General features: G+C 39.0%; 55 protein-coding genes and 2 riboswitches (2 of these 57 only partly in view). Of the genes, 47 read left to right on the forward strand and 8 right to left on the reverse strand.

Annotation, left to right across the window (positions count from 1 at the left end):
- From cdaA to ACLRYO_RS07360, 5 genes are all read left to right on the forward strand, one after another.
- Window positions 1-643 carry the 3' portion of a diadenylate cyclase CdaA gene (cdaA, locus tag ACLRYO_RS07340; protein WP_012863866.1) on the forward strand. It extends 170 nt beyond the left edge of the window, so the window shows 643 of its 813 coding nt (coding positions 171-813); its start codon lies beyond the left edge, outside the window; it ends in the stop codon at window positions 641-643.
- Entirely contained in the window at window positions 640-1,566 is a 927-nt protein-coding gene (locus ACLRYO_RS07345) for a YbbR-like domain-containing protein (protein WP_012863867.1), read from the forward strand. Before cdaA ends, ACLRYO_RS07345 begins: the two co-directional genes overlap by 4 nt.
- 216 nt (window positions 1,567-1,782) lie before the next feature.
- The gene (locus ACLRYO_RS07350; protein ID WP_221741365.1) at window positions 1,783-3,381 is read left to right on the forward strand and encodes an NAD(P)/FAD-dependent oxidoreductase; all 1,599 of its coding nucleotides are present in this window, start codon (window positions 1,783-1,785) and stop codon (window positions 3,379-3,381) included.
- A 186-nt stretch (window positions 3,382-3,567) separates the two neighbouring features.
- Window positions 3,568-4,920: a phosphoglucosamine mutase gene (gene glmM, locus ACLRYO_RS07355; RefSeq protein ID WP_413084794.1), complete on the forward strand. Its 1,353-nt coding sequence runs from the start codon at window positions 3,568-3,570 to the stop codon at window positions 4,918-4,920.
- 367 nt (window positions 4,921-5,287) lie between these two features.
- Window positions 5,288-6,298: a hypothetical protein gene (locus ACLRYO_RS07360; RefSeq protein ID WP_413084795.1), complete on the forward strand. Its 1,011-nt coding sequence runs from the start codon at window positions 5,288-5,290 to the stop codon at window positions 6,296-6,298.
- A gap of 119 nt (window positions 6,299-6,417) precedes the next feature.
- Here the strand turns inward: ACLRYO_RS07360 and ACLRYO_RS07365 are convergent, their stop codons facing one another.
- Complete coding sequence (locus tag ACLRYO_RS07365) at window positions 6,418-7,938, reverse strand: hypothetical protein (protein WP_316597892.1); 1,521 nt, start codon at window positions 7,936-7,938, stop codon at window positions 6,418-6,420.
- 524 nt (window positions 7,939-8,462) lie between these two features.
- On the opposite strand from ACLRYO_RS07365, the gene glmS reads away from it, so the two are divergent.
- The 9 genes from glmS (at window position 8,463) to ACLRYO_RS07410 (ending at window position 16,992) form a co-directional block, all read left to right on the forward strand.
- Window positions 8,463-10,295, forward strand: a complete 1,833-nt coding sequence (gene glmS, locus ACLRYO_RS07370; protein ID WP_278451925.1) for a glutamine--fructose-6-phosphate transaminase (isomerizing) — start codon at window positions 8,463-8,465, stop codon at window positions 10,293-10,295.
- A 58-nt stretch (window positions 10,296-10,353) separates the two neighbouring features.
- Window positions 10,354-11,340, forward strand: a complete 987-nt coding sequence (gene trpS / locus ACLRYO_RS07375; protein WP_077708069.1) for a tryptophan--tRNA ligase — start codon at window positions 10,354-10,356, stop codon at window positions 11,338-11,340.
- Window positions 11,341-11,376: 36 nt separating this feature from the next.
- Window positions 11,377-11,853, forward strand: a complete 477-nt coding sequence (locus ACLRYO_RS07380; protein WP_077708070.1) for a hypothetical protein — start codon at window positions 11,377-11,379, stop codon at window positions 11,851-11,853.
- Window positions 11,854-12,112: 259 nt separating this feature from the next.
- Complete coding sequence (locus ACLRYO_RS07385; protein ID WP_004693860.1) at window positions 12,113-12,925, forward strand: amino acid ABC transporter substrate-binding protein; 813 nt, start codon at window positions 12,113-12,115, stop codon at window positions 12,923-12,925.
- Between the two features lie 123 nt (window positions 12,926-13,048).
- Complete coding sequence (locus ACLRYO_RS07390; RefSeq protein ID WP_004693858.1) at window positions 13,049-13,705, forward strand: amino acid ABC transporter permease; 657 nt, start codon at window positions 13,049-13,051, stop codon at window positions 13,703-13,705.
- A 152-nt stretch (window positions 13,706-13,857) separates the two neighbouring features.
- A complete protein-coding gene (locus tag ACLRYO_RS07395; protein WP_004693856.1) occupies window positions 13,858-14,613 on the forward strand; it encodes an amino acid ABC transporter ATP-binding protein in 756 nt (251 codons plus the stop codon).
- Between the two features lie 8 nt (window positions 14,614-14,621).
- Window positions 14,622-15,893, forward strand: a complete 1,272-nt coding sequence (locus tag ACLRYO_RS07400) for a hypothetical protein (protein WP_278456660.1) — start codon at window positions 14,622-14,624, stop codon at window positions 15,891-15,893.
- Between the two features lie 169 nt (window positions 15,894-16,062).
- Window positions 16,063-16,509, forward strand: a complete 447-nt coding sequence (locus ACLRYO_RS07405) for a universal stress protein (protein WP_004693853.1) — start codon at window positions 16,063-16,065, stop codon at window positions 16,507-16,509.
- Window positions 16,510-16,701: 192 nt separating this feature from the next.
- Window positions 16,702-16,992 carry an ArsR/SmtB family transcription factor gene (locus ACLRYO_RS07410; RefSeq protein WP_004693850.1) on the forward strand — a complete coding sequence of 97 codons (291 nt, stop codon included), beginning with the start codon at window positions 16,702-16,704 and terminating at the stop codon, window positions 16,990-16,992.
- 129 nt (window positions 16,993-17,121) lie between these two features.
- Here the strand turns inward: ACLRYO_RS07410 and ACLRYO_RS07415 are convergent, their stop codons facing one another.
- Window positions 17,122-18,111, reverse strand: coding sequence for an AEC family transporter (locus ACLRYO_RS07415; protein ID WP_287517855.1), 990 nt, complete (start codon window positions 18,109-18,111; stop codon window positions 17,122-17,124).
- Window positions 18,112-18,492: 381 nt separating this feature from the next.
- Between ACLRYO_RS07415 and modA the strand changes: the two genes are divergently transcribed.
- From modA to ACLRYO_RS07430, 3 genes are all read left to right on the forward strand, one after another.
- On the forward strand, window positions 18,493-19,281 hold the full coding sequence (gene modA / locus ACLRYO_RS07420; protein WP_004693843.1) for a molybdate ABC transporter substrate-binding protein: 789 nt from the start codon (window positions 18,493-18,495) through the stop codon (window positions 19,279-19,281).
- A 238-nt stretch (window positions 19,282-19,519) separates the two neighbouring features.
- A complete protein-coding gene (modB, locus tag ACLRYO_RS07425) occupies window positions 19,520-20,188 on the forward strand; it encodes a molybdate ABC transporter permease subunit (protein WP_004693841.1) in 669 nt (222 codons plus the stop codon).
- Window positions 20,189-20,196: 8 nt separating this feature from the next.
- On the forward strand, window positions 20,197-20,823 hold the full coding sequence (locus ACLRYO_RS07430) for an ATP-binding cassette domain-containing protein (RefSeq protein WP_004693839.1): 627 nt from the start codon (window positions 20,197-20,199) through the stop codon (window positions 20,821-20,823).
- Here ACLRYO_RS07430 and cytX read toward each other — a convergent pair.
- Complete coding sequence (gene cytX / locus ACLRYO_RS07435; protein WP_287531026.1) at window positions 20,807-21,991, reverse strand: putative hydroxymethylpyrimidine transporter CytX; 1,185 nt, start codon at window positions 21,989-21,991, stop codon at window positions 20,807-20,809. The genes ACLRYO_RS07430 and cytX overlap by 17 nt on opposite strands.
- Before the next feature lie 52 nt (window positions 21,992-22,043).
- A riboswitch (TPP riboswitch) is annotated at window positions 22,044-22,149 on the reverse strand.
- 81 nt (window positions 22,150-22,230) lie between these two features.
- Window positions 22,231-22,325: riboswitch (TPP riboswitch) on the forward strand.
- Window positions 22,326-22,389: 64 nt separating this feature from the next.
- Here cytX and thiW point away from each other — a divergent pair.
- From thiW to thiM, 3 genes are read left to right on the forward strand one after another with little or no spacing between them, the layout of a single operon-like run.
- Complete coding sequence (gene thiW, locus ACLRYO_RS07440; protein ID WP_287531025.1) at window positions 22,390-22,869, forward strand: energy coupling factor transporter S component ThiW; 480 nt, start codon at window positions 22,390-22,392, stop codon at window positions 22,867-22,869.
- A complete protein-coding gene (thiD, locus tag ACLRYO_RS07445) occupies window positions 22,869-23,702 on the forward strand; it encodes a bifunctional hydroxymethylpyrimidine kinase/phosphomethylpyrimidine kinase (protein WP_287531023.1) in 834 nt (277 codons plus the stop codon). Before thiW ends, thiD begins: the two co-directional genes overlap by 1 nt.
- A gap of 13 nt (window positions 23,703-23,715) precedes the next feature.
- Window positions 23,716-25,233 carry a hydroxyethylthiazole kinase gene (gene thiM / locus ACLRYO_RS07450; protein ID WP_413084797.1) on the forward strand — a complete coding sequence of 506 codons (1,518 nt, stop codon included), beginning with the start codon at window positions 23,716-23,718 and terminating at the stop codon, window positions 25,231-25,233.
- Window positions 25,234-25,500: 267 nt separating this feature from the next.
- On the opposite strand, the gene rbr is transcribed toward thiM, so the two are convergent.
- Window positions 25,501-26,046, reverse strand: coding sequence for a rubrerythrin (rbr, locus tag ACLRYO_RS07455; protein WP_021147736.1), 546 nt, complete (start codon window positions 26,044-26,046; stop codon window positions 25,501-25,503).
- 751 nt (window positions 26,047-26,797) lie between these two features.
- On the opposite strand from rbr, the gene ACLRYO_RS07460 reads away from it, so the two are divergent.
- From ACLRYO_RS07460 to ACLRYO_RS07490, 7 genes are all read left to right on the forward strand, one after another.
- A complete protein-coding gene (locus ACLRYO_RS07460; RefSeq protein WP_004693828.1) occupies window positions 26,798-27,001 on the forward strand; it encodes a DUF951 domain-containing protein in 204 nt (67 codons plus the stop codon).
- A 9-nt stretch (window positions 27,002-27,010) separates the two neighbouring features.
- Window positions 27,011-28,042 (forward strand): selenide, water dikinase SelD, encoded by a 1,032-nt coding sequence (selD, locus tag ACLRYO_RS07465; RefSeq protein WP_021147737.1) that lies wholly within the window; start codon window positions 27,011-27,013, stop codon window positions 28,040-28,042.
- A gap of 102 nt (window positions 28,043-28,144) precedes the next feature.
- Window positions 28,145-28,744: a sulfurtransferase-like selenium metabolism protein YedF gene (gene yedF / locus ACLRYO_RS07470; RefSeq protein ID WP_012863891.1), complete on the forward strand. Its 600-nt coding sequence runs from the start codon at window positions 28,145-28,147 to the stop codon at window positions 28,742-28,744.
- A gap of 115 nt (window positions 28,745-28,859) precedes the next feature.
- Window positions 28,860-29,117, forward strand: coding sequence for a DUF3343 domain-containing protein (locus ACLRYO_RS07475; protein WP_012863892.1), 258 nt, complete (start codon window positions 28,860-28,862; stop codon window positions 29,115-29,117).
- Between the two features lie 117 nt (window positions 29,118-29,234).
- Window positions 29,235-29,942 (forward strand): NAD(P)H-dependent oxidoreductase, encoded by a 708-nt coding sequence (locus ACLRYO_RS07480; protein WP_021147739.1) that lies wholly within the window; start codon window positions 29,235-29,237, stop codon window positions 29,940-29,942.
- A 157-nt stretch (window positions 29,943-30,099) separates the two neighbouring features.
- Window positions 30,100-30,339, forward strand: coding sequence for a GlsB/YeaQ/YmgE family stress response membrane protein (locus tag ACLRYO_RS07485; RefSeq protein ID WP_012863894.1), 240 nt, complete (start codon window positions 30,100-30,102; stop codon window positions 30,337-30,339).
- A 78-nt stretch (window positions 30,340-30,417) separates the two neighbouring features.
- Window positions 30,418-30,654, forward strand: coding sequence for a CsbD family protein (locus ACLRYO_RS07490; protein WP_021147740.1), 237 nt, complete (start codon window positions 30,418-30,420; stop codon window positions 30,652-30,654).
- Window positions 30,655-30,731: 77 nt separating this feature from the next.
- Here ACLRYO_RS07490 and ychF read toward each other — a convergent pair whose 3' ends face one another.
- Window positions 30,732-31,838, reverse strand: coding sequence for a redox-regulated ATPase YchF (ychF, locus tag ACLRYO_RS07495; RefSeq protein WP_101928938.1), 1,107 nt, complete (start codon window positions 31,836-31,838; stop codon window positions 30,732-30,734).
- Window positions 31,839-32,192: 354 nt separating this feature from the next.
- Between ychF and ACLRYO_RS07500 the strand changes: the two genes are divergently transcribed.
- Window positions 32,193-33,365 (forward strand): SAM-dependent methyltransferase, encoded by a 1,173-nt coding sequence (locus tag ACLRYO_RS07500; RefSeq protein WP_021147743.1) that lies wholly within the window; start codon window positions 32,193-32,195, stop codon window positions 33,363-33,365.
- 112 nt (window positions 33,366-33,477) lie between these two features.
- Here ACLRYO_RS07500 and ACLRYO_RS07505 read toward each other — a convergent pair whose 3' ends face one another.
- Window positions 33,478-34,449, reverse strand: coding sequence for a diaminopimelate dehydrogenase (locus tag ACLRYO_RS07505; RefSeq protein ID WP_021147744.1), 972 nt, complete (start codon window positions 34,447-34,449; stop codon window positions 33,478-33,480).
- 292 nt (window positions 34,450-34,741) lie between these two features.
- Between ACLRYO_RS07505 and ACLRYO_RS07510 the strand changes: the two genes are divergently transcribed.
- On the forward strand, window positions 34,742-36,964 hold the full coding sequence (locus ACLRYO_RS07510) for an autotransporter outer membrane beta-barrel domain-containing protein (RefSeq protein WP_021147745.1): 2,223 nt from the start codon (window positions 34,742-34,744) through the stop codon (window positions 36,962-36,964).
- A 246-nt stretch (window positions 36,965-37,210) separates the two neighbouring features.
- On the opposite strand, the gene ACLRYO_RS07515 is transcribed toward ACLRYO_RS07510, so the two are convergent.
- Complete coding sequence (locus ACLRYO_RS07515; RefSeq protein WP_021147746.1) at window positions 37,211-38,440, reverse strand: LL-diaminopimelate aminotransferase; 1,230 nt, start codon at window positions 38,438-38,440, stop codon at window positions 37,211-37,213.
- 451 nt (window positions 38,441-38,891) lie between these two features.
- On the opposite strand from ACLRYO_RS07515, the gene ACLRYO_RS07520 reads away from it, so the two are divergent.
- From ACLRYO_RS07520 to ACLRYO_RS07590, 15 genes are all read left to right on the forward strand, one after another.
- Window positions 38,892-40,076 carry a multidrug effflux MFS transporter gene (locus ACLRYO_RS07520; protein ID WP_278456646.1) on the forward strand — a complete coding sequence of 395 codons (1,185 nt, stop codon included), beginning with the start codon at window positions 38,892-38,894 and terminating at the stop codon, window positions 40,074-40,076.
- Window positions 40,077-40,217: 141 nt separating this feature from the next.
- On the forward strand, window positions 40,218-40,502 hold the full coding sequence (rpsF, locus tag ACLRYO_RS07525) for a 30S ribosomal protein S6 (protein WP_004693799.1): 285 nt from the start codon (window positions 40,218-40,220) through the stop codon (window positions 40,500-40,502).
- Between the two features lie 19 nt (window positions 40,503-40,521).
- Window positions 40,522-40,920, forward strand: coding sequence for a single-stranded DNA-binding protein (locus tag ACLRYO_RS07530; protein ID WP_278456645.1), 399 nt, complete (start codon window positions 40,522-40,524; stop codon window positions 40,918-40,920).
- Window positions 40,921-40,959: 39 nt separating this feature from the next.
- Entirely contained in the window at window positions 40,960-41,190 is a 231-nt protein-coding gene (rpsR, locus tag ACLRYO_RS07535) for a 30S ribosomal protein S18 (RefSeq protein WP_004693795.1), read from the forward strand.
- A 425-nt stretch (window positions 41,191-41,615) separates the two neighbouring features.
- Window positions 41,616-42,302 carry a carboxymuconolactone decarboxylase family protein gene (locus ACLRYO_RS07540; protein ID WP_278456641.1) on the forward strand — a complete coding sequence of 229 codons (687 nt, stop codon included), beginning with the start codon at window positions 41,616-41,618 and terminating at the stop codon, window positions 42,300-42,302.
- A gap of 201 nt (window positions 42,303-42,503) precedes the next feature.
- The gene (trmB, locus tag ACLRYO_RS07545; protein WP_008602852.1) at window positions 42,504-43,163 is read left to right on the forward strand and encodes a tRNA (guanosine(46)-N7)-methyltransferase TrmB; all 660 of its coding nucleotides are present in this window, start codon (window positions 42,504-42,506) and stop codon (window positions 43,161-43,163) included.
- A 1-nt stretch (window position 43,164) separates the two neighbouring features.
- Window positions 43,165-44,490, forward strand: coding sequence for an FtsW/RodA/SpoVE family cell cycle protein (locus ACLRYO_RS07550; protein ID WP_278618484.1), 1,326 nt, complete (start codon window positions 43,165-43,167; stop codon window positions 44,488-44,490).
- Between the two features lie 128 nt (window positions 44,491-44,618).
- Window positions 44,619-45,902: a uracil permease gene (uraA, locus tag ACLRYO_RS07555; RefSeq protein ID WP_413084798.1), complete on the forward strand. Its 1,284-nt coding sequence runs from the start codon at window positions 44,619-44,621 to the stop codon at window positions 45,900-45,902.
- A 197-nt stretch (window positions 45,903-46,099) separates the two neighbouring features.
- Entirely contained in the window at window positions 46,100-46,564 is a 465-nt protein-coding gene (locus ACLRYO_RS07560) for an NfeD family protein (protein ID WP_012863916.1), read from the forward strand.
- Window positions 46,565-46,600: 36 nt separating this feature from the next.
- A complete protein-coding gene (floA, locus tag ACLRYO_RS07565; protein ID WP_004693762.1) occupies window positions 46,601-47,557 on the forward strand; it encodes a flotillin-like protein FloA in 957 nt (318 codons plus the stop codon).
- Between the two features lie 8 nt (window positions 47,558-47,565).
- Window positions 47,566-48,222, forward strand: a complete 657-nt coding sequence (locus tag ACLRYO_RS07570; protein WP_195394449.1) for a hypothetical protein — start codon at window positions 47,566-47,568, stop codon at window positions 48,220-48,222.
- Window positions 48,223-48,474: 252 nt separating this feature from the next.
- Window positions 48,475-49,206, forward strand: coding sequence for a sortase (locus ACLRYO_RS07575; RefSeq protein ID WP_278618487.1), 732 nt, complete (start codon window positions 48,475-48,477; stop codon window positions 49,204-49,206).
- Between the two features lie 54 nt (window positions 49,207-49,260).
- Complete coding sequence (locus tag ACLRYO_RS07580) at window positions 49,261-50,199, forward strand: hypothetical protein (RefSeq protein ID WP_316708768.1); 939 nt, start codon at window positions 49,261-49,263, stop codon at window positions 50,197-50,199.
- 148 nt (window positions 50,200-50,347) lie between these two features.
- Window positions 50,348-50,941 carry a DNA glycosylase gene (locus ACLRYO_RS07585; protein WP_008602839.1) on the forward strand — a complete coding sequence of 198 codons (594 nt, stop codon included), beginning with the start codon at window positions 50,348-50,350 and terminating at the stop codon, window positions 50,939-50,941.
- A gap of 259 nt (window positions 50,942-51,200) precedes the next feature.
- Window positions 51,201-52,451, forward strand: a complete 1,251-nt coding sequence (locus ACLRYO_RS07590; RefSeq protein WP_278618491.1) for an MFS transporter — start codon at window positions 51,201-51,203, stop codon at window positions 52,449-52,451.
- Between the two features lie 78 nt (window positions 52,452-52,529).
- On the opposite strand, the gene pepT is transcribed toward ACLRYO_RS07590, so the two are convergent.
- Complete coding sequence (gene pepT, locus ACLRYO_RS07595) at window positions 52,530-53,753, reverse strand: peptidase T (RefSeq protein WP_060919438.1); 1,224 nt, start codon at window positions 53,751-53,753, stop codon at window positions 52,530-52,532.
- A 246-nt stretch (window positions 53,754-53,999) separates the two neighbouring features.
- Between pepT and ACLRYO_RS07600 the strand changes: the two genes are divergently transcribed.
- From ACLRYO_RS07600 to mmuM, 3 genes are all read left to right on the forward strand, one after another.
- Window positions 54,000-55,937, forward strand: coding sequence for an OPT family oligopeptide transporter (locus tag ACLRYO_RS07600; protein ID WP_004697976.1), 1,938 nt, complete (start codon window positions 54,000-54,002; stop codon window positions 55,935-55,937).
- A 351-nt stretch (window positions 55,938-56,288) separates the two neighbouring features.
- A complete protein-coding gene (locus ACLRYO_RS07605; RefSeq protein WP_278618492.1) occupies window positions 56,289-57,074 on the forward strand; it encodes a basic amino acid ABC transporter substrate-binding protein in 786 nt (261 codons plus the stop codon).
- 76 nt (window positions 57,075-57,150) lie between these two features.
- A protein-coding gene (gene mmuM / locus ACLRYO_RS07610; protein ID WP_278618493.1) for a homocysteine S-methyltransferase crosses the window boundary here: on the forward strand, window positions 57,151-57,671 show its 5' portion. 505 nt of this gene lie beyond the right edge of the window; only the first 521 of its 1,026 coding nucleotides appear in the window; its start codon is at window positions 57,151-57,153; its stop codon lies beyond the right edge, outside the window.

Below are 57,671 nucleotides of genomic sequence, written 5' to 3' on the forward strand. Positions count from 1 at the left end.
AAATCTATACGTTATCAACTGGATTTTGCAACAAAGTATGACCGTTCTTCTCTTTGCGTTACCGGTTGTATTCCAACCAGAATTGCGTCGTGCTCTAGAACAATTGGGGCGTGGACGAATTTTCAGCAAGGCACAAAATGTAAACGAAGAAGAAATGGATATGGCCATTAATGAAGTAATGGCTGCGGCTCGCGTTATGTCTCGTGAACATACGGGGGCACTTATCGTTTTTGAACGTGAAGTAGGTCTCAATGACTTTGTAGATACTGGTATTCTTATCGATGCTGTATTGAGCCGCGAGTTGATTAAAAATATCTTTGTTCCTAGTACACCGCTTCATGATGGGGCCTTGATTATTCGTGATGGGCGAATTCGTGCAGCAGGCTGTTTGCTGCCGTTGACTGAGGACCGCACATTGAGTACTGAACTAGGTACACGTCACCGTGCAGCTATTGGCTTGTCTGAGCAAACTGACGCTGTTGTAATAGTTGTCAGTGAGGAAACAGGGACCATTTCTTATACATATGGCGGTCATATTTATCGCCATTTACCAGAGGATCAAATTAAAGAGGCATTGCGCACCTTTATGGAACGCCCTCGTCAAACCATTACTAGTATGTGGAAATGGAGGGCAAATAAATGATGATTCATTTGAAACGCAATTGGCCTGCTAAATTATTATCCTTGTTAGCAGCTATCGTCATGTGGTTCTTTATTATGCGCGATCAGAACCCTGTGATGGAAGTAACCTACACAATACCTGTACAGGTTCAAAATCTCAATTCTGGCTATATCATAGAAGATGCACCAGATGTGGTCCGTGTTGTTCTGGCTGGTCCACGAGATACCATTATGTCTATGAAATCAGATAATTTACGAGCTTATATTGATGCATCCGGTGTAAAACCAGGTCAAAATAATGTAACTATTAATTTTACTCCTCCGGCAGGAATGAATCTTGTGGAGGTTAAACCAGATACCATCACCATCAATGTTGATGAATATGCAGAGAAAACGATTCCTGTTGAAATAGTTCCAATCGGTAAGTTCTCTGATGATATTGCTTTGAAATCGGTAACGATTGTGCCGAAAGAGGTAACTGTTTCTGGTCGTAAGCAACAAGTTAATGCAGTGAGCAAGGTTGTCATGAAAGTCAATGTGGCTGGTCAAACGAAGAACTTTAGCGCTGTTAGTACCTTAGAAGCTTGGGATACGGCAGGTAATGTACTAGATGTACATATTAATCCAAACCAAGGTCAAGCACAATATGAACTTAACTTATTACGTAAAGAAAAGGCGGTTCCTATTACTGTTCCGACTGTTGGTACAGTAGCAGAGGGTTATGAAGTTAAATCTACGTCTGCTACACCAACGCAACTAACGGTTACTGGTCGTGAAGAAATGATTGATTCCGTTACAGAAATACAAACAGAACCTATTGATGTGTCGGGTGCTACTGAAACTGTACAGGGTAACTATAATTTAGTATTACCGAATGGTGTTAATAGCAATACCACAACGGTACGGGTGAAAGTAGAAATACAAAAGAAAGTACTTAATGGATGATAAGTTTTTTATGAGGCTTTGAAATCTTGCGATGAAGACCCTAATAGAGTGAATATTTCTCTATTAGGGCCTTTTTATGATTTATATATTAGCTTTTATAGTAGTGTTGTATAATAAAGATGTATAACTATTTTCTTACAGATCAAGTGGTAAAGAATTTTGGTCAAAGATTAAAGAAGTAGGCTCGCCTAAAAGGGAGGCTTTAATAGGAAAGATATGATTAGAATAATAAATCTCCGCGTAGCTGTTACGGTTAAGTCGGATATCAAAAGTATTGTAGAAAAGAAATATCCCCCGTTACGTGGCGCTATCGAAACGATTCATGTTGTTCGACGTGCCGTAGATGCTCGTAAGAAGCCAAACATTGTTTTTGTATATACTCTATTCATTGAGGTTCATAATGAAGCTCAAGTCATGAAAAAGCTTGGTAAAGAAAAGGATGTATCTGTATTTGCTGCAGAAGATCCAGAACCTATTGTTTTTGGGTCCGTACCATTAGCTCATCGTCCTGTTGTTATGGGCTTTGGCCCTGCGGGGATGCTTGCAGCCTTTTACCTAGCTCGTGAAGGCTATCGCCCAATCGTGCTTGAACGCGGTCAAGATGTAGATACACGTAGTCATGATGTAGAAACATTTTGGAAAAAGGGCATATTTAAACCTGAATCCAACGTACAATTTGGGGAAGGTGGCGCAGGAACTTTTTCCGATGGTAAGTTGACAACTCGCATTACCCATCCGCGTTTACATGAGATATCTAAATACTTTGTTGAGTTTGGTGCGCCTGAAGAAATATTATATAAACATAAACCTCACGTAGGTACAGATAAATTGCGTACTATGGTAAAAGCCATGCGTGAGCGCATCATCGAATGGGGTGGTGAAGTCCGTTTTGGTTCTAAGGTAACGGATTTGTTTATTGAAAATGACCGTATCGTAGGCGTTGAAGTTAATGGTAGTGAGCGTATTGATACGACTGTTGTTTTGTCTGGTGTAGGACATAGTGCGCGTGACACATACGAGATGCTTCATAAACGCAATGTGGAAATGACGGCAAAACCCTTTGCTATCGGTGTTCGTATTGAACATGATCAAGCTGTAATCGATGAGTCCCAATATGGCGTGGAACCATCTAGCTTGGGCCTCGGTGCAGCAGAATACTCCCTCGTGTACCATGATAAAGAAACAGGCCGTACTGCGTATAGCTTCTGTATGTGCCCAGGAGGTCAAGTAGTAGCATCTGCCTCTGAAGAAGGTGGCGTTGTCGTAAATGGCATGAGCTTATACGCTCGGAACAGCGGTGTTGCTAATAGTGCTATCGTGGTTAACGTAGGTCCAGATGACTTTGGTACTCATCCATTAGATGGCGTTGCATTCCAACGAGAATGGGAACAAAAGGCCTATGAGTTGGGCGGATCTAATTTCCATGCACCTGCACAAACAGTAGGGCAGTTTTTAGGGCTTTCACAAGCACCTAGTGTACAAAATAGTATATATAGCTACGAGCCAGGTGTCGTGAATTGCGATTTACATGATTGCTTGCCACCGTTCGTCACATCCGTATTAGAGCGGGCCTTGCCATACTGGGGTCGTCGTATCCGTGGATTCGATAATCCTGCGGTGTGTATGACAGGCGTTGAAACGCGCACCTCTGCACCGCTTCGTATGGGACGCAATGAAGAACGCATTTCTCCTACTGTAGGAGGTTTCTATCCTATGGGTGAAGGGGCTGGCTATGCAGGGGGAATTATGAGTGCTGCCCTTGATGGCGCGGAAACAGCCATTTTATGTATGGCAAAATACGCTAAACCTAATTAGTGGGGAATTATACTGATGAATTGAATTACAGTATAGATTCATACTATTTATGTAATATAGATGTGACTTTATAGTAGGTATGCTTTCTATATTGTGATATAATACACAACAGTAATTATTGAAATGATACACACGGTAGATATATAGACTTGTGAAACTTTCACAAATCCTTAGAGGAGGATAATTATGGCTCGTTTATTTGGTACAGATGGTGTACGTGGTGTTGTTAATGAGTTTTTAACGCCAGAATTAGCCTATCATTTAGGTCGTGCGGCAGGAACGCATTTTGGTAAGGAAAAGGAACATCCTACGTTCTTGATTGGTCGCGATACGCGAATTTCTGGTTCTATGCTTGAAAGTGCATTAGCAGCGGGCATTTGTTCTGTTGGCGGTAATGTAGTGATTGCAGGCGTTATCCCAACTCCAGCAGTAGCGTACCTTGTACGTCAACAAGGGTTTGATGCGGGTGCTGTTATTTCTGCATCTCACAATCCATATCCAGATAATGGCATTAAATTCTTTGATAGCAATGGCTATAAATTACCTGATGAAGTGGAAGATGAATTGGAAAAATATGTTCGTCAAAGTGCAGATAATGAATTAGCACGTCCTACAGGGGATGGTATAGGTAAAATTGAGTTTAATAGTAACTTGGCTCATTTATATGCTCACTTTGTACGTCACACAATTGATACGTCCCTTGAAGGGTTGACTATCGTTTATGATGGTGCCAATGGTGCCGCGTCTAGTGTAGGTCCAGAAATTTTGTCTGGACTAGGGGCTAAAGTCATCAATATTAATGTGAATCCAGATGGCTTGAACATCAATCATCACTGTGGTTCTACGCATATCGAAGGATTGCAAGTAGCTGTGCAACAATATAATGCAGACCTTGGTATTGCTAATGATGGCGATGCTGACCGCTGTTTATTGGTTGATGAAAAAGGTCAAGTTCTCGATGGCGATCAAATTATGTTGTTATGCGCTCTTAAGTTGAAAGAAGAAGGCAAACTTAAAGGTGATACCATAGTTGGTACCGTTATGAGTAATATCGGATTCCATAAAGCAGCAGAAGAACTTGGTATGAAAACGGTTTCCACTGCTGTTGGTGATCGATATGTATTGGAATACATGCGTGAACATAATCTTTCCGTTGGTGGTGAACAATCTGGTCATGTAATCTTTTTAGATCACAATACCACTGGTGACGGCATGTTAACAGCTGTTCAAGTGGCGGCTCTTATAAAGGAGAAAAAGCAACCTCTTTCTGAATTGGCCGGCATTATGACAAAATACCCACAAGTTCTTGTAAATGTTCGTGTAGCTACAAAAACTGGCTGGGAAGACAATGACCTCATCAAAGCTGCTATCGTAACAGCTGAAGGAGAACTTGGTGACGAAGGTCGCGTACTTGTACGTGCCTCTGGTACAGAACCACTCATTCGCGTTATGGCAGAAGGTCCAGACCAAGAAACATTACAATCATTATGTGAAGAAATCGCTGATATTATCGGTAGAGAACAAGGGTTAGCTGAATAACTCTTGATGAGTAGTTTGATACCATTCCGTTTGGTTCCATTCTACAACTTTTATATTAAAGGTATACCCTCCTATATATGTCCCTTTGCTCCGTCCTACGTAAAGTCGCTGCAGGAACATATATAGGAGGGTATTTATTTTATATTTATTTAGGATGATTACCGAATGGAACCGTCACTATTGCGCGGTCATTTCTACTCATAAGAGTTATTTCGGGTATGGAGAGGCCGATAGCAGAGATGATGTAATTCATCTCTTAGATAGTTAAGAGATGGGATGGTGCTTTGCAAATACGTACATAGGGCATGATTTATGTTATTATAGCTATATAGTTTAAATTGTATTGGTTTAATAGTTAAGGTGTAATATGAAAAATATAAATCAAGGGGAGGCTGAGATTCTCCTTAATGAGTGCCCGAATAGTGTTGATTCTGCTTGTGAGCTTGCAGATGCTGAGTCACAAGCATGGAGAGAGAAAAATTCACAGCTTATCTTGGAGGAGTTCTTAGCAAAATATAGCGATGAATTAAATGATGTTGAAAAAGCTAAAGTTTATACTAATTTGGCATTTTATTATAATGATGAGGGCAATATAAAAGAATATGAGTATCTATCTGCAGCGGTAAAGCTAAACTCTCCATATATAGAGACCTACCGAGGGCTGGCTTTATATCATTTTACATCTTATGCAGAAAAGGGCTCAGTAGAGGAATTGGAGAGAAGCTTACTGACTTATGAAAAGGGACGAAGCATATCAGATAATTATGAAATGAACTTTGGCTATGCGGTATGTTTATTTGAACTCAAAGAATATGAAAAAGCAAAGACCATTTTTGTGCAGTTACTTGAAAACTGTCCAAATAGAATGCGATTACTTCTTTGTATAGCTTATTGTGATGTGTATTTAGGAAATAAAATCCAATCCCTTGATTATTTGAAGAAAATTAAGATTGGTGGAGATCCTGCATATCAGCGAGATGATGAAATTTGGGAGTTTGATATCTTTAATGCTTATTATGTATTAGATGAGTACAAATTATTCTTAGAAGAATGTGAAAAGGCTAAAAGCTCTTGTGACCTAAATTACGGCCCTTATTATTTTGGCCTTTGGACTATGAACCAATATGACCAATTCCATCTAGAAGTGGACAAGCAACGAACAGAAATATTGGCATGCATTGAAAATGCAAAAATGGACGAAGACTTTGATAGCGAAGAAGAAAAGCAGGACTATATCAAAAGCTGGGAAGATGATTTAGAGAATCTAAATTTGTTGGAACATAAAATTAAAGATGAAAACTACAAGCCTATGGTTGAATTAAAACTGTGGCCTATATATGGCTGCTATTTAATAGACTGTTTAATTCATAATTTATAATACGCTAACTTCATAGTGATAGAGTTAAAGAATATTTATATAGTTGAAGTTTTATAGTTTTGATTGAAAAAGAATAGCACTACTTTGGATTGGAATAATTCAAAGTAGTGCTTTTATTATTATTTATCAGCCACAACGAGTTTATATCCATTTAAGTGAATGTTACTACCTGTTGAGTCTTCGTTGTTCAAGGATTTTACATAGCTGTCACCTGTGAGTATCCAATTGGAGTCTTTGCTAAGTTTCACAGTTACTTCTTTAGCAGCATTGTCTGTGTTTACAGCGCCTACAAGACTAGATCCATTTGTCATGTCTAGTGCGATGGTACTGATTGAATCAGCCATAATATTACCGCTTAGTTCTTGGTTAGATGTACGGAGTGTAAGATGACCGCCATTTTCACCAGTTTTGCCCCAACGGGAGTCAGCAGCTGCTTTCACTAGGGTAGAAGTGTTTGGCATAGAGATTGCATTGTTAGAAAGGTCTACTTCAGCAGTGGTGTTGTTTACATAGAGGAACGCACCTGTAGCGTGAGTTGTAAGTGTATTATTCTCTGCTTTCAGACGAGCAATACCGCTTTCAGCATCACCAGAGAAGCTCTGATATAGCATGAAACCATTATCTTTGTAGCCTGTTACATTGGAGTTTGTAAGGGTAATGGAGTTCTTACCTTCTACGACGCCAATTTCACTGTTATTCGCTATGCCGTTGACATTGTTCACTATAATATTACCCGTGGAGTAGATAACAGGACTGCCTTCGCCAGATGTTGTAAGTTTGGCTGCTTCTGCGGTGATAGTGCCTTCTCCGCGATCTGTAGCAAGTGTGGCAGAATGAGCACCTTCAGTGGTGATAGTTAGATTTTTGCCATTTACAGTGCCTTTGTAAGTGGCATCTAAGCCACGAGAGGAATCGCTTTTTGTGTGAATATTAGTGTTTTCTACGTTGATAACAGAGCCTTCACCAGTGGCAAAGACTGCGTTAGACCCTTTAGAATTAGATGTAATATTGCTACCTTTGATGTTAATTTGGCTACCCTCGATACCGAGGACTACTGCATTTTGACCGCGGAAATTGCTGTTGTCATCGCTTGTAGTGTCGCCTGTTTTATCGAAAACGCTATTTTCAATATCAATTACCGCTTTATTTTTACCGATGAAAGCATTCTGATCAGCCGTTGTGTTTGTCATCGATTCGTGAGCAATGGATTTGTTTTCTGTAACGATAGTTGTGCCTTTAAAAGTACTAGGATCTACTTCAACTTGTGGTGCCATTCCATTAGGGGCTCCATTCTGCATAGCCATTGGAGGCATACCGTTAGGAGTGCCAGAAGGAGGATTTCCATTTGGAGGTATTTGGTTAGACGTGCCTGTAGGTGATTGACCTGCAGGTGGTTTGCCGTGAGGTGCACCGTTTGGAGGTGTGCTTCCTTGTGCGGATGGTACTGTTTTAGTTTGTTCTGTTGAGGTTACAACTGCTACGTTAGTACTAGTTTGAGTCTCTGCGGCTAAGGTTGGGATAACCGCTAATGTCGACAGAGCTGCACCAAGGACTGCAGGTAATACCCAACGACGCAATTTTCTATATGACAAACTGTTCTTTTTAATTTTATGTTGCTTCTTTATAGTTGTTTTATTCATGATTATCATCTCCCAAATTATATACATACATTTTGAAAATACAACAAAATCTAATTGTGTAAAATTTAGAATGATAGAAGTATAATTTCTTACAATGAAAAGGATGTGAAGCATAGAAACAATCTTTTTTATTCCTTTTGAATTATCTGTGGTGGTTTACTTTTTATCGATTTTTCTAGTATAATATACGTCAGTACATATTTTATTTTGTACTGATTCTGCCGTATATCAAAGAAAGGAATTCCAAATTCGTAAAGGCGAATAGCGCAAGTACCCGCGAAGGCAGTCGTTAGGGTAGACGAGGTGAAGAGTGATCGAGTCATCAGCGGATGCTCTTCCGGCATATTCATGTCGTAACAGGTATTAAAAAGCCCATCGGTAACGATGGGGACAAAGTATATCTGAATGAATTGTATTGAACTAATATTTAATACATTAAATAGAATATTAATCTAGAACATTAATTAGTTAGCCTTAGTTTTTGCTGGGGCTAGAAATACCCCCAGTTATAGGAGGATATACGTATGTGCGGTATCGTAGGATACATTGGCTTTAATCAAGCATCTGATTTCTTGTTGGACGGTATGGCAAAGTTAGAATACCGTGGTTATGACTCTGCAGGTATTGCTGTTATCGGCCCTGAAAATGTAATTAAAATTCAAAAGAAGGTTGGCCGTCTTGCTAATCTTGAGGCAGTTGTGAAAGCAGATCCTAATGAAGGAACTGTAGGCATTGGTCATACACGTTGGGCTACACATGGTCGTCCATCCGACATGAACGCTCACCCTCATGCATCTGAAGATGGTAAATTTGCTGTTGTACACAACGGCATTATTGAAAACTACATGCCTTTAAAAGAAGAGCTTATTGCAAAAGGGTACCATTTCAAATCTGAAACTGATACAGAAGTTGTAGCTCATTTGTTAGAGGATATGTACGATGGCGATTTCGTGGGCACAGTACGCCGCATGCTAGCTCGTGTTGATGGTGCGTATGCTCTTGAAATCATCTGCTCCGATGAGCCAGATAAAATCATCTGTACTAAAAAAGAAAACCCATTGGTTATCGGTCTTGGCAAAGGTGAAAACTTTGTAGCATCCGATATTCCAGCTATCATTAACTACACACGCGATACATACATCTTGAGTGATGGTGAATTAGCTATCGTAACTCGCGATAATGTATCCGTATTTGACCGTGAAGGCAAACCTGTTGATAAAGAGGTATTCCATGTAAATTGGAACGCTGAAGCAGCAGAAAAAGGCGGTTATGAACATTTTATGTTGAAAGAAATTCATGACCAACCTAAGGCTGTACGCGATACATTTGGTACACATATTTCTGAAGACGGTAAGACAGCAATCTTTGATGAGCTAAATTGGACTGCTGAAGATGTGGCAGCTTTCAATAAAATTCTCATCGTTGCATGCGGTACTGCATACCATGCAGGTCTTGTAACAAAACAATATATTGAAAACTTGGCGCGTATTCCAGTTGATGTGGAAATAGCATCTGAATACCGTTACAGCAATCCGTTGACTGATGATAAAACATTATGTATCGTTATTAGTCAATCTGGTGAAACATCCGATACATTGGCGGCTTTGAAAGAAGCTAAACGCCTTGGTGCCAAATCATTGGCCATTACCAATGTTGTTGGTTCCAGCATTTCTCGTGAAGCAGATAACAAAGTTTACACATGGGCTGGACCTGAAATTTCTGTAGCGTCCACAAAAGCGTACACTACTCAATTAGTAGCGGGATTGTTGTTCGCCGTATACCTAGGTCAATTAAATGGTAAATTAAATCCAGCCTTAGCTGAAGAAATTCTTAGCGGCGTTAAAAACTTACCATCCTTGATTCATGAAATCTTTGAAGTAGACGAAGATATGAAAGCCTTTGCTAAACATTATGGTTTCAAATCTGATGCATTCTTCTTGGGCCGTGCTATCGACTATGCAGTAGCGATGGAAGGTGCTTTGAAGTTGAAAGAAATTTCTTACATCCACGCTGAAGCATATGCTGGTGGCGAATTGAAACATGGTACATTGGCTCTTATCGAAGAGGGCGTACCTGTTATCGCATTGGCTACACAAGAGGATGTGTACGATAAGATGATCAGCAACATCCGAGAGGTAAAAGCTCGTGAAGCTATTGTAATCGGTATTGGTATGAAAGGTGACGAAGAATTATCTAAACACGTAGACCATACAATCTATGTTCCTCGTGCGAATAAATTCATCGCTCCAATCTTAGCAGTTGTACCATTGCAATTATTAGCGTACTATGCAGCGATTACACGCGGCGCAGATGTAGATAAACCACGTAACTTGGCTAAATCTGTAACCGTAGAATAATATATATAACCAACAGTGCTTTGGCACTGTTGGTTTATTTCAATATAGGGAGACTATTATGGCAGTTATATTTTCCGGCATCCAACCAAGTGGGGAGTTAACACTTGGTAACTATTTGGGGGCTTTACGTAATTTCTTAGATTATCAAGATACTGAAGAATGTTACTATTGTATCGTTAACCAACATGCGATTACGGTACCGCAAGATCCAAAAGAATTATTTCAAAACACTCGTAATTTGGCTGCATTGTACCTTGCGGTTGGCCTTGACCCTAAAAAGGTAACATTGTTTGTTCAATCCGAAGTACCTGAGCATGTTAAGCTCGGTTGGGTTATGCAATCTATTAGCTATGTTGGCGAATTAGAGCGTATGACTCAGTACAAGGATAAGTCTCAAAAGCAAGGGGATTCTATTCCAACTGCATTGCTTACGTATCCACCGTTGATGGCGGCAGATATTTTGCTATATGGTACGAATTATGTTCCTGTAGGGGAAGACCAAAAGCAACATCTCGAGTTGACTCGTAATTTAGCAGAGCGTTTTAACCGTAGATTCGGTGAAACTTTTGTAGTACCTGATATCAAGGTCGGCGAAGGTGGCGCTCGCGTTATGAGCTTGCAAGAACCAACTAAGAAAATGAGTAAATCTGATGATAACCAAAATGCTACAATCCGTCTTTTGGATGCACCAGATTTAATCGTGAAAAAGTTGAAACGAGCTCAAACTGATTCTGATAATGCAGTTCGCTATGATAAAGAAAATAAACCAGGCATCTCTAACTTGATGGGAATCTACCGTGCTATTACAAAAGATAGCTACGAAGCTATCGAAGAAATGTACGCAGGCAAAGGTTATGGCGTGTTCAAATCCGATATTGCCGACCTTTTAGTAGCAACCCTTGAACCAATTCAACAACGTTACAATGAATTGATTACAAGCCCTGAACTGGATGTAATCCTTGATGAAGGGGCTGCTAAGGCGCATGCTAAAGCAAGTGCAATGTATCGTAAGGTAGAACAAGCTATGGGCTTGTGCCGTAAATAAAATTATATAGTAGACTTTCAATTTGTGAGGTAAGCCATGACGAAACAAGAGGCGATGGAACGCTTTTCATCAGGTGCCGTACAACAGAGCTTAGAAATACATCGCGGTATACAGTGGACCGGTCGCATCATCGGCCTAGTTGTGTGTGCGTTGATTGTAAAATATATGCCCTCAGACTGGGCGGAACGTGTATGGTATTATCTGTTGTTGCTCGTGATATTATGGACCCTTCATAGATTAGGTGAAAGTCAAGCTTTTATCTGTGAAAAGGGCCTCGTGTTAAAACGTAGGCCTTTTTCTGTGAAAGAATACTTTCACAGTTTATTCTATGGGGATGAATATTTCGTCTTTGTTGATTATGAGCATATTATTGGATTCACCGAGGAATGGCGTGAGTTGCAAGCGATGAATGGTCATGGTGGGATCTATGTGATACCACTTGATCTGCATCAGGTGGCGTACAAGGATAAAATGGCGATGATTGAGGCCATTCATAAACATACGCAGTCATAAAGTATAAGTACGTAGCGTCATACAATATAGGCATACAGAAATATAAATATAGGACTACAGAAACATAAAGCAAATGAATCTAGAATCATAAACTATATATGTGGAGAGTCTGTAAAATAAAAAATGCAAAATTCATCGAATTAACTATTTACAACTTTAATGAACTAAAGTATAATACAATCATTAAGTACAGAATCTAAATCTGTATTGAACATATTATTAAGTAGTAAATGGGCGATAATCGCCGTGGAGGATAGTTATGAATTGGAAAAAGATGATGGCCGTTGGCCTTGCAGCCGTGTCTATGATGGCATTTGTAACAGGTTGTGGTGGTGACGCTAAAAAAGCTAATACAGAATTGCCTAAGAAAGTTGTTATCGGTTTAGATGATAGTTTCCCTCCAATGGGCTTTAAAGATGAAAAAGGTGAAATCGTTGGCTTTGATATCGACATGGCTAAAGAAGCAGCTAAACGTGCTGGCATGGATGTAGAGTTCAAAGCTATCGATTGGTCTAGTAAAGAAGCGGAACTAAAATCTAAAAAAATTGATGCGTTGTGGAATGGCTTAACAGTTTCTCCTGAGCGCGAGAAAAATATTTTGTTCTCCAATACATATATGAAGGATAAACAATATGTCATTGTTCGTAATGACGATGATTCCATTAAAGGTAAAGCCGATTTAGCTGGTAAGGTAGTAGGCGTGCAACAAGCTAGTACTGGTGAAGCAGCATTGCAAAACGATCCAAGCGGTAAGACTGTTAAAGAAACAAAATCCTATGCGGATTTTGTAAGTGCCTTCATGGATCTTGGTATTGGTCGTGTTGATGCGGTTATTGCTGACGGTGTAATCGCTCGTTATCTTATGACAAAAGAACCTGGTAAATACAAAATCGTAGAAGGTACTGACTACGGTGTTGATAATTTCGCTGTTGGCTTCCGTAAAGATGATACTGCTTTGCGTGACAAAATTAATGGTATCTTAGCTGAAATGAAAAAAGACGGTACTGCTGATAAAATTGCTGAAAAATGGTTAGGCTCAGGCGCAGACTTAGATAAGAGCGATGCTAAATAGTACAATTCGTGATATACTAATAGTACTATGGTCAGTAGGTACAACTGATAATTAAAGAACGAAATGTACACTAGAGAAGCGGCCAGATGGCCCTTCTCTAGTCGTGTTTTGAAGGAGTCTTTCATGTTAGATTATTTATTGCAGATTATCCCAACCATCGCTGATGGCTTAAAGGTAACCGTATCGCTATTCTGTATTGTATGGATTTTATCTATTCCTGGTGGCATTTTAATGGCTATGTTACGCCTATCTAAATTGCCTTTAGTAGATAAGCTTGTCGATGCGTTCGTATATTTAATGCGGGGCACACCGTTGATGCTACAAATCTTATTCGTCTATTATGCATTACCAATCATCACGGACGGTGCTATTCAAATGGATGATGCCACGGCAGCAGTTCTTACCTTCGTATTAAATTACGCAGCTTATTTATGTGAGATTTTCCGTGGGGGCATTCAATCTATCTCTCGAGGTCAGTACGAAGGGGCGAAGGTGCTTGGTTTTACCTATGCACAAACTATGCGTAAAATCATCTTACCACAAATGTTTAAACGTGTATTGCCTCCTCTTGCGAATGAGACGATTAACTTATTGAAAGATACATCTCTTGTATATGTATTAGCGATGAATGATATCTTGCGTATTACAAAATCTATCGTACAACGGGACTTTGATATTTCTGCATTCCTCGTGGCAGCATTATTCTACTTGATCTTTACCTTTATTTTAACGAATATCTTCAACTACTTAGAACGAAGATTTGCTGTATACGAAGATTAATCTAATTCTATGATAGTTTGTCGTATGTAATGATGTAGCTAGTTTTATAGGTGAGATACTTTTATTTGATGCTATAGATGCGATTTTGTAGATGAGATATCTTTACTTGAGGTGCTGGTTATATACTTAATATGACGACGTAAGAGGTACTTATGACATTTGTAAATATGGAGCGTATTGAAAAACGCTTTAATAATCAATCAGTATTACGCGATGTGTCGCTCAAAATGAATAGAGGAGAAATCGTTTCTATTATCGGACCTTCTGGTTCAGGTAAATCCACATTTTTACGCTGCTTGGGGCAGTTAGAAACGATTGATGGAGGCTCTATTACCGTTGATGGTACGGTTCTTGCTAGTACTGAAAATGGGGTTGTAAAATACGCGTCTCCTCAAACTCAGCATGAATTATTGCTTCGTATGGGGATGGTATTCCAATCTTTCAACTTGTTCCCGCATATGACGGTATTAGATAATATTATGATTGCTCCACGTATGGTAAAAGGTATGAAAGATGATGAAATCTCACCGATTGCAGAGCAATTACTCAATAAAGTAGGGTTATGGGAAAAGCGTAATATGTATCCATCTCGCTTGTCTGGTGGTCAGCAACAGCGTGTAGCTATTGCCCGTGCGCTAGCGATGAATCCTGAAATCATGCTCTTTGATGAACCTACATCAGCTCTCGACCCAGAGCTTACTGGTGAGGTTCTTAAGACGATTAAACAATTGGCAGACGATCACATGACGATGATTATCGTAACTCATGAAATGAACTTTGCTCGAGAAGTATCGGATCGTGTTATCTTTATGGCTGATGGTGTTATCCAAGAAGAAGGAACACCAGAACAAATTTTTAATCATCCGCAGAACGAAAGAACGAAAGCGTTCTTGGATAATATGTTATAGGAGGCTCTATGAAGTTACGTTTATTTGCGGCAACCTTAGCTGTCATGGCTTTGGGAACGACTTCTATTATGGCGGAAGGTTTACAGAAGACGCCTGATACACCTTTATCTATTGTGGAATCTCAGAAGGATTCCGCATCTATTTTGCCAGAACAATACAAATCCTATGCTACTAAGATGAACACGGTGGTGAAGGATTACAAAAATGGTTATATGTTCTCGATTCCTTGGCGTGTAGCTGATGGTGTTATGCTAGATATGGATGTACGTAGTGAAAGCGAACATATTCAAGGGTATTCCTTTAATTTAGCGGGCCCTACCCAAGAGGATTCCTATACAGTATCTTTTACTAAGCGCAATAATACACCGCAAGAAGGAGTATCTCAAAAAGAATGGAATACAACTTGGTATGGTGTACCTATTAAGGGCATGTCTAATGAGGAGTATTTGAATATTTGGCGCCAACATAGCAATAACTTTGAGCATAATGATATTGTTGGTGGGTTCTTTGCTAAGAAAGGTGCAGTTTCCGCACGCTGGGATAAGAGTACACCAAAATCTTATGCAGATATGACATCTACAGAGCCGGTTCAGTCTGTATTTGAAGCAGAATTTATCATGGAGAAAGATCCAACTCATCGGTACAATTTGTCTAGTACGTATGCACCTGTTCGTGCAGAGTTTATGGAGCTAGGTTTGATGGAGCATACAATTCCATCCTTTGAATTGATCAATAAGCGCGGTTCTAATGCTATTAAAGGGGTAAAAAAAATATTAACCGGCACAAGCGATATCAGTGTTGCAGAAGGTATCAAATTTACCTATCCAAAAGGTTTTACCCGTCTTAATGAAAAAGGTAAGATTGCTTTTACTAAACATAATGTACGCCTTGACATTGAGTCCTTTACAATTCCAGTACAAGCTGTCAGCTCCGGTATGCCAACTATGATGGCTAAGCAGATGCTTGGTGATTATTATCTTAAACAATTGGTTGATGTGAACAAGGCCACGATTACTCGTTATGAAACGCATATCATTGACGGTAATGTGATGTTCTATTTGGCGGGCCATATGAAAAATCCAAATACATCTGATACATCTGTAGCGGAACCAGTATCCTTTGGCGCAACAATTATTCTTGGCAATGAAGGTAATGTAGCAGTAGCTCGAATGATTGGTCCATCCACTAGCAATCTTGCTACTCAGGAACTTATAGATATATTAGATGGTTTTAAATTGACTACTACACTTAATACAAATCAATCGTCTCAGGTTCTTTAATATACGCATAATATTCTTTTATTTGTATAATTCTGTACGATTTGTGCTATAATGTAATAAATCCTCAGAAAAAAGAGGAGTTTTCCTTGATGGTCTAGAATATATTAGTATAGGCTAAACGATATTTGATCATATCCCCTTTGAGGGATTAGGAATAGGAGGGGTTATTATGGTTACCTACAAAACTATTGTCGTACCTACTGATGGTTCTGAAAATGCTAAACGTGCGTTGGAACATGCTCTCGCTGTAGCGGATCGCAACCAAGCTGAATTGATTGTTGTTCACGTTGCAAATATTGTGTCTGCTATTTCCAATTTTGATCAAACACCAATTTCTGGTGGATATGTATCTGAGCAAATTGCTGAGGATATGGAAGAAACTGGTAAGGAAATTCTTAATGATGTAGTGAAAGAAATTCCTGCAGGCGTAAAAGTTAAAAGCGTATTTGAAGTTGGCTCCCCTGGACCTGCACTACTTGCAGTGGCAAAAAAATATAATGCTGATCTCATCGTAATGGGTAGCCGTGGTCTTGGCCCTTTGAAAGGCTTATTCATGGGTAGCGTAAGTAGCTATGTAACTAGCCACTCCACTTGCCCTGTATTAATCATTAAATAATTTATATCTTATATTTTATATAGATATGATAAAAAAAGAGACTTTGGTTTCTCAAAGTCTCTTTTTTATGTTAAAAATGATATAATGTCTATATGTATGCCATACATATTGGTGTTATACGTTAAGACGTATCGATTAGTGACATAGAAGAGCTACAAAAAAGAATGGATAGGATTAAAAAAGGGGGATTATATGACCGACAAACAAGAATCATTGCTGAAGCTAGCAGAACTGTTTAAAATCTTGGGTGATCCTACACGCCTTAAAATAGTAGAGCTATTACTAGAAAATGAAATGTGTGTTAATCACATTGCAGAAACCATGGAGATGGGACAATCTGCTATTTCTCATCAATTGCGTGTATTGCGCCAAGCACGCCTTGTTACATATCGTAAAGATGGGAAAACAGCATATTATTCTCTAAACGATGATCATGTTGAATGTTTAGTTCGCATGGGGATGGAACACGTAGCTCATCAATAATTAGGAACGTAATCATTTAAAGTCTCATTATAAGAGATGAGCCTATGATACACTTATAAGTATTTTAGCCTCAAAATATAATAAAAGGAGCCCTTTTAGAGGGCTCCTTTTTGTATAGGTGTACTCGTATCAATATAATGGGAAGAGAAAATAGGCTATAGTAATAAACAGTGGCATTGTTATAGCGGATAAAATAGTTGTGCCCATTACGATTTGTGTAGCATATTCAGGATTATTCTTCATTTCAATAGCAATAAGAGACATATTGATAGCGGTAGGTACGCTGTAGGTTATAATGATGGTTTGCGCAGCTATTGGATGCATAGGGCCATAGAACATTATAAATAGTATGGTAATACCAGCGGCTATGAGTGGGCTCACAATGAGTCGTAAGGTCGTTGCGAGCATGACATCCATCTTGAAAAAGTTTAGAGGTGTTCTATTAATCTGTACACCTAAGGCAATCATAGCAACTCCAACGAAGGCGTTGGCAAAGATATTGAGTGGTGCAAAGAAGAAGAGCCCGTGTAAATCAAAGGGCAATAGCTGGCAAAGGAGTGCCAGTGGGATGGCATATACCATAGGCATGTGGAATACGACTTTTAGTGCATCCCGTGGGGTTAGTCGTCCAGCTCCAGCTTGGTAGAACCCATAGGTATTACTGCTGATAGTTTGGATGATCATGATAGATACAACGCTTACAAGACCTAAATTGGCATAGGGTGTGGTTCCATCGATGACATATGGAATATTAGTAAATACAAAGATAGCAAGGGCGACACCCATATTCCCAACATTATTAAACATAACGCAGTTTTTTAAGGTTGCAATCTTAGCCACATCATATCCTTGCATCTTACCTACCACATCTGAAAGGATGGAGTTTAGTATGAGTACACAGAGCGCACAGAATACAATTTCCAAAGTACCTGAGTTAAGTTTAGCTTCATACATCGCTCGAAATATAAAGGTAGGTAACAATATATAAAAGTTTAGTTTACTCAGCGTATATAGATCGAGTTTAAATCTTCTATCTAATATAAATCCCACGCCTATAAGTACTAAGATAGGGACCATAGAATTCATAAAAATATGGCCTACTAATTCGAATAGATTCATCATCTCACCTAGAGTTTTTCTTTAATATATTAGTTAATATATAAGGCATAGTTTTAATGTATCGTATAACTATATAGCAAATATACAGTTACTTTATATAAGTTAAAAGTGAATAAGCGTTACGAAATGTGCTTATTCTTTATAATATTATCATACCATAGTATGTATTTTTTGGGATTTAAAAAATTATTGATTATGATTACTTATCATAATCATCAGAAATATCTATGCAATATGTGTTTTTGGATATACGACTTTAGCTATCGATTTATAGTATAATATGAATATATTGTATATTTTAATTTGTTAGTACACGAGGTGTCTCTAGGTGTTACCATAGCTTTTACAGTGTGGCGTTTTAAGGGATACACAGGAGGAATTATGAAACGAATTTTATTAGTGTTAATGAGCGTTTTCATGTTTGCCTTTTTAGTAGGATGTGGTAATGATGCAAGTAAACCAACTGAGTCGGCTAAACCAAGTACATCTGAAAAGATTACTGTACAAGCTGCAGCAAGCCTTAAAGGTGCTCTTACTGAATTGGCTGATGCTTACAAAAAAAGCCATAATTTAGCAGATGATCAAATTGCTATTAACTTTGCTGGTTCTGGTACATTGCGTCAACAAATTGAACAAGGTGCACCTGCTAGCTTATTTATCTCTGCTGACGAGAAAAATATGAAAATGTTACAAGAAAAAGATTTGGTAACTGATGTAAAACCATTCGTAACTAATGAACTCGTTCTCGTAGTTCCAAAGGGCCAACCTAAGGTTGAGCTAAATCAAATCGGTACAGTAAAGCGTATCGTTTTGGGCAATCCTGAAACAGTACCAGCTGGTAACTATGGTAAACAGGTATTAACAAAACTAGGCGTTTGGGAACAAGTTGAACCTAATGTAGTATACGCTAAAGACGTAAAAGCTGTAACAGCTTCCATTAGCCAAGGTGCTGGAGATGCTGGTTTCATCTATAAAACTGATGCTATCGCAGCGGGCGATGCAGTTGAAATCTCTGCAGTAACACCGGCTGATTCCCATGATCCAGTTATCTATCCAATTGGTATTATCAAAAAATATGACAACGCATTGGCAAAAGACTTCTACCAATACGTAATGAGCCCAGAAGGCCAAAAAGTATTAGAGAAATACGGTTTCTCTACTTCTAAATAAGAGTAAAACGCTAGCTTTCAGGGCTAGCGTTTTCTTATGATACAATAGAGATATTATCGGTATTACTAATAAGATTATTTCTAACTGTATGCTCTTTTTTACTCATTTGTAGTGAGGAGTGGGGACTGATTAATAATCTAGCATATGATTTAGGACATAAATCTTATTTGAAAATATTTTAGAAATAATGGATACCGCAAATATTTTAAATTTGTTGTGTATAGAAAGGGGGCGTGACATGAGTCCATTCTGGCTATCATTATGGGTAGCAAGTATAGCTCTTATCATAGTTATTTTAAGTGGCTTAGGGACTTGTTACTGGATGAACCGTTGTAAGTGGGGTGGTATTGCCATTCTTGATGCACTTATTACCTTGCCACTTGTACTGCCTCCGGTAGTTGTTGGTTTTGCGTTACTTATGGTATTTACTCCAGGTTATGCGTTTGGTGCTTGGCTTGAAGCTCATGGTATGAGTGTTGTTTTTGCTGCATCCGGTGCCGTGATAGCCTCCTCTGTAATTGCATTTCCGCTGTTTTATCAAACGGTGCGTTCAGCATTGCAATCCGTCGATCATAATATGGAGGACGTAGCGCGTACATTAGGTGCTTCAGAGTTACGTATCTTTTTTACTATCTCCGTACCACTCGCTTGGAAAGGCATTTTGACGGGCAGTATCTTAGCATTTTGTCGTGCTATGGGCGAGTTCGGTGCTACCATTTTGATTGCAGGCAATATTCCAAAGGTAACGCGCACCATGCCACTTGCTATCTACTCTTACGTAGAGGCAGGGCAGTACATGGATGCTTTTGAATTAGTTATCTATATTTGTGTGCTCACATTGGCATTGTTGAGTGGAATTCACTTCATCACAAAGGGGTCCTTGTTCCATCACATTGATAATAATTAGGAGGTCCGATGATTACATTTTCCTTTACCATAGCTAGACCTTCTGTGACTGTGAAAGCCGATGGGGTACTTTCTTCTGGTATTACCGTGTTAACAGGCCAATCTGGCAGTGGTAAAAGTACATTTATTAAGTGCATTGCAGGTCTTGTGAAACCGACTACAGGTAGCATTCAATATGATGAAACTATATGGGTTGATCGCGACAAAAAAATCTGGGTACCTGCTCAAGAACGTCAAGTTGGCTATATGCCACAAGGTAATATCGTATTTCCACATTTATCGGTGGAACATAATATTACCTATAGTAAACGAGGCACGTCAGAGATGTGTGACAGCTTATTAAAACGCTTAGGCCTTGAGAAATATCGTAAAACGAAAGCAGGTAGCTTGTCTGGTGGTGAGCAGCAACGCGTTGCATTGGGGCGTGCTCTTTACTCTAAACCAACCATCTTGCTTCTTGATGAACCATTATCTGCACTAGACTGGAATTTACGTAAGCATGTTCGAGAGGATCTTGTTTCCATTATTCGCGAATGGGATGTGCCATGTGTATGGGTTACCCATGATGAAAGCGAAGCCGAAATGGTTGGAAATCGGCACTGGACCTGTGAAGATGGGCTTATAGTAAGGTGTTAGCAGTTTTACTTATGAATCCAACGATGGATGTTACGATAAATGCTATTGTAAAGGCTGGTAGTGTTGCACCTATGGAGCTTTCACTATGCAACATATAATGGTATAAACCTACGGCTATAGCCCAAATCAACCCGCGAACTAGATAAGCCGATAGCGTTTGCACTTGTTGGCGATTGACAAAATAGTCTGCCAACAAGATGGCAATCATTGGAGCAAAGACGGATCCGATGAGATATAGGAATTCTGTAATATCGTCCATCGGATATAGGATGGCTGCAATGGCGCCGACAATGGTTACGATAACAGCTACGCCTTTACTAGATGCTCCATTATAGATAGTCGTACTAGATACGCCAGCTGAGTAAGCGTCCATAAAGGTCGTAGTTACAGTGGAGAAGATAATGACGATGAGCCCTGTAAGACCAAGGCCTGCGTTTATCATAATAGTAATGATAGAGTCCCCACCGCCGAAGATCGCCGCGCTAAGGCCCAAGGTGTACATGGCGACACTCGTTACGGTGTAGATGGCAGCACTTGTTAGTGATGCGGAGAAAGGGCTTTTGCTTTCACGAGTATAATCACTGATGAGAGGTAGCCAAGACAGTGGCATAGCGATTGATAGTTCAAGGGCTGCTATAAAGCTCATATTGCCATTAGTCATGAAGCTACTGTCACTAGGCCATTGAGAAATCATGTGAACTCCCATGTAGAGTGTGAGGCCTAGTAATAAAACAGATACGATAGCTTGAATATAGCCTGTATTGTGGAGACCGATGAAGAGCCATAAAATGACGAGCGCCCCAATAGCAATAGTCCAAATCATAGGCGATAGGGGCGCCAGCTCTTGTAAGGCAAGCATGGCATCGTAAATCATGATACTAGTCCAACCGACGAGTTGGATCATATTTAAAAAGGCAAAGCCCTTTGCCCCTAAGGGACCAAAGCTAAAGGCTGTCGTGTTCATACTGCCTTGCCGCAAACGGCCACCGATGAGTCCTGCTCCAAAGAGCAGAATACCGCCGATGATATGGCCTAAGATGATGGCATAGAGACCTTGTGTAAGTCCTAAGGGAGCCAGATAGGTACCGGTCATAATTTCCGCAATCGATAAAGCGGCACCGAACCATATCATGGCAAATTGTGGTTGCGTGATGTGTGTATTTTTCATACGTCCTCCTTGCCAGGAAGTCATAGAAAAAGCCGAGCTCACAGGAACTCGGCTATTAATCCTCTATGTTCCCTACGTTGGCATTATCCAAATCAGGTTATGGGTTAAAGCATTAGCTTACTCTCAGCCCACTCTTGTGAGCACCCCGCTATGGTTTCATTATACGAGGTGGTGCGGGAACCGTCAATTCTTTTGTTGCATAGATTGTATAATGATGTTATAACTAGAGTATAAAAATATATGGCCACTAGGGGTGCTTTTGCTGAGATTGACCATTCAAAACCCTAGACCTGATCCAGATAATACTGGCGTAGGGAAGTGGAGTGAAACATAATACTAAATTATTACGAGACCATTCCATTTGAGGTGGTCTCATTTTTTATTTAGTTGGAGGTATTATGAAAAAACTGATTATTGCTAGTATATGTGTAGCCTTAGGTGTCGTCTTATCAACTACGTCGATTCCCATTGGCCCGGCCCGAATTTTTCCATTTCAACATATGATAAATGTGATCTTAGCCGTTATAGTTGGGGCGAGATTCTCTGTAGGCGCAGCCTTTAGTACTTCTTGCTTACGTAATGTACTAGCACTAGGCTCTCCATTAGCCTTTCCAGGTAGTATGATTGGCGCTTGGTTATCTGCGTATTTATATAAAAAATACAACGCCATCTGGGCAGCGGCTTTAGGCGAAATCATTGGCACTGGACTTATTGGTGCTCTTGTAAGTTATCCAATTGCTCATTTCCTACTAGGCAAACCATTGGCATTGTTGACCTTGATTACATCCTTTTCCATGAGCTCTATCGGAGGTGCTTGCATTGGCTTTGTAGTATTACAAATCTTATCTCGACGTAATCTATTACATAAGGAGGCATAATGAAATTACATACAGCATTAACAATTGCCGGTACCGACCCTAGTGGTGGCGCTGGAATTATGGCCGATTTAAAATCTTTCCAAAGTCGTAACGTATATGGTATGGCAGTGGTTACCTCTGTAGTGGCTCAAAATACAACGGGGGTGCACCACGTGGAACATCTATCGCTAGAAAGCATAGAAAAACAGTTACACGATGTATATTCAGATATTACACCACAAGCCGTTAAGACGGGCATGATTGCTTTACCAGAGATGATGGATCTCATCTATCCGTATGTGAGTAAGAACATACCTTATGTAATGGATCCCGTTATGATTGCCACTAGCGGTGATCGACTTGTATCGGGTGAGGCCGTGAATTTCTTAAAATCTAAACTCATTCCGGTCGCCACAGTCATTACACCTAATCGTAGCGAGGCAGAGGTGTTAGTGGACATGTCTATCTCTTGTGAAAGTGATATCACAACAGCAGCTAAGCGTATTTTACATGAATTAGGACCTCGAGTGGTTATTATAAAAGGCGGCCATATTGGAGATGATGCTACGGATTATGCTTTCACCAAAGATGGAGATGTGCGTACGTGGACGAGTCCTAAATATGATACTGTTCATACTCACGGTACGGGCTGTACCTTCTCAGCAGTTATTACGGCAGAGCTCGCTAAAGGACGTGATGTAATGGATGCTATTGGTATTGCAAAGGACTATATCGCTCTAGCTATTAAACATAACCCTGCACTTGGTCATGGCTGTGGACCTGTTAATCATATGGCTTATGGTTTATTGGTAAATGGCCCTCAAACTATGGATGAACTTTTGAAAAATGACTAGAGGAGATAGTTATATGATCTACAACAATCCAAATATAAATGGTTCAAATTGGCCCGAACTGAATATATTAGAGACTCTACGCAAAAAAAATCCTCTTGTTATTTGTATTACCAATGATGTGGTGCGGACCTTTACGGCTAATGGTTTACTAGCCATCGGTGCATCACCCGTAATGAGTGAGTGCAGCGAAGACTTAAAAGACCTTATCGTTCATGCTGCGGCTTTACTCATTAACATTGGGACCGTTACACCAGATAAGGTTACTTATTACAAAGAGGCTGTTAAATTAGCGAAGGCTCATGAGGTACCTATTGTGCTAGACCCTGTGGGCTGTCACGCCGGAGCTTATCGATTATCTGTTGTTTTAGACTTGATTAAAACTAATGCTATTTCGTTGCTACGAGGGAACCAAAGTGAAATCAAAGCCATCTATGATGCTCTTAATACAAATCATAAGATTGACAGTTCTCTCTCTGGTAAGGGCGTAGATGGGGAACAAGTTGAGGATAGCGCAATTATAACGTATCGTCTTGCACGCCAAATTAACTGTTCTGTTGTCGCAACGGGCGAAGAGGACTATGTTTCTGATGGAACTCGTGTATTTGCAGTTCCTCATGGTCATCCAATCATGACAGCGGTAACAGGGACCGGCTGTCTATTAGGGGCTGTCTTAGCTGCATTCTTTAGTTCCTATTATCCATTCATGCATAACATGTCTATCGGTGAGTTTCTTGCGTATGCACTGGCTTACTATGGACTTGCTGGTGAACGTGCAGTTAAGGTGAGCGGTGTAAAACCTGGCAGCTTTAGTGTGGCATTTATGGATGCCTTATATGAATTCGATGATGCGATGCTTTTATCTGGAAATAGAATACGGCCCGTAGTTGTACCCGATCAATTAAAGGTATATTTTATTAGTGGCACACAGGATGTAGGATTTAATGAAAGACATTTATTGGACACTGTTGAAGCTGCTTGTCGGGGTGGCGTGACATGCTTTCAGTTTAGAGAGAAGGGCACAGGAACATTAGAAGGACAACAGAAACTAGAATTAGCTCAGCAGTTAAAAGAAATTTGTGCTATGTATAATGTGCTTTATATTATTAATGACGATGTAGACTTAGCAGTGGCTGTTAATGCTGATGGTGTTCATGTAGGACAAGAGGATATGCGTTTAGAAGACGTTCGTAATCTTGTAGGAAATAAGGTTGTTGGTATATCCATTCATTCTGTGGAGGAACTTCATAAGACTGATGTAGTGTATGCAGATTGTGTCGGTGTAGGTCCTATGTATGCCACAAGTAGCAAACCTGATGCTCAAGAGCCATGCGGACCAGATCGTATTACTGAGTTACGAGCAGAAGGTCTAACATTACCGTGCGTTGGTATTGGGGGTATTACCTTAGATAACGCAACGCCTGTTTTGCAAGCTGGTGCCAGTGGAGTAGCCGTAATATCTGCTATTGCTCATGCAGATGATCCATATGAAGCAACACAACAATTTAAATGCTTGGTAGATAATATTAAGTGATATGTCTTTTATAATTCTAGGATAGTAAATAATAAGCACTATACAAAGGAAATAAAAAACATATTATAGTGAATAGAATAAAATATAGTAGACAAAATAAAAATCTAGCAAAAGAATGCAAAAAAAGACGATGACAAACAAATGTCATCGTCTTTTTGTTAAGGAAGTTGTCAGTACTTACTGTAAGTTTAGATTGTACTTACAGGTATAGTTTCATTAAAATCTGTACTTACAGGTTATTAATCTAGTTGGTGTCGCACTTACAGATTAGAAGGATTCAACCAAACGTTGGAAGAAAGCTTGTGGGTGAGCACATACTGGGCAAACTTTAGGAGCTTCTTCACCAATGTGTACATAGCCACAGTTAGCACAGATCCAAGCTACTGGTTGGTCGTTAGTGAATACTTTGTTACCGGATACTCGAGCTGCTAATGCAAGGTAACGAGCTTCATGACGAGCTTCGATTTTACCAACTTCGCGCATTTGGAAAGCGATTTTAGCAAAGCCTTCTTTTTCGGCTTCGTCAGCGAATTCTTTGTACATTGTAGTATGTTCGTAGTTTTCACCAGCTGCTGCATCGCGAAGGTTAGCTTCGATATCAGCGGAAATATCGCCACCATGAAGAGCTTTGAACCACAATTTAGCATGTGCAGATTCGTTGTGAGCTGTTTCTTCGAAATAGTCAGCGATTTCGTTCATGCCAGCTTTACGAGCTGCACTAGCGTAGAATGTATATTTTTGGAATGCTTGAGATTCGCCAGCAAATGCTGCTTGAAGATTTTTTTCAGTATTAGAACCTTTTAATTCTGCCATTTTAATACTCCTTTGTACTTACGATAATTTTCAAAATTGTTACTTAACATATATATTCATAACCACTTGGTTGTGAATGCAATGGAATAGAATACTTATTCTATAATTTCGAGGGCGACTTCGCCTTAGTTAAGAAAACTTATTCTTAGATCAAATAGACACTTGCCTAACTCTTAAAATAGTACTTACTTATTTGTGTGTTTCGGCACTTGCCGTCCTAACAGTTTTATATACAATGTGTTATCCGTATACTTAACGAATAATCATTGTTGACTATATTGTAACATACTAAATGAGAAATGCAAGTCTTTTTATAAAATTTATTTCGAAAATTTTCTAAATGATAAATATTATCAATGCAGTAAAGATGCGGATTTATAAAGAATGAATAGTATGGGGTTTATAAAAAATCCCTGTTTTGATATTGAGAATGATAACTAAATGAAAAATCATTATTGTTTAGTTGTTAATGTTAATTTCGTTGTATGCACTAATATTTTCCCATAAAATATAATGATTAAGTGCAAAGTTTCTGTGACCTTTTGGTGGTTATAAAATAATAATTCTCTTGATTTATGGTTTAATTATAAGAACAGTAGATATATTAAAATTGTACATTATATATTTATGGTGAAAATTTTATGGTTATATATAATAGAAGATTGAACTATAGAATTAGGGTATATTTATAGAAGTAACTATTTTATGTATAATAAATATATAAATACTGACAGAAGTTAAAGGAGGCGCTATGGCATTTGTTAGATATTACGTAGGAGATGTAGTGAAGATGAAAAAATCGCATCCTTGTGGCAGTGACGAGTGGGAAGTTAAGCGAATCGGCACAGACTTTCTCATCGTATGTAATGGCTGCGGTCATCAACTCTTGATGCCGCGCCCTAAATTTGAAAAGGCTGTTAAGAAAATCGTCTCTAGATTGCCGGAAAATGAGTAAGGAGGAGTTATGGTGCGACTTACTGATTATGTTACAAGTGGAGGCTGCGCGTGTAAGATTGGGCCTCATATATTGAACCGTGTGCTAAAAGCTGTAACACCCGTTACTAACAAGCATGTTCTCGCTGATATGACTGGTGCCGATGATGCTGGAGTATATCAAATCTCTGATACCTTTGCACTGGTGCAAACTTTAGATTTCTTTACCCCTGTGGTTAATGATCCTGATTTATTTGGTAAAATTGCAGCTGCCAATGCATTAAGCGATGTATATGCTATGGGTGGCACCCCTTTAACAGCGATGAATATCGTAGGCTTTCCGGTTCCTCTTGTCGAGCAAGGTGTTTTGACGGATGTGTTAAATGGGGCTGGTTCGATTGTAGCCGAGGCTGGTGCAGCCATCGTAGGTGGACACAGCATTGAAAATAAGGAACCTATCTTTGGGATGTCTGTGACAGGACAAGTAAATCCAAAACAGATTTGGAAAAATAAAGGTGCTCAAGTAGGGGACGTGTTGGTGCTAACAAAACGCATTGGCACAGGTATTATGAATAATGCTCTGAAAGCAGGTTTATTTCCTGTAGGTACGGAACAGGCCGTTACTAGTATGAGTACTTTAAACCGTGTAGCGGCTGAGGTGGCACATAACTTTACAGTTCATGCTTGTACAGATGTAACAGGCTTTAGCCTTATGGGGCACTCCGTAGAAATGGCAAGTGCTTCTGATGTGACGATTCATATCAAAGCTTACGATATCCCTCTTTTTGATGATGTTATCGAGGCGGCTCAAATGGGCTTAATTCCGGCTGCATCTTATGGTAATCGCAAGGCTATAACTGAAGTACAAGTTGATGAGGACTTGGATCCTGTATGGACGGATATTGTATTTGATCCTCAAACCTCTGGCGGGTTACTATTTTCTGTTCCTGCTAGCGAAAGTGAGACACTTGTCGAGGCCTTTTATAAGGCGGGGATTGACTGTGCTGCTATTGTGGGCACTGTTGAAAGCTTTAGCGGTCTTGCCGTACGAGTAACAAAATAAACTCATAAAAGATAAGTACTGTATGGTATTGATTTAGCTATTTAAATAAAATATTATTAGCTGATACTTTCACAAATTATATAATGTATGTAGAGGTGTATGATGAGCAATACAAAGGAATTAACTGTAGATGTGCGCGGTAGCTTATGTCCAAAACCTGTTATCGAGACCAAGAAGGTAAGTGATGCGAATCCAAGTGCTATTATTACAACTATTGTAGATAATGAAGTGAGTCGCGATAATGTGGCGAAGTTTGGGAAGTCTCGTGGTTATGGTGTAGAAGTTCGCCAAGATGGAAAGGATTTCTATCTTACACTGACCCCTGATGCAAATCCAGTTACTGAAGCCCGTTGTGAGCCTATGAACTATGGAAATCGGGTTATTTTGATGACGAAGGATTATCTTGGTGAAGGTAGTGAAGAACTTGGCCGAAATTTGATGAAAACCTTCTGGGTATGCTTGCTTGAAGCCGATGTAAAACCTTCTAAGATTTATTTCATCAATAGTAGTGTTAAGATGGTAGTTAATGATTCGGTTCATTTGGAAAATATAAAGAAACTAGCTAAGCTTGGTGTAGAAATTGCAGCATGCGGCATTTGCCTTGATTATTTCGGTGTGAAAGATGAGCTGGGCGTAGGTAGTATTACTAATATGTATGCTATTACAGACTCTATTGTAGGGGATAATATTATTAAGCTATAATTTCTAGTAGTATAGTATCTTTTTTTATCAATTTCGATGGATTTTTTTATATCTCCAAGCTTTATGTTTAATGTATGAGCAATTTGATCTTGCTAGTTATCAGAGGGGTGAGGTAATGGAACGAAAAAAATTACTTGTAGTTTTTACCTCTTATTATTTTGGAGATAAGGCGGATAAGGTATTAACAGAATTAGAGGTGCCTCATCAGTTGATGGCTACCCCCCCAGAGCTTTACGATATGTGCGGTTTATCTATTGCAATAGACTCAAGTATAGTGGATCAAGTAAAGACCATTTTAAAAGAACATAAAATTAGTACATCTGGCTTATTTTGGTATGAAAAGGGCGAGCTAGCTGTACCGTATAAAGTCTAGACGTTGTCTAGGCTTTTTTACTTTAGTGTTCATCTTCATATAACTTGAACGATGAGTGTGGTACTATAGAAACATGATATATTTTATCAATTGCAGATATTAATTATGGAGGTATATATGAGTAAATATGAAATAGAAAATGTAAAATTAACAGCCCCTAAATTTGATCGTAAGGATTTAGAATATGCTATGACATATCGCTACGCATGTAAGAAATTTGATAGCGCTAAAAAGATTTCTGATGAAGATTGGCAAGGTATTTTAACGGCGGCGCGCTTGTCTCCAACCTCCTTAGGTTTTGAGGCTTACCAATTATTAGTCATTCAAAATCCTGAAATCCGTGAAAAGATGAAATCTTATGGTTGGGGTATTCAAGCTGGTCTTGAAGCGAGTCATTTCGTGGTGTTCTTAACACGTAAAAAAGTGGATTTGGAATTTGATTCTCCTTATGTACGCTATATTCAAGAAGAGGTGAAACAATTACCTGCTGAAGTCGATGCTATTTATAAAGAAAAATATGCTCAGTTCACAACTGAAGACTATAAAACATTTGAGTCTGATCGTGCTGCCTTTGATTGGTCTTCTAAGCAAGCGTACATTGTAATGGCTAACATGATGACCATGGCTGCTTATGAAGGTCTTGATTCTTGTGCATTGGAAGGCTTTAATCAAGATAAGATGACAGTGCTCTTAGGTGATGAATTAGGTCTTTTTGATACAAAGCATTTTGGCATTGCTGTGATGGCTGCCTTTGGTTATCGTGATGAAGAACCACATCGAAATAAAACACGTCGTACAATGAATGAAATTGTTACAGTAGTTTAATCAATTGTGACTTTTATAACTACATCAAATTTCTTCATCTAATCTTTAGAAATGAATGGTATATTATAAATATACATATTATTTATTATATTTATAAAGCCCATATAATTTGGTAGGATATTATAAATATATTGATTAAATAGGAAGGAGTGATCGTATGTTATGGTCAATTATTGTTGGTGGTTTTATCGGTTTTCTTGCAGGAGCAATCACTAACAAAGGTGGAGCAATGGGCATTATTGCCAATGTTGTTGCTGGTTTAGTTGGTTCGTCTGTAGGTCAAGCAATATTTGGCACATGGGGTCCTAGTTTAGCTGGCATGGCATTAATTCCTTCTGTTCTTGGCGCTGTAATTGTTGTTGCTGTTGTTTCTTTTTTCTTCGGGAAAAAGGGATAGTAATCTATTTTTAAAAGTATAGCTAACATATATAGCTAACATAACTAAAAATGATTTCATATGAAAGGATTCATAATTATGGCATTAGAAGATAAATTAAATCAAGCTAAAGGTGCATTAAAAGAAAATGCCGGTAAATTAACTGGTGACAAAGAATTGGAAGCAGAAGGTGCTGTAGAAAATACAGCTGCAAAAGTTAAAGACGCTGCACATGATGTTGCTGAAGATTTCAAAAAAGCAGCTGAAGATGTTAAAGATGCTGTAGATGGTGCGATTAGTGGCGTCAAAAATGTTCTTCATAAAGACGATAAATAATATTATATAAAGGTTATAATTAGTAATAAAAAACCAGTAAATCCTGAGATTTACTGGTTTTTGTTATATAAGTTTGTTTATACATTGAAGCGGAAATGGGTTACATCGCCGTCTTTCATAACGTAGTCTTTGCCTTCAAGGCGTACAAGGCCTTTTTCTTTAGCCGCGTTTTGGCTACCGCAAGCTTGTAGATCATCAAAGGAGACAATTTCAGCGCGGATAAAGCCTTTTTCAATATCCGAGTGAATTTTACCAGCAGCTTGAGGTGCTTTGGTGCCATTTACGATTGTCCAAGCACGAGCTTCCATTTCACCAGCTGTGAAGTAATTGATAAGACCTAAAAGTGCATAACTTGCTTTGATAAGTTTAGTTAAGCCAGACTCTTCAAGGCCAAGATCTTCAAGGAATGCAGCGGATTCTTCTTCGGATAACTCTGCAATTTCGGACTCGATACGTGCGGACACAACAACGATACCAGCGCCTTCGTTTTTCGCATATTCCTCTACGCGTTTTACATATTCGTTGGCAGAATAATCAGATACTTCATCTTCGGAAATATTGGCTACATAAAGAGATGGTTTAGCTGTAAGCAATGTCAACTCTTTGATCATTTCTAATTCGTCTTCATCAAGACCTTGTGCACGAACGGGTTTTGCTTCACCTAAACCTTCGATGATGCGTTCTAATAATGGCAGTTCAGCACGAGCATCTTTATCGCCAGATTTTGCGATTTTTTCGATGCGTTGTTTTCGTTTTTCTACGGATTCAAGGTCAGCAAGGCAGAGCTCAGTATTAATGATTTCGATGTCGCGAATTGGGTCAATAGAACCTGCTACGTGAGTGATGTTAGGGTCATCGAAACAACGAATAACTTGTGCTATCGCATCTACTTGGCGAATATGGCTAAGAAATTTATTTCCCAAGCCTTCACCTTTAGAGGCACCTTCAACGAGACCTGCAATATCTACGAAACGCATAGCTGCAGGGAGGATGCGTTTGGAACCAAACATTTCAGCTAATACAGCTAAACGATTGTCTGGAACATCAACGACACCTACGTTTGGCTCGATTGTACAGAATGGATAGTTGGCAGCTTCAGCGCCTGCTTTTGTAATAGCGTTGAATAATGTACTTTTACCAACATTTGGAAGGCCTACGATGCCTACTTCTAAATTTGTGCTCATGGTACCACCTTTTATTAACAAATTGATTTCGTTCTTTGTGAAAGTTTATAGTAATAGTTTGTTATAAACCTTATCAAATAAATATTATACCATACTAATAGGATGGAGTTAGTCTATAAATATAAAATAGATTATTTCAAAGTGCTATAATATAAATAGAGTTAAATATATTACTTAAATAATGTGATAAGTTCATATTAAAATATAGGATTAATATAGATTTTTATTCGCCGTAACTATATTGATATAATTTATAGGTATATAAATTAATAAGGGTATGGAATGTATCCAATCATGTTAATGTATATATTTTTAAACCTATATAGTGAAAGCTAATAGGAAAGGAAGTTCAGTATGTTTTCCAAGCTATTTGATAGTTTCTTAGTCCATTATTTAGAACGCTTTAATGATCATTGTTTTACCGTAAAAATTGGAGATAATGAATATACAATCGGTGACGGAGAATCCGAGTTTACCGTCATCGTTAATCGTGGTATTCCCAAGAAGGACTTGTTAATATCCGCAGAACTCGCCCTCGGTGAAGCGTATATGCGTAAAGATATCGAAATTGAAGGGGATTTGTTTAAAGCCCTTTGTGTAGTCCTTGGTCATGTAGGTAAGGACTCTATCAATCGTAAGGTACTTAGCTCGCTCTTTAATGCGGGTCTTAAAAAGAAAGATCAAAAACAACAAGTATCTTCCCATTATGATTTAGGTAATGAATTCTATAAATTGTGGCTCGATGAAACCATGAGCTATTCCTGTGCGTATTTTAAGCATGAGAATGATAGTCTCAAAGATGCGCAATATCAAAAGGTACATCATATTCTTGATAAATTATATTTAAAAGAAGGGATGACTTTACTTGATATCGGTTGCGGATGGGGATTCCTTCTCATTGAAGCGGCTCGTAAATATGGGGTTAAGGGCTATGGGTGTACTCTTTCCGAAGAACAATGGAAAAAAGGACAGGAACGCATTAAAGAATATGGCCTTGAAGGACAAGTTGAGATTGAACTTATAGATTATCGAGACGTAGCGGCTTCTGGTCGCACCTTTGACCGCATTGTCAGCATCGGTATGCTTGAACATGTAGGGCGACCTAACTTTCCTCTGTATATGGAGGACGCATCGGAAATGCTTAAAGACGGCGGGTTGTTCCTGCTCCACTACATCAGTGACCCATCTGAAAAGGAAACAAGTGCCTGGATTCGTAAATATATCTTCCCGGGCGGATGTTTGCCGTCCCTTCGCGAAATGGTCAGCCTCGCTTATGACTATGATATGAATGTCATCGATGTTGAAAGTTTACGGTATCACTATTATAAGACTTTAATGCATTGGTATAACAATTTCCAAGGCGTCCGTGAGCAAGTAGAGGCGAAACGGGGGAGTGAATTCGTACGCATGTGGGATCTGTATCTTTGTGGATGTGCGGCAGGTTTCTACATTGGTAATATGGACTTGCATCAAATTTTGATGACAAAAGGTGTTACGAACGAATTGCCGTTAACACGATGGTATTAATTAAACGTAAAATAAGGTTAATAGGATAAAAAAGAGACCATCTGATATGGTCTCTCTTTTAATGTGTATGAAAAAGGCCCTCATCTATTAAGTCGATGCGGGCCTCGCTCTATTATAGAGAATGTGCTCTTAATTCTTCAGCAGATTGTGTGGAAATCCAAGCTGGTGGAATGTCGAATACTGTATAGCAACCTGTGCCGCCGTGTTTAGCAAGGCGGTAAAGACCACGTGCATAAGCAACAAGTGCAGAACCCGTGAATTCAGGGTTAGAGTCAAGTTTCAAGGAGTACTCGATAACGTGACGAGTGCCTTCTGTACTTTCACCAGAGCGAAGAACGAAGCCACCATGTGGAATGCCTTTGTGGTCGCGATCAAGTTCTTCTTGGGAAATGAAGTTGACTACAGTTTCGTAACCTACGAAGTAGTTTTTCATAGTTTTAATTTCATTTTCAATTTTAGCTTTGTCTGCATCAGGAGCAGCTACTACGTAGCACTCACGAAGGTGACCTTTGTAGCCATCAACGTCTGGAGTTTCACCATTGCGGATCGCTTCAAGGTATTGTTCTTTAGGAACAGTGTATTGACGGGCATCAAGAACACCATCGATACGACGAATAGCATCGGAGTGACCTTGGGAAACGCCACGGCCCCAGAATGTATAAGATTTACCTTGAGGCAAGATGCTTTCAGCATATACACGTTGTAAAGAGAACATGCCTGGGTCCCAACCGCAAGAAATTAATGTAGCAGTTTTAGCTTCTTTAGCTACTTTGTCTACATTAGCAAAATGCTCAGGAATACGTGCATGTGTATCGAAGGAATCGATACAGTTGAAGTATTTAGTTACCATTGGAGTTTGTTCGATAAGATCTGTTGCAGAACCACCACAAAGAACCATTACATCGATTTTGCCTTTAAAGTTAGGAATATCTTCCATCGTGTAAGTAGGTACACCAGATACAGTTTCAATACCTTGACGGCGAGAGAATACGCCGATGAGCTCCATATCAGGTTGTAACTGAACAGATGCTTCTACGCCACGAGCTAAGTTGCCGTAACCAACAATACCAATACGAATATTCATATTAGCCTCCTATATAAGTTGAAATTTAATGATTAACATATTTATTATAGCATAAAATTAATAGCTTTTAATATTTTTCTATAGAATTTTTTAGATGGTATAGAAAATAATTAATATCTAATTTAAACAAGTAATTTGTGCACAACTATATCGATACATAGCGTGTTGTTATAGGGGACAAATAAAAAATCATATGAGTATAAATTGACACATATACCCCGAACCTAGATACAATTAAATTGGTTATGTTAGCTAGTTATGTTCATAGTTGAAATGTTAGAGGAGGTATAATATGAGAAGAAATGTAAAAGCTGCTGTTATTGCTGCATTAATCGTAACAGGTGCTAATGCTTTTACCATGGTATCAGCCACAACTGTGGAAAGTCATACAGACGGAAAATCTATTGGTCTTAATTTGTGGGGGGAAAAGAGACATTATACAGATGACTTAACTGTTAATGTATCAGGCTTAGGTGTAAATGGTACAAAATATCATAATAATGTTACAGGTATTTATGCTCTTGATGGGACACAAGTCGCTATCGATAAAAATGTAACTGTAACAGTTAAAAATCCAGCACCTGCAGAAAGTGGTGCGAAACGTAGACCTGATTTGGCACATTATTACATGAGCGGTATCTATGCTGGTTATGGTGGACTTACTAGTGATGGCAATAACGATGATACTCGAGTCACCGTAAAAGGAAATGCTAAAATCGATGCTGTTGGCGTTGGTTTGCAAGCTAATAAAGATGGATATATTCGCATATTAGGTGGAGCCGATGTAAAAACATATCCTTTAAATACCTCTGATACCTATTCTGCATTATCTGAAGAAGGCTTTGTATATGTAAATACGGGTATGGATGGCTTACATCCGGGAACTAATGATGTGAAGATGTACGGTAATATAGGATTTTTAGATAAAAACTATGGTATTGAAAAGAACCCTCATAACCATGGCTCTGAAATCTCTTTAGGCTTAACAACACCAAATTCTAAATTAATAGGTGGTGTGTTGAATGAATTTGATGAAAGCAATAATAATCCGTATCATGGTGGTTTGCGATTGTATTTACAAAATGGTGCGACCTGGCGCAATGAATGGTTAGGCGCTGAGCGCGTATATCCTACACAAGGTCGTCCTAATAATGCAAACTATTTATATACAGGTAGTCGTGTGGAGCATTTTATTGGTGGTAAGGATATAGCGAGTCAAGGTATTATTCAACCGGTAGACGCACGACCAATTACTATTAATAATTATGCAGGTCATACCGCCATTGATTACGAAAAGGGTGCTCCTGCAGCTGCACAAGGTAAAGGCGAAGTTGTTATCAACCATGCTGATAAGGGTTCTTCTGTGACTATGCGCAGTTCGGCAGATGCTCTTAAAGGATATGTAAATGTAAACAACCCACGTAGTACTTTGCAGCAGTTGGCTAATAAGTTAACATACACTGGCTTTACTAAGGGTGAACGTAATTTAGATGTGAATGTTGAAGTCCATTCCGGACTCATTAGTCCTTCATATTCTACTAACCTTGGTACAGAAAACTTTGCTGTTGACGGTAAGGCTAGCGTTACGGATAAAGCGGTCGTGACAACTCGTGAAAGCGAAGTTGTATCTGGTGTTAAGAGTGCGTTAGCCTCCTCTGTGATGCAAATGAGAGCCGATACGAATGATTTACAACGTCGCCTCGGTGATGTGCGACTCAACTCCAATAAGCATGGTGTATGGGGAAAATACATCGGCGGTAAATCTAAGATTACAGACAACGCCTATGTAAACCAAACATACAATATGGCGCAAGTTGGCTATGACACATTGCGTGGAGATTGGACCATTGGTGGTGCTTTGCTATATGGTACAAGCAATAGTGATTACGCTCTAGGCTCTGGGTCCGGTAAAACCGCAGGTTTAGCATTATACGGTGCAAAACAATATAATGATGGTCGTTACTTAGATGTTATTGGTAAAGTAAATCGTTTGAAAAATGATTTTACCGTACGTAATAGCTTGAGCACAAGCTTGAGCGGTGATTACCGCAATACAGGTACCTCCTTGAGCGTTGAATATGGTAAACGAATCAAGAAAGACAATGGTTTTTATATCGATCCTAACGCAGAATTGACGTTTAGTCGCTTGTCTGGTGTAAACTTTGATGCTCGTACAAATACGGGCAGCATAGTACACATTAACTCTGATGCGGTAAATTCCGTTATTGGTCGTATTGGTGTAGGCATTGGCAAGGAAAGTAAGAACAGCAATCTTTTCCTCAAAGCAGCATTAGCACATGAATTCTCTGGTAAAATGAAAGCTACTTATAGCATGGCCGGTGAGCCAACCACAGGTAGTGAAGTGAATTTGAAAGACACATGGCTTGATCTTGAACTAGGTGGCTCATGGAGCGTACGTCCTAATACATATATTTATGGGACTTTCACTAAAAACTTTGGTGCTACCGTAGACAATTCCTATCGCATTGACGCAGGGATTCGGCATAACTTTTAGGTAATAGTAAATATAGTAGAGACAAATAATATGGGGATGTTATTTGTCTCTACTATGGTGTTAAGGAATACTAGAATTAAATATTTATATATGTAAGGGTATATAAAAAAGACCGATTACATTCCTATTGAAGGACTGTAATCGGTCTTTTGGTCTAATGTATAAACACTATTTAATTAGACATTACAAATTCATTGTAATCTAAATATGAGTCTAAAAGTAACTCTAAATATAGATATAGCTAAATTAGAATTGTAACGTTTTGATTCTTTCAACGGCACGAATTGTATTTTCACGGCTACCGAATGCTGTTAAACGAAGGTACCCTTCGCCGTGAGGTCCAAAGCCAGAGCCTGGTGTAGATACGATTTGAACTTGTTCGAGCAAGACATCGAATAATTCCCAACTAGTCATATTACCAGGCGTTTTAAGCCAAATATATGGAGCGTCCACACCGCCATATACAGTAAGGCCGATAGATTCAAGACCCTCTTTGATGATGCGAGCATTTTCTTTGTAGTATGCAATGTTTGCACGTGTTTGTTCGCGACCTTCTTTTGTGTATACTGCTTCAGCACCGCGTTGGATGATGTAAGGAACACCATTGAATTTAGTGCATTGACGACGGTTCCACATAGGGTTTAGCGGTTGGCGTTCACCAGATTTAGTTTTGCCAGTTACCTCTTTAGGCACAACTGCGTAAGCACAACGTGTACCAGTGAATCCTGCAGTTTTAGAGAAGGAACGAAACTCGATAGCCACTTCGCGAGCGCCTTCGATTTCGTAAATAGATTTTACAGTGTCTTCTGTGCTGATGAAAGCTTCGTAAGCGGAGTCAAACATCAAAATGGCATCATTATCTTTACACCATTTGATCCATTCTGCTAAACGAGCACGGCTCAAAACAGTACCGGTTGGATTGTTAGGTGAGCAAAGGTATACAATGTCTACGCGTTCAGACGGGAATTCTGGAGAGAAGTTATTTTCTGCGTAAGTAGGGAGGTATACAACCTTTTGGAAGATGCCATCTACAGCTTCGCCAGTACGACCACCCATAACGTTGGAGTCTAAGTATACTGGGTACACAGGATCTGTGATAGCAATGATGTTATCTTCGCTGAATAACTCTTGGATATTACCAACGTCAGATTTTGCACCATCGGAAACGAATACTTCGTCAATAGCGATATCTACGCCTAATGGTTTGTAATCGACATCAACAATAGCTTGACGTAAGAAATCATAACCTTGTTCAGGGCCATAACCTCGGAATGTTTCCGCTTTTCCCATTTCTTGAACAGCTTTACTCATAGCATCGATAATTGCTGGAGCAAGAGGTAATGTAACATCGCCGATACCAAGACGAATAATATCTGCATCTGGATGAGCAGTTTGGTACTCATTTACCCTTTTAGCAATATTAGCAAATAAATAAGAACCTTGAAGGTTTAAGTAGTTTTCATTGATATTAGCCATGATGACTCCTTTTTATAATCAGATTTCTCTATATATAGTAAATTATATAGAATAATGACGCAAGGATTTTCTATAGAATTTCTGATTTATGTAAATATTGTTTAAGTCTATTACTATAAAAGGTCGTATTATGAGGAATTTATTAGTCATATCATTTGTTTTATAATTTCTTTTAGAAATTCTGTTTATGTTGTATAATAAGTAAAAAGAGAGCCATCAACGTGTGGTTGCGTTAGGCTCATCTTATAAACATTTTTTAGGATTGCCTAGCGTGCGAGTATTTTGAATACTCTGTTGCGTTAGGCTTTTATCTTTACTCTACTTTGGGCATAGTATTTTACTATGCTTTTTTGATGAAAGTATATCAAAACTATATAGCATTAACATTGTTTTTGATATAATCTAAATAAATACATATTATAGTGTGGTTTTATATGAAAGTGGTGTCTTTATGCTGACGATTAGCAATAAGGGATGGCTTTTTACGTCTATATTAAGTGCTTTGATGGCGTTTACATCGTTGTCAACGGATATTTATTTGCCAGCTATGCCTGAGATGGGGCGTGACCTCAATGGTGATGCGGAGCTTACGTTGACAGGGTTCTTAATTGGCTTTGCGCTAGCTCAGCTTTTTTGGGGCGCCGTTAGCGATAAAATTGGTCGTAAGAAGCCACTTATTATAGGGATAGTTTTATTTATTATTGGTTCTGTAGGCTGTGCCTTGAGTTCCTCTATGATGGAGTTATTGGCTTGGCGTGTGTTTCAGGCATTTGGTGCCTGTGTAGGACCGATGCTGTCGCGGGCTATGATTCGGGATTTATATGGTCGGACTGAGGCGGCTAAAATGTTATCTACATTAGCCATTGTCATGGCCATAGCTCCTATAGCAGGGCCAATGTTAGCAGGGCATTTACTCGTATGGTATACATGGCATTCCATATTTTGGTTGCTTGTTGCTATCGGTATTTTAATGCTCGTTGCCGTATTGGTGATTCCTGAGACACATCCCTTAGAAAAGCGTAGTAAAAAGTCTATAGGTCATACCTATAATAATTATTGGATTTTATTGCGCAACAAAGGTTTTATGAAATATACCCTATGTGTTAGCTCATTTTATATTGCCATTTATGCGTTTTTAACGGGATCGCCTTATGTATATATAGATGTGTATGAAGTGCCTAAAGAATATTTTGGTTATCTCTTTTCTGTCAATATTATTGGTGTTATGTTGTTAAGTGCTATTAATCGTCGTATTGTTAGTGCTATACGCCTCGATAGACTATTGAAATATGCCACACTATTTGCTGCTGTTTGTGTATCCATTGTTATGGGCTTGATGTTCTTAGGATACCATTCATTGTGGTTAATCGTTATTGGCTGTTTTTTATTCTTCTCCATGAATGGTATCATTGCCGCTGTAACTAATGCATTAGCTTTAGATAGAGCAGGTAGAATGGCTGGATCTGGGGCGGCACTATTAGGTGCCATGCAATATGGTAGTGGTATTGTGTCATCGTTGATACTTACCTTCTTACCAAATGATACGGCCTATCCTATGATGGGGGTAATAGCCATATTTGTAATTATCTGTGCTATTATTGCCTTTCCTGAGGATGAAAAATATAATCGTATATAATATTGGTGAAAGCAAGGACTTAAACTGAGCCCTTGCTTTCATCATTTTTTTAGGTTATAATAGTAAGGCTTATTGATGGTAAGCACTTCCTACCCCTATGTGTCGATAGGGGCATTAGTCCGAAAGAGGAGGTGATTTTGTATGAACAAATACGAAGTCATGTTTATTGTGAAACCAGCTGAAGAGGAAGCAACTAACGCTGTTATTGAAAAAGTAGAAGCTTTAATTGCTCGTGTAGGCGGCACAGTAGAAAAGGTAGATCGTTGGGGCAAGCGTCGTCTTGCTTACGCGGTGAAGAAATTCACTGACGGTTTCTATGTATTGATCAACTTTGAAGCAGCTCCTGCTGAAATCAAAGAAATCGATCGTGTATTGAAAATCAACGATGAAGTCCTAAGACATCTAATTGTTAAACACGAAGCATAATTAAAGCCTGGAGGAAAACATGAACTCTGTACAAATTCTAGGTAATTTAGCTCGTGATCCTGAAGTACGCTATACCAAAACTGGTCGTGCGGTAGCAACTTTTACAGTGGCTGCTACAAATACCTATATTGATTCCACAACAAATGAGACGAAAGAACAAACTGCTTTCATCAACTGCGTTGCTTGGGGTAAACTTGGTGAAGCGGCAGGCAATCTTCGTAAAGGCAGTCGTTGCTTTGTAGAAGGTCGTTTGCAAACTCGTTCTTACGAGACTCAGGACGGTCAAAAACGGTACGTTACTGAAGTGGTAGCGAACTTTGTGGGCCAATCCCTTGATATGAATATTAATTCTTTCGAAGGTGGGTCCAATTTTGATAGTTTCAGTACAGGCGGCGATGACGAAAACATCCCGTTCTAGTGTCAGGGACTCCTACTAATTCGAAAAGGAGGATTCGCAATGAGAAGAGATAGAGGCAGAAAGCCAAGAAGAAAAGTATGCGTTTTCTGTGCAGACCATATCGATCAAATCGACTATAAAGACGTTGCTAAACTTCGTCGTTTTACGACTGAACGCGGCAAAATCTTACCTCGTCGTATTTCCGGTACTTGCGCAAAACATCAACGCAAATTGACTACATCTATCAAACGTGCACGTGCAATTGCTTTATTGCCATTCACTGCTGAATAATTGATGAATCAAGGCGGTACAACCATTTGGTTGTGCCGCCTTTTTGCGTTCTTTGGACCGGCTATATAATTTTAATGATTTTATCTTTCTAATGAATCATAAATCGAAATGGTAGAAAATTATAGTTGTAAGGAATATTAGTATGTTACGATAGCCATTAATCTCTTTGGTAAAATAGTAGAGGTGCATTTTGATACATTGTTAAGTGTGGTTTATAAATATATAATTTTTATAGATAAATATATATAATTTGTTAAAAGATTATAGATTTTTTTCGAATAGGACTATAAAAATTAGATGAAGTATTATATAATAATATCTACAGTATGTATTACAGTAGAACAGTAAAATAAATCCATTGATAATGTACGCTACTATTGCAGTATTATACAATTAGTATTAATGATAAGGGAGATTGTAAGACTTTGAAAAGAGTATTAACCTTAACATTAGCCGTGGCCATCATTGCCGGTGGCTATATGTTTGAGGCTAATGGGGCGGGAGAACAACCTTCTAAACAGGCACCATCTATATCTGAGATAAATATATATACGCCAAAAGAGCTTAATGCACGTCAGAAAGACTTGGTTGAAATCGGCCGCTATACTGCGTCTGGTGATCAAGGTGCATTAAAGAGTGTAATTGCATCTGCTATTGAGCGAGGCACGTTGACGCCACAAGAGGTGAGTATTGCCATTCGTCAACTTTACTCTGCTGCTGGCTTGAAACAAATGAATGCTGCTTTAGCTACATTTGATCAATTACGTGATGAACGCCCTGAGTTTGGCGATGAGTACGAAAAATTGGTTCCAAAGCAAACAGGACTTAGTGCTTTATTGGGGAATGGCACTAATGGGGCACCTTTAACAAAGCCGAAAGCTGAGGAAACAAAAGAGGGGGTTCAATATAATACGTTCCGTATGAAAAAACCAAAACCTCAAAATCGTAATCGTTCACGTTTAGGTAAATTGGACCGTGAATTGGTCGCTGCGGCAGCACTAGGTACTCGAGTTGGTAAAAATAATCTTTTTACTGCAGCTGAAAAGAGTTTATCTGAACTTGGCCTAAGTCAATATCAAATTGAAAATTTAGAAGCTATGATTTTCCAATAAAATGTAGACCTACTTCTTTCGGAAGTAGGTCTTTTTTTATGGCTTCTACTTTCACAGTTTTAATGATTAGGATTAAATCCATAGAATGTAATTGACGTTTAAGGTCCCCTTTTCTATAATTAATAAGATAGGTATATGACCTGTAATAATAAATATAAACAAATATAAATATATTATTAAAAATAGATGTAAGGAGAAAGTATGCGCCTTCGTAGAAAACCATGGATTGATGAAGCTATCCACGAATATGACTCTCACATCATTTTGTCTGGACAAGAAGAGTTTAAAGGCAAGTGGCGTGAATTATTTGAACATCCTGAGTACCCATTATATATGGAACTAGGGACGGGGAAAGGTCGCTTTATTGCGGGGATGTCTGAAGCGTATCCAAATGCTAACTTCGTAGGTTTTGAAGTACAAATGGGTGTTATCTATTATGCAGCACAAAAAATCTTTGAAGGAGAGCGAAACAATGCAAAGGTCTCTCTATTTGATATTGCAGGTATCGAAGAGATAGTGGCACCTGGAGAAGTTGATCGTTTCTATATTAACTTCTGTGATCCTTGGCCTAAGGCTAAACATGCAAAACGCCGCCTTACATATCACACATTCCTCGATCGTTATGCCCGCCTTTTGAAAGATGGTGGAGAAGTTCACTTTAAGACAGATAATGAAGGGTTGTTCATGTTCTCTCTTGAAGAGTTTAAAGCGTGTGGTTGGGAGCTTAAAAATGTAACGTATGATTTACATAGCACAGACCTTCCAAATGTAAAAACTGAGTATGAAGAGAAATTTAGTAAAAAAGGACAACCTATTTTCCGCTTAGAAGCAATTAAGCCAAAAGTTCAAAAGGAGGCTTAACATGCAAACACCGAATAAGGGGGATAGTCGGTGGGGCTCACTCTTTAAAAATGACTTACAAGGTATGCTCTTACCTATTCTTCTCATTACAATTATAGGCAGTGTAAATATCTTTAGTGCTACGTATATCAGCTCTATCTATGAAAATACGGGATTATTAGGATACTTTTTAAAACATATGACATTCTTGTTTTTGTCTATGGCGGCAGGTGTTATATTGTATCGTTACGATTACCGTCAGTTACAGAAGCCTCACATGTTGCAAAGAATTATGATTGCTACACTAATTGGTATGATTTTAGTTCTTGTGATTGGTGCAGTCATTAATGGTGCACGTCGTTGGATTGTTATTGGGCCTGTATCGATTCAACCTTCAGAATTTGCGAAATTGGCTGCCTTAATATGGACGTCGGCTAAATTGAGCACCATGCGGAAATGGGGAAAACCAAAGCATACTAACCCTCTCATTAATTTACAAGGTTATTTTAGTGAACGTATAAGTTATATGTTGCCAATGTTAATATGGCCAATTATATTTGCAGGCTTAACAATCTTGCAACCAGATATGGGCACTACCGTATTGATTTTTGGCTTTTCATTTGTGCTCATCTATTTAGCGGGTTTTGATGGAAAATTCTTTGGCGGAGCTTTTGCGATAGCTGGATTTCTTGGCTTTATTGCAGCTCGTATGTCGCCATATCGTTGGGAACGTATTCAATCTTGGTTTGATCCTTGGCCTCATGCACAGGATATGGGGTATCAAACAGTTCAAGGTTTGTTGGCTGTAGGTTCTGGTGGCATTTTAGGCGAAGGCTTTATGCAAGGTACATCAAAGTATTTCTACTTACCAGAAGCACACACGGACTTTGCTTTTGCTGTATGGGCGCAAGAAATGGGCTTCATTGGTGCAGTGTTTGTTGTCGTTCTGATTGCAGCTTTTACCTATTTTGGGTTCCGCATTTCTAATAAGGCTCGTGATGAATTTGGCAAATGGTTAGCAATGGGAATAACATTGCTTATCAGTGGTCAGGCCTTGTTTAACATCGCCATGGTATGTGGTATCATGCCTGTAACAGGGGTACCATTACCGTTTGTTAGTTATGGCGGCTCTTCATTACTGATGAATTTCATGGCTATTGGGTTGCTGGCAAGTATTGGTCGTCGTAATGTAGAAGGGGTAAAACCAGTTGGTACAGCTGAACCATTACCATCTTTGCGTGAAGAAACACAAAGTCGTTTCAAGCCTGCTGCTACGACACGTACTAATAAGACAAATATGCCTGGACCGTTTAAACCACGGCCTTCTAAAAAGTCGACTCGTAGATAGACTAAATTTGAACGTTAATATCTAACGTATGTATCATAAGATGAATCTGTTTGTGTAAATTCATAGAGTATATTTAAGGACTGTACTATATGAACTTAGCATCGTTATATTGTGTGTGAGGAGAAACGATGAAAGATTATATTGATATTCAAGAACGCCCATCATGGGGCCGAATGTTACCACTTAGTTTTCAACATTTATTTGCCATGTTTGGCTCTACTGTATTGGTACCGTATTTATTAAAAGTAGACTCTGCAACAGCATTGTTTATGAATGGTATTGGTACATTATTGTACCTATTTGTGTGTAAGGGTAAGATTCCTGCATATCTTGGTTCCAGCTTTGCTTTTATTGCGCCTGTAGCAGGTGTGTTATCTGCAGGTCTTGGTTATGAAGCGGCAAAAGGGGCCTTTGTTGTATTTGGTCTATCTTTTGTAATTTTATCTGTTCTCGTCCGTTATATTGGTACGCGTTGGATTGATAAATTATTCCCACCAGCGGCAATGGGTGCTATCGTAGCGATTATCGGCTTAGAATTAGCGCCAGTAGCGATGAGTATGTCTGGCCTTATCGGTAATCAAGATTTAGGCATGAGCCATAGCCAAGCTGTTATTATCTCTATGTTTTCCTTAGTTGTTACCTTGCTTGGAACTGTTGTGTTCCGTGGTTTCTTAGCTGTTATTCCTGTTCTTATCGGTGTTGTCTCTGGTTATGTATTGTCTGCTGTGATGGGAGTTGTTGACTTCTCTGGTGTAGAAGCTGCTCCTTGGCTTTCATTGCCTCAGTTCTATGGCATGCCTGTATTTGATATCAATGCGATTATCATGATTATGCCGGCGCTCTTCGTAGTATTTGCAGAGCATGTTGGTCATTTAGTTGTTACTAGTAATATCGTCGCTAAAGACTTGATGAAAGAGCCTGGTCTACAAAGATCCTTGCTTGGTGATGGCCTTGCAAATATTCTTTCTGGTTTCTTTGGTGCTACACCAAATACGACATATGGTGAAAACATCGGCGTACTTGCCATTACTCGTTGTTTTAGCGTATGGGTAATTGGTGGTGCTGCAGTTCTTGCGATGATTATATCCTTTGTTGGTAAAGTGGCAGCACTTATTCATGCTATCCCAGTACCTGTTATGGGTGGGGTTTCTATTCTCTTGTTCGGCATTATCGCAGCATCTGGCTTGCGTATGCTTGTAGAACGTAAGGTGGATTATACAAACCCTGTTAATATGATTCTTACATCCGTTATCCTTGTAGTAGGTCTTAGCGGCGCAGAACTTGCTGTTGGACCTGTAGTGTTAAAAGGGATGGGGCTTGCTACTGTAGTAGGTATGGCGATGAGCATTTGCTTATTGATCCTTCAAAAAACAGGCGTTGGCAACGACCAATTGAAAAAAACAGAAGTATAACCTTATACGACTTCGAGCTCTTGGCATAGAACCTTGAGATTAAAGTAAATTGACTTGTATTCAATATAATAAACGACTACTGAATCAGATTGTATCTGTGAAAGTAGTCGTTTTTATTTAGTGTCTTTATAATTTATCCTCAATATTGTATAATGAACATATAAGTTGCATAAAATTAATTATAGAGAGGAGGGCCTATGGAGTTTTTAATATGGATGGCTATCGGCGTTGCCTTGATGGCGGTAGAACTCGTAGTACCAGGCGGTATTTTAGGTCTTATCGGTTATTGCGCATTCCTGTGGGGCGTTTATGTAGCTCTTGGGGAAGGCACAGTAGCATTGTATGCCGTGCTAGGATTAACAGCCTTGTTAATTGTCATTATCATCGTGTTCTTTAATCACTTTGAAAAGACTTGGATAGGCAAATTGTTTACCTTAGGGCAACGATCTACGACAAAAGCTGGTTATGTATCTAATGATGTATTAGAAGATTTGGCTGGCAAGGAAGGCGTAGCTCATACAACACTGCGCCCTGCAGGTATTGCTAAAATTAATGGTAATTTGGTAGATGTTGTAACCGAAGGTGACTTCATCGATGCCGGTTCACCTATTGTGGTGCTTCGCGTTGTAGGTGGCCGCAATATTGTTAGAAAGCGTGATTAAGCTTTCACAACATCGTTGTAAATAATGGAGGTTATTATGGATGTAGGTATTTTAATTTTGATTCCCATTTTGCTGATTGGTATTATGGTATTCTTATATGTTGTGCCATTAGGGCTTTGGGTATCTGCTCTAGCAGCGGGCGTTAACGTAGGTATCTTTACACTTGTAGGTATGCGCTTACGTCGTGTAAATCCATCTCAAATCGTAATGCCTTTGATTAAAGCTAATAAAGCAGGTCTTGATGTGAATGTAAATCAGTTGGAAGCTCATTACCTCGCAGGTGGTGACGTTGACCGCGTTGTAGATGCTTTGATTGCCGCTGAACGGGCATCTATTCCGTTGACCTTTGAACGTTCCGCAGCTATCGACCTCGCTGGTCGTGATGTATTGGAAGCAGTTCAAATGTCCGTTAATCCTAAAGTGATTGAAACTCCAATTATCTCTGCGGTAGCAAAAAATGGCATCGAGTTGAAAGTTCGTGCTCGTGTAACTGTACGTGCTAATATCGATCGCCTCGTTGGTGGTGCTGGTGAGGCTACAATTATTGCCCGCGTAGGTGAAGGTATCGTTACGACCGTAGGTTCTTCTGAAGAACATACAGATGTATTGGAAAATCCAGATCATATCTCCCGTACTGTATTGGGTAAGGGTCTTGATGCAGGTACTGCTTTTGAAATCTTATCCATCGATATCGCTGACGTAGACGTGGGACGTAACATCGGTGCTCAATTGCAAACTGACCAAGCCGAAGCGGATAAGAAAATCGCTCAAGCTCGTGCCGAAGAACGCCGTGCAATGGCGGTTGCCACAGAACAAGAAATGCGTGCTAAAACACAAGACATGCAAGCTAAGGTTGTGGAAGCACAAGCTGAAGTCCCTAAAGCGTTGGCAGAGGCTTTCAGAAATGGTAATCTTGGCGTTATGGATTACTACAATATGAACAATATTATTGCAGACACTAAAATGCGTGAAAACTTAGCAGATGGTGAATAGGAGTAGCTATGGACTCTATTTTGTCTTCAGTGCTATCCATCTTTTCGCATAATCCAATCTTTGTTTTAGGTATCATAGCGTACATTGCTTTTTCCATTATAAAAAATAAGAATACTGAAGAGTCTGAAGAGTATGATGAGTATGAAAGCTCTGGTGGCGGAACTTGGGAAGATATGGAGCGCGAATATGGCATCTCCATAGAACGCAAGGTAGATGAACCGTCTATGGATGATTTGTCTAAGGTTGATGACTTTTATCGGGACTCTTATGAAGATAAACCGATTGTAAATCAGCAACCAGAAGCACCATCGAAAACTATGGAGGACATACATTTCAATGAAGAGGCTGCAGCAGCTCAACGAGATATTGAAGCCTTATCAATGAAAAGTTCCAGTAGCAATCCGAGTTATACTACCAGTAAGACTCGCTTAGATAGAGAAGCTGTTACGGGACCGACCTTAAGTGAAAGACTAGCTGAGTTTAAACGAGATAAAGTAGCTAAAGAGGGGCAAGTTCTTATTGAAAATGTAGGCATTACAACTGCGCCTACTGCTCTAGCTGCGACTTCAACTCGCGGTCGTAAATCTAATCATGCTTTAAAAGAGGGCATGAAATGGTCCATCATTTTAAGTAAACCTAAAGCTCTTGAACGTAGATACCGTTAATGAAGTAATCTATTTATAAGTGTATAAACTAATTATGGTTTTATTGGAACATAAATAATAATGGATTGTGCACTGATGTGGTATAGCAACCATACTGTCACATATCATAATGTGGGGCATATAATTACATATTGAAAGAGGTTCCTATTGGTCACCTATGTGACTATTAGGAACCTCTTTTTTATTGTTTTTTCTTAGTGAAACTTTCACAATAATAGGGGAAGGAGTTCGTTTATAAGGAAGGGCAAAATTATGTATCGAAATGTGCGTGTTATACCAAAACAGCTGTTGCACCAATTATATATAGAGAAGCAATGGAGCGTTCGCGATGTGGCGGATTATTTTCAATGTAGTGTTGATACCATCATGCGCCGTATGAAAGCGTACGATATCGAACGGAGGCCTCTGAAGAAAGAAATTAATATGGTCCATGTACAAGCTTTGTATGAGACCGGTAAGTGGTCGCTCCATTCATTAGCAAAGCGTTATGATGTTTCTATCACGACGATGGCGAATCGCTTGAAGGAATATGGATTGGCTTGTCAGCAATCAAATAAGAACGTCTCTATAGATGTAGTGCGTATATGTAGGGCCTATAAAAGTGGAAATAGTACAGATGCCATTGCTCGTATGTATGGTATATCGCGATGGAAAGTTCACCATGTATTGCGGCATATGGGAAATTGTTTACTTCCTAAAGTTCGAAAGCCTATGCGCGTAGAGGAGATGGCTTATTTATATATTCATCATCACATGAGTACAGATGACATTGGCCTAGCTTATGGGATACGTGGTTCTACAGTGGCAATGTATTTGCGAGAGCAAGGTATAGAAATAAGGGCAAATACTCTTGATCTAGACGAAAATAAGATTAAAAAACTCCGTGCTCAAGGTTATGGAGTTGCAAAGATTGCACAGGCGATGGGTTGCTCTACCTCTGCTGTGCGAAAGCGTCTAGCTATGAAAAAATATATCTCTCCTTGATGTAGTGTGGTAGATACTATATACTTAAATTTATACAATGATGGGAGGAATATTATGCTCGAAATTATATCTGCTTTAACACCGTTTTTATTACTGGGCTTAGTGGCTGCTGGTTTATCTCGCCTTTCTGGGGTAGCCTTATCTATGGTTGTAGTACCAACTTTATTGATTTGGGGTGCAACTGCGGTTGACGTAATCGCCTTTATGTTGCTCTTTGTGGTGTACAACAACTTCACTATGGAAACACAAGATATTCGTTTAGATTATAAAGATCTTGTCTTATTCCCTAAATGGCGCTTGTGCATTCCCTTCATTTTGAGTTTGGTAAGCGCGTTCTTTGTTCCTGCTGCAGGCATTGCTGTTTTTATGGCTTGCTTTGTTTTAGAGTTATTGGCTACTGTGTATAAACGCATTCCTGAAAATAAACGACCTCGTTTACAGCGTGTAATAGTAGCATCGATTTTGAGTGCTGTTGCAACAGCTGTAGGTACTTATGCAGGCCCTAAAATTCCTAGTGAATTCTACTTTGTCTGTGTAGGCTTAGCCATTTTAATCGTTACGGACTTTGCATGGTATGCCGGCAAGCATAGAGATGCTTTTAGAAACGTATGGGATAGCATTTGGGCTGGTTTTAATATATTCTTAGGCCTGTTTGGCATAGAGGCTACATATTATCCAGCTGCACTTACGCGATCTATTCCAAATCCAATGGATCGCATGTTGCCTATGGTTACTGTAGTAGGTGGCTATGCAGGCCTTATGGTAGTATTCGGCTTTTATAACATTTTTTCTATACCGTCTTTGATTACAGCTATTGGTGCTGCTATAGGGATACGCCTCTTTGGTATGTATGAATTTCCTCGGAATGGCAGTTTCTCTTATTTGGCAATCGGTTTTGCCGTGGCTGCTGTAATTTGCTTGTATCTCGTATCTCCAACACCAGTTGGTTTCGATCATATTAATACCTTGGTTTCTCAACCAATTGGCCAATAATAATAGATAATGTAAGTCTATTGATATATTTTAATGAGTTCTTTAGTTGCTTTCACCTAGGAGCTAATTGGATTATAATGTGTGATATATTTCATATATTGTATTGAAAATTAAGTTCATATTAGAATGTGAAAGGAGTTGATGCTATATGGCAGAAACAATTGAAACAAGACCATTCCCTCCATTCTTACCAAAGAAGGCGACAGTCATGATGATGGGCACATTTCCTCCAGAACAATCAAAACGTGCTATGGAATTCCATTATCCAAATTTCCAAAATGATATGTGGCGTGTTTTTGGCCTCGTATTCTTTGATGAAAAAGATCATTTTAGAAATGGTGAGGAAAAAGCGATGGATCCTGAGAAGATCAAAGCCTTTTTGTCTGAAGCTGGAATTGCATCTTGTCCTACTGTTTTGAAAGCTATTCGCGAAAAAGGGAATGCATCTGATGCATTTCTTAAGGTCGTTGAACCAGTTCCACTTGCGGACGTACTGGAGCAAATCCCTGACTGTAAGCATATTGGTACAACAGGCGGCAAGGCTACGGAGATTTTATTGAGCCTTTTACCAGAAAAGGTTAAATTACCTAAAACTGGTGAAACAATTCCTTTTGTATTTAATGGTCGGGAATTGACATTGACACGTTTGCCATCTACATCACGTGCCTATCCGTTGAGTCTACCGAAAAAGGCTGAAGCGTACAAGAATTTCTTCAAAGCTTGTGGTCTAAAAACAAAATAAATATTTAAAGTAGCACCTTTAATAGTTGGCTTTGAGTCTTTTGGTCTCATCTGTCGCTATTGAAGGTGTTTTTATATCGTAAAAATATATGAGATATTAAAATGGAGATTAATGCTTGTTTATTGTAAATATGTAGTTTGTTATAAATAAAATTGATAAGATATATAATATATTAATTCTTGCTTTTTATAATGAGAGGTTTATAATTAATCGTTGTCGCAAACTGGTTGACAATAATTTAAAAAATGGAGTTGATATTATGGATAAGGCTAAGGAGGCCTTGTGGACAAAATCCTTTGTCCTTGATACTTTGATTAATTTCTTAGTATTTTTGATTTATTATTTATTAATCGTTATTATTGCGGTTGTAGCAAAAGATAATCTTCATGCTACGGCTAGTCAGGCGGGACTTGCTGTTGGTATATATATTATTGGCACCGTTGTAGCCCGTTTGTTGGCAGGGCGGTTTATCAGTATCCTAGGATGTCGTAAGATGCTCTATTTAGGGTTATTGATTTACTTGATTTCAACAGCTATGTATTTCTACACACCTAACTTACTAATGCTTGATAGTGTTCGCTTCTTAAATGGTTTTGCTTATGGTATTACATCTACTGCTACAAGTACTATCATAGCTGCTATTATTCCTACGTCACGTCGAGGGGAAGGGATTAACTATTATGGCTTATCTACCTCTCTCGCCGCTGCAGTAGGACCATTCTTAGGTATATTGATGCTTCATAGTCTTGGTTATGATTTTATCATTGCATTCTGTGTTGTACTTATCATCCTTTGCGGTATTGGCTCTGTAATCATGAAATTTAATGAACCTAAACTTGGTATCGAATCTGAAGGACATAAGGGCATTAGAATTTCGGACTATATTGAACCACGGATGAATTCAATCAGTCTTGTTTCCATTCTAGTCGGCTTTGCCTACTCTGGCGTTATTGGCTTTATGGCGGCTTACACAAAAGATCTAGATCTTATTATGGCGGGCACCTTCTTCTTTGTTGTATATGCCGTCGTTATTACTATAACAAGACCATTGCTTGGCATTGTTTTCGATATGAAAGGGGAAAACTTCGTTCTTTATCCTTGTTTTGTATCCTTAGCACTTGGTATTTTCTTATTATCCATCGCTCACTCCACATGGCTTGTGCTTTTATCGGCTGTGTTTGTTGGCCTTGGATATGGTACATTTATGTCCAATGGACAAGCTGTTACTGTTAAGATAGTACCTGTTCATCGTATTGGTGTTGCCACATCTACATACTTCATTGCCTTGGATATGGGGCTTGGCTTTGGCCCCTATATTTTAGGTGCCGTTAAAGAGGTTGTAGGTTATGCTAGTATGTTCCATGTAACTGTTGTTGTTGCGCTCCTTGCGCTGGTTGCCTATTATTTATTATATGGTCGTTATGTGGGGACTGAGAAAGACCTCTCGTTGAAAGCTCGCGCTGAAGAAGAAGAAATTAGGAATCGTAAACATAATGGTAAGCTTGCGTAAAATGTAAAATAAAAGGACTATACGAGCCTAGGCTCGTATAGTCCTTTTTGGTTATCTAGTACTGCTTTGCTAATATTATTATTTTTCAATATTTACAATATTAACGATAACTTCAACAGCTTTTTTCATATCATCGATACATGCGAATTCATGACGACCATGTAGATTTTCTACGCCTGTAAAAATATTTGGTGTAGGAATGCCCATGAAGGAGATTTTGGATCCATCTGTGCCACCGCGAATAGGATCACAAATAGGTGTGATTCCAGCTTTTTTCATAGCTGCTTTGGCTACGTTTACGCATTCCATATTGTCTTTGATGATATCGTACATGTTATAGTATTGGTCTTTTACAGAGACTTCACATACTTCACGCCCATATATTTCATTCAATGTTTGACCTGCTTGTAAGAAGAATGCTTTTTTTGCTTCGAACAATTCCTTATTATGGTCGCGGATAATATAGTTCATTTTACCGGTATCTACTTGTGTTTCCATGCTCATGAGCATAAAGAAACCTTGGCGACCACAGGTGTGCTCAGGAACAGCTGCCCCTGGTAATAAAGCGTCAAATTGCATAGCTAGTTTAGCACAGTTGATCATAATACCTTTGGCAGTACCTGTGTGAACGGATACGCCTTTGAGGGTTACTGTACCGCCAGCAGCGTTAAAGGTTTCATATTCGAGTTGGCCTAGGCTTTCACCATCGATAGTGTAAGCATAGTCTACAGGAAATTGTTTAACATCGAAGTGGTCAGCACCAGTACCGATTTCTTCATCTGGACCGAAAGCACACATGATTTTACCATGTTTAATTTCTGGGTGAGATACGAGATAGGCGAGGGCTTCCATGATTTCACAGATGCCAGCCTTGTCATCACCACCAAGAAGTGTTAGACCATCGGTTACAACTAAGGACTTGCCAATGTAATTTTTTAGGTTAGGAAAATCTGTACGACGGGTGAAGATTTGATGTTCTTCGTTAAGGCAAATATCACTACCATCATAGTTTTCTACGATACGAGGCTTAATATTTTCTGCGTTATAATCAGCTGTATCCATATGGGCAATGAAGCCGATGGAAGGAGCTTTCTCATCAGTGTTAGCATGTAATGTGCCGATGACAAAACCATTTTCACGATTATAAATAACCTCATCTAATCCTATTGCTTTTAAATCGGGGACGAGCACATTCGTAGCAAAGTCTACTTGAGTTTGAGTACTAGGAATGGTTGTACTTTCCTCATTAGACCGTGTATTTATGCTCGTATAGCGTACAAAACGTTCGACCATTGATTCCATAATGAGCCTCCTCGTAAGTAAACATACGTGTTATACAGGGCAGTATACGATACCGTTACATAATAGAGATTCTTAATATACTTTCATTGTAGAACAGGGACGCCAAAAATGCAAAATAATTATTTATAGGGGGTGTGTTGTTTTATTCGCATAGTGCATAGAAAACCATTGAACCATGTGTAGTACCGTGTTAGTATAAAGGTGAATAGTTATACGTTTGTACTTTTTCTGTGAGGAGGTTTTACTATGTCGGACGAGGTTCGTTCCATTCCACCCATAGAACCGGTGTTAGATCCTAAGAAAGATTACGTAGAGATTAACTCATATGTAGTCTTCTGGGGCTTGTTCTATGCGGCAGTTTTCACACTGGCTGTTGGCTATTTATGTTTGAAAATCGGTCAAACAGTAGATGCCTTTGCACCAGTATCTGTACTTGCTATGGGTACAGCAGTTATTTTAAAGCGACAAAATGCTTTTGCCGAAACGGTACACATTCAAGCTATCGCTAGTTCTAGTACGAACACATTAGCAGGGGCTATGTTCTTTTTGCCAGCCCTTTACATCTGGAATGTAACAGATGTATCCTTTGTACAAATGGCGATTCCTATCATTCTTGGCGGCGTTTTAGGTGTTTTATTATGCGTTATGTTCCGTCGCTATTTCGTTGAGGAAATGCACTATGTGTATCCGTTCCCAAGTGGTCGTGCTGCAGCGGAAGTATTGATGAGTAATGAAGGTAGCAAAGCAAAACTTATGCTTGGCTCTGGTTTAATTGCTCTCGTGTATGACTTTATTCTTAATAGTTTGGGGTGGTGGCAAGAGGTTATTCGCACTGCTACCTTTAAGTGGGGGGCAGCTCTTGCAGATCAAACTAAGCTAACTGCAGCGGTAGATACTGATGCAGCATTGCTTGGCCTTGGTTATTTCACGGGCCTTCGCTATGCGGCTATCATTGCAGCCGGTTCCTTCTTCTCTTGGTTTGTATGTATTCCGATTGTGTACTATTTAGCACCTGAACATATTATGCAAATTGGCGGTCATGCAGTTCCATTGGGCGAGGCCCCAATTCGCAAGGTATTCCTCGATTATGTTCGTCATATTGGTATCGGCATGCTCGCTATGGCAGGCATTATTGGTTTAATTACAATGTCTAAAGTGGTAGCAAATGTTGTTAAAAATGCGGTGCTTGATATCTTTAGTTCTAAAACTGTAGATGTTAATTTGCTTCGTACACAACGTGATGTACCTACATCTTGGATTGGTGCTGGCATCTTGTTATGTACAGTTTTATTTGCAGCATATTTCCATTTTATGTATGCTGAAAGCTTCGGACAAACAATTGTAGCGTTCTTAATCGTTCTTATTATGTCATTCCTATTATCTGTAGTGGGGATTAGCTCCATCGCTTATACAGGTACAGAACCAGTTTCAGGTATGACAATCTTTATGATTATTATCTCCGCTGTATGCTTAACCGCAGCAGGTATGACTGGTAAGGTCGGTATGATTGCAGTCCTCATGATGGCATCCTTTATTGGTACTACTATTGGGATGGCTGGTAACTTTATGTCTGAACTTAAGGTGGCACATATGACAGGTGCTACACCTAAGAAAATGGAACAATGGCAAATCGTTGGTACTATTCTTTGTGCCGTACTTTCTGTAGGTGTTATGATTCTTTTAAACGATGCTTATGGATTTGTAGGAGATCATGCATTAAATGCACCTCAAGCGAATGCTATGGCTGCAATCATTGAGCCAATGATGACTGGTGGTAGTGCTCAATGGCCTCTTTACATGGCTGGTGCATTATTTGCAATTATCTTGTGGATGGTAAGAGTTCCGCCGTTGGCATTTGCCTTGGGCACATACTTGCCAATGGAAATTAATACACCATTACTTATCGGAGGTTTGATTGCGTATCTTGTACAAAATAGTACAAAAGACAAAGAATTGGCAGATCTTCGCTTCTCCAAAGGTAGTACAATTGCCTCTGGTCTCGTAGCCGGTGGTGCTATTGGATCCTTGTTCAGTGCGGTACTTCGCATTGCAGGTGTTGATGTATTTGCTCAAGCTTGGGTAGAAACACCTGAAGCGACATACCTCAGTATCGTAATGTATTTATTACTCTGTACGTTCTTGTACAAGGTAGCTATGTATATAAAAGCTAAACATGCTAAATAAATTACATACTATATATCCTAAATGAATTGAATAGCTTATTTATTCTATAAATAACCAGGAATCCTCCATTTTGGGGATGACCGCCTTTATCAAGTTTCATCTATGCTTGGTAAAGGCGGTCTTTTTATATACTTAGGAATGTTATTTTCGATATAGCTAAAAACTATATCAATTCAATACCTATTGGTATAGTTGGATTTATTGACCCTTACTATATCGAATGTTATCATAAAACTATAATACCTTTAGAGGTATTATTTTTATTATGCTCATAAGTGTGAGCATAAATATATTAGTTGATTAAGAAGAACTCTGTTTCTAGATAGAACGGAGAGAAGTAAGGGTAATAATATGAAATTTAAGAAAATAGCAGCTCTATTAGGGGCTTTCACCATTGCTAGTAGTTTATTAATCGCAGGCTGTGGTAATGCGGGTAATAGTCAGAAGGCATGGCGTGTAGGTACTGATGCGACCTATGCACCATTTGGTTTTAAAGACAAAGATAGTGGTAAATTAGCTGGATTTGATATTGATATTATCAATGCGATTGCAAATGAAGAGGGCATAGAAGCAGATATTCAAAATCTAAACTTTGATGCGCTTTTACCAGCATTACAAAGTAATACCATCGACATCGCTATTTCGGATATGACTATTTCTGAAGAACGAGCAAAATCCGTTGATTTTAGTGAACCGTACTATATTGCAGGTAATGGTCTCGTTGTTAATATAGATAACACCAATATTAATAGTTTTAAGGATCTAGAAGGTAAACGTATTGGTGTATCCATCGGCTCTACTGGCGCAGAGATTGCTAGCAAGATTCCCAATGCCGATGTACGTCAGTTTAATATCATTGTTGATGCGTTCTTAGAATTGCAAAATAAAGGCGTCGATGTAGTTATCAATGATACACCAGTAAACGAATATTATGTTAATGGTAAGGGCAAAGGTATCGCGAAGGTTACTGGAGAGGACTATGATGCGGCACCACTAGGTATTGCTGTGAAAAAAGGCAATACAGAGTTGCTTAACAAAATCAATGATGGTTTGGCTAAGATCAAAGCAAACGGTAAATATGCAGAAATTTATAAGAAATGGTTTGGTAAGGAGCCTCCAGCAGAGGTATTAAAATAGTTTGTAGATAGTACCAGAATGTATTATTTGATATAATATGCTAGGTAAGCCTCGTGTTATATGAGGTATGTATAGAATGGGTGATATGATGGCTAAACGAAGTGCATTTTTAGATATTATTAAGGAAAAGGGCGCCCTCGTCTTAGATGGAGCTTTAGGGACCGAATTAGAGCGTTATGGCTGTGATATTCAACATAAGTTGTGGTCTGCTAAAGTTCTCATGGATCAGCCAGATATCATTAAGAAAATACATATTTCTTATTTAGCTGCTGGTGCCGATATCATTCAAAGCTCTGGCTATCAAGCGACAGTAGCAGGATTTAAAGGTTTAGGTTATGGCACGGAAGAAGCGATAGAGCTCGTTAAACTATCTGTTCATTTAGCCGTGCAAGCTCGTAATGAGTTTTTAGAAGCAAAGGCGAATGGGGCGCTTACATTGCGTGGTATTAAGCTCGGTGAAGAGACTCCTGAGGGGGTTAAATATTTTTCTGAAGGTGCTTTACCTAAACCGTTGGTGGCAGCCTCTGTAGGTCCTTATGGCGCTTTTTTGGCGGATGGTTCTGAATACCGTGGGTATCCTGATGTACAAACAGAATA

Source organism: Veillonella parvula (genome assembly GCF_047241225.1).
GTDB classification, from domain to species: Bacteria; Bacillota; Negativicutes; order Veillonellales; family Veillonellaceae; genus Veillonella; species Veillonella parvula_O.

Coding starts and splice junctions, on each gene's coding strand:
- ACLRYO_RS07500 (WP_021147743.1), top strand. CDS start 32,193: ATGTTTTCCAAGCTATTTGATAGTTTCTTAGTCCATTATTTAGAACGC.
- trpS (WP_077708069.1), top strand. CDS start 10,354: ATGGCAGTTATATTTTCCGGCATCCAACCAAGTGGGGAGTTAACACTT.
- rpsF (WP_004693799.1), top strand. CDS start 40,218: ATGAACAAATACGAAGTCATGTTTATTGTGAAACCAGCTGAAGAGGAA.
- ACLRYO_RS07485 (WP_012863894.1), top strand. CDS start 30,100: ATGTTATGGTCAATTATTGTTGGTGGTTTTATCGGTTTTCTTGCAGGA.
- ACLRYO_RS07490 (WP_021147740.1), top strand. CDS start 30,418: ATGGCATTAGAAGATAAATTAAATCAAGCTAAAGGTGCATTAAAAGAA.
- ACLRYO_RS07415 (WP_287517855.1), bottom strand. CDS start 18,111: ATGAATCTATTCGAATTAGTAGGCCATATTTTTATGAATTCTATGGTC.
- ACLRYO_RS07410 (WP_004693850.1), top strand. CDS start 16,702: ATGACCGACAAACAAGAATCATTGCTGAAGCTAGCAGAACTGTTTAAA.
- ACLRYO_RS07350 (WP_221741365.1), top strand. CDS start 1,783: ATGATTAGAATAATAAATCTCCGCGTAGCTGTTACGGTTAAGTCGGAT.
- ACLRYO_RS07530 (WP_278456645.1), top strand. CDS start 40,522: ATGAACTCTGTACAAATTCTAGGTAATTTAGCTCGTGATCCTGAAGTA.
- ACLRYO_RS07480 (WP_021147739.1), top strand. CDS start 29,235: ATGAGTAAATATGAAATAGAAAATGTAAAATTAACAGCCCCTAAATTT.
- ACLRYO_RS07605 (WP_278618492.1), top strand. CDS start 56,289: ATGAAATTTAAGAAAATAGCAGCTCTATTAGGGGCTTTCACCATTGCT.
- ACLRYO_RS07460 (WP_004693828.1), top strand. CDS start 26,798: ATGGCATTTGTTAGATATTACGTAGGAGATGTAGTGAAGATGAAAAAA.
- ACLRYO_RS07390 (WP_004693858.1), top strand. CDS start 13,049: ATGTTAGATTATTTATTGCAGATTATCCCAACCATCGCTGATGGCTTA.
- ACLRYO_RS07580 (WP_316708768.1), top strand. CDS start 49,261: ATGCTCGAAATTATATCTGCTTTAACACCGTTTTTATTACTGGGCTTA.
- ACLRYO_RS07575 (WP_278618487.1), top strand. CDS start 48,475: ATGTATCGAAATGTGCGTGTTATACCAAAACAGCTGTTGCACCAATTA.
- ACLRYO_RS07520 (WP_278456646.1), top strand. CDS start 38,892: ATGCTGACGATTAGCAATAAGGGATGGCTTTTTACGTCTATATTAAGT.
- rpsR (WP_004693795.1), top strand. CDS start 40,960: ATGAGAAGAGATAGAGGCAGAAAGCCAAGAAGAAAAGTATGCGTTTTC.
- ACLRYO_RS07380 (WP_077708070.1), top strand. CDS start 11,377: ATGACGAAACAAGAGGCGATGGAACGCTTTTCATCAGGTGCCGTACAA.
- ACLRYO_RS07560 (WP_012863916.1), top strand. CDS start 46,100: ATGGAGTTTTTAATATGGATGGCTATCGGCGTTGCCTTGATGGCGGTA.
- ACLRYO_RS07345 (WP_012863867.1), top strand. CDS start 640: ATGATGATTCATTTGAAACGCAATTGGCCTGCTAAATTATTATCCTTG.
- ACLRYO_RS07515 (WP_021147746.1), bottom strand. CDS start 38,440: ATGGCTAATATCAATGAAAACTACTTAAACCTTCAAGGTTCTTATTTA.
- ACLRYO_RS07400 (WP_278456660.1), top strand. CDS start 14,622: ATGAAGTTACGTTTATTTGCGGCAACCTTAGCTGTCATGGCTTTGGGA.
- floA (WP_004693762.1), top strand. CDS start 46,601: ATGGATGTAGGTATTTTAATTTTGATTCCCATTTTGCTGATTGGTATT.
- ACLRYO_RS07590 (WP_278618491.1), top strand. CDS start 51,201: ATGGATAAGGCTAAGGAGGCCTTGTGGACAAAATCCTTTGTCCTTGAT.
- ACLRYO_RS07600 (WP_004697976.1), top strand. CDS start 54,000: ATGTCGGACGAGGTTCGTTCCATTCCACCCATAGAACCGGTGTTAGAT.
- trmB (WP_008602852.1), top strand. CDS start 42,504: ATGCGCCTTCGTAGAAAACCATGGATTGATGAAGCTATCCACGAATAT.
- uraA (WP_413084798.1), top strand. CDS start 44,619: ATGAAAGATTATATTGATATTCAAGAACGCCCATCATGGGGCCGAATG.
- ACLRYO_RS07585 (WP_008602839.1), top strand. CDS start 50,348: ATGGCAGAAACAATTGAAACAAGACCATTCCCTCCATTCTTACCAAAG.
- ACLRYO_RS07570 (WP_195394449.1), top strand. CDS start 47,566: ATGGACTCTATTTTGTCTTCAGTGCTATCCATCTTTTCGCATAATCCA.
- ACLRYO_RS07405 (WP_004693853.1), top strand. CDS start 16,063: ATGGTTACCTACAAAACTATTGTCGTACCTACTGATGGTTCTGAAAAT.
- modA (WP_004693843.1), top strand. CDS start 18,493: ATGAAACGAATTTTATTAGTGTTAATGAGCGTTTTCATGTTTGCCTTT.
- ychF (WP_101928938.1), bottom strand. CDS start 31,838: ATGAGCACAAATTTAGAAGTAGGCATCGTAGGCCTTCCAAATGTTGGT.
- glmM (WP_413084794.1), top strand. CDS start 3,568: ATGGCTCGTTTATTTGGTACAGATGGTGTACGTGGTGTTGTTAATGAG.
- thiD (WP_287531023.1), top strand. CDS start 22,869: ATGAAATTACATACAGCATTAACAATTGCCGGTACCGACCCTAGTGGT.
- pepT (WP_060919438.1), bottom strand. CDS start 53,753: ATGGAATCAATGGTCGAACGTTTTGTACGCTATACGAGCATAAATACA.
- ACLRYO_RS07360 (WP_413084795.1), top strand. CDS start 5,288: ATGAAAAATATAAATCAAGGGGAGGCTGAGATTCTCCTTAATGAGTGC.
- rbr (WP_021147736.1), bottom strand. CDS start 26,046: ATGGCAGAATTAAAAGGTTCTAATACTGAAAAAAATCTTCAAGCAGCA.
- ACLRYO_RS07365 (WP_316597892.1), bottom strand. CDS start 7,938: ATGAATAAAACAACTATAAAGAAGCAACATAAAATTAAAAAGAACAGT.
- glmS (WP_278451925.1), top strand. CDS start 8,463: ATGTGCGGTATCGTAGGATACATTGGCTTTAATCAAGCATCTGATTTC.
- thiW (WP_287531025.1), top strand. CDS start 22,390: ATGAAAAAACTGATTATTGCTAGTATATGTGTAGCCTTAGGTGTCGTC.
- ACLRYO_RS07510 (WP_021147745.1), top strand. CDS start 34,742: ATGAGAAGAAATGTAAAAGCTGCTGTTATTGCTGCATTAATCGTAACA.
- thiM (WP_413084797.1), top strand. CDS start 23,716: ATGATCTACAACAATCCAAATATAAATGGTTCAAATTGGCCCGAACTG.
- yedF (WP_012863891.1), top strand. CDS start 28,145: ATGAGCAATACAAAGGAATTAACTGTAGATGTGCGCGGTAGCTTATGT.
- ACLRYO_RS07550 (WP_278618484.1), top strand. CDS start 43,165: ATGCAAACACCGAATAAGGGGGATAGTCGGTGGGGCTCACTCTTTAAA.
- ACLRYO_RS07475 (WP_012863892.1), top strand. CDS start 28,860: ATGGAACGAAAAAAATTACTTGTAGTTTTTACCTCTTATTATTTTGGA.
- modB (WP_004693841.1), top strand. CDS start 19,520: ATGAGTCCATTCTGGCTATCATTATGGGTAGCAAGTATAGCTCTTATC.
- ACLRYO_RS07430 (WP_004693839.1), top strand. CDS start 20,197: ATGATTACATTTTCCTTTACCATAGCTAGACCTTCTGTGACTGTGAAA.
- ACLRYO_RS07385 (WP_004693860.1), top strand. CDS start 12,113: ATGAATTGGAAAAAGATGATGGCCGTTGGCCTTGCAGCCGTGTCTATG.
- ACLRYO_RS07505 (WP_021147744.1), bottom strand. CDS start 34,449: ATGAATATTCGTATTGGTATTGTTGGTTACGGCAACTTAGCTCGTGGC.
- selD (WP_021147737.1), top strand. CDS start 27,011: ATGGTGCGACTTACTGATTATGTTACAAGTGGAGGCTGCGCGTGTAAG.
- ACLRYO_RS07395 (WP_004693856.1), top strand. CDS start 13,858: ATGACATTTGTAAATATGGAGCGTATTGAAAAACGCTTTAATAATCAA.
- cytX (WP_287531026.1), bottom strand. CDS start 21,991: ATGAAAAATACACACATCACGCAACCACAATTTGCCATGATATGGTTC.